We start from the raw sequence: 42,238 nt of genomic DNA, 5'->3' as shown, positions 1-42,238 counted from the left end.
GCTCAAATTACCGCTTGAACAAACAACGTGAGGCGGATTTCAGTGACTCATCACGTTTCCATCGACTCTCTACAATCTGAATCGGCAACTACTGTGAAGACGCGGGTATGCGCTCGCACTATGTATCAGCGGTCGAGGAGCGTCCTCGAGGCTCGACCTCGAGGCGATTCATCCCCACGTCCATCGTGCCTCGAGTACGTACCGGTAGAGCCCGCTGAGACCGATCGCAATCGCGTTGGCTAAGAGATACGGTGTCCACAGCCACTCCACGAACAGAAAGAGGATGCCGAGCTGGATCGGTATTGCCGTCCCGCGGACGACGTTCGTTTTGAGTAATCCGATAAAATATTCGACGCGACCGGTATTTTGCGATTTCCGGAAGGTCCACGCGTTGTTGAGGACATAGGAGAGGATGATGGTGATCTCGATGGCAATCAATGCCCCAAGTAGGTAGTGTAGCTTTGCCCTGTCGACGAACGCCCAGAGCAATACCATCTGTACCCCGGCGGTAACGATTCCAACAACGACGAACCGCCGCAACTGTGGCGCGATCGGCCCGCTGTACAGATTGCGAAGGAACGATCGGATCATCTATCGGTATCCGAGTGCTGTCAATCGAGCTTCGAGGTCGTCGTCGATAGCGTCATCATCGTCGCTATCGTCAGCCGCCGCTGTCGTCTCTGTCTCCCGTAGCACGCTCGCATGGTCTGCAGTAATCGATGTGAACGCTTCGATTCGCTCCCGTTGCTCGGGGGTCGGATCAGTCGCGAGGTTTGTTTGCTGATGCGGATCGGCAGGACGATAATACAGTTCGTGTTCGTTCGTCTCTATGTTCTCGATGTAGGTCCACTCTTGATCCCGGACACTGATGAGAAGATCACCGTCCGCAAGCGACCGCGGAATCGGTTGTGACGTTACGTTCTCGTCTCGAACAGTGACCGAGACGACCGGCTCGTCGACCGGTGGTTCGTCGCCGCGAACGCTCGACACGAGCGACGATCCCGTCCATGCATCCGGTGGCTGAACGTCGAGCAACTCCGTTACCGTCGGTGGAATCGCATCCAGCCCAACCTGTCGCTCCACTCGTCGTTGCTCGGACCCGGGTATGTCGACGAGAAGCGGAACCTGAATCAGTTCGTCGTACAGCTTCGGATAGTGTGCGAGGTGTCCGTGTTCCTGAAATTCCTCGCCGTGATCGCCTGCCACGATGACGGCGGTTTCGTCGTCACGTCCGGCTTCCGAGAGCGCCTCGAGGAGCCGACCGATGCTGGCATCGACCTGCCGAACCGCCGCCTGATAGAGCGTTCGAAGGTCCGTAAGCGTTCGATCGCTGACGTCCCAGCCGAGCCCCGTCCGTGTATGTGCGAGCAACATTCTGTGGGTTCCGAGCAGGTCGTTCGACACCTCACGGATATACCGGGGTGCGGGGACATAGGGCGTGTGAACGTCCATGTAGTGGACCCAGAGGAAAAACGGCGCGTCCGTCTCCGCGATGAACGAACTCGCAGCGTGCTCGACATCAAACATTCGTGACGTATCCAGAAATGGCCGATCGTCGGTTTCTCGTCGAAGCCACGAGCCGGCACGACGGATCGGTGATGCGGCCAGTTGAAGCCACGCCTCGACGGTCGGGTGTGTTGCGAGATATCGACTGTATACGCTGGAGCCGACGTTTGCAACGAAAGACTCGAACTCGTCGAACCCATCGTCGTATCCCCAGTGGGAGGTCAGAAACCCGTTTGCAGCGTTGAACCCACCAGTCGAGATGTCCGCTTTCGACAGTGTGCCAGCGAGCGTCGGTGACTCCGTGATGCCGATCCCCTCGCCGTCGGCGAACACCGGACGTGATGACAACATCGACGGGAACGAAAACGGCGTCCAGTTTCCGGTTGCAAAGGCCCGTTCGAAGACGGTCCCTCGGTCTGCGAACGAATTTAATACGGGAGTGTGCTGGTCGCCATCGTAGGGGCTGATTGCGTCCGCTCGGAGTGAATCGACCGTGATGAGGACGACGTTTGAAACAGCTTCATCAGTGGCCATACGGCACCAGTCCTCCGGTATTTCGGTCCCGATTCGATATGATTTGCCGCCAGTAAACGGAGACTGGGCGTATTCTCCTCATCGGAGTCTGAAGCGAACAGTTCGTATTCACCGATTTGAAGTCATTAGACACTGTGCTAGTAACTAATTAGTTCGTTGCTGGAATGAGCGTTTCGATACTGCCGAAGAATATTTTCTTTTTCTACATATTCTGGACAACAATTACTACGGCTCACTTTTTCGTTCGCTAAAACGATCCAAAACTGTATTTCGCTCTCCTGTTTGGAGAGCACCGGCTCTGATGAGAAATAAATGCTTACTATAGCAATCGTTAGACATTTTTGGCTCTGTTGAAATCATTGGAGAGTTACAGATTCAGCCAATAGTGTGAGCGGATGCAGCCCCTCCCAAAGTCGCGGTTACTTCGGTTTGTCGAGCAAGCATTTCACCTTGCCCAGCGAGCAGTCTCACGCTATTCCTCAAAGTACTCGAAACAACGGTACACGCTTCATCAGCACGTTGTTCTGCTCTGTCTCAAAGTTCGGAAGAACACGACCTATCGAACCCTCCTCGACGAACTCATCGAAATGCCCTGCATTCGGAATGCAATCAACCTCACCGAACTCCCTGCGCCGTCAACGCTGTGCAAAGCGTTCGACAGACTCGATATGGCGGTCTGGCGAGTGCTTCTCAATCTCTCTGTGTCACTGCTCCCGACCAACGGTGTTGCGGGAATCGATGCTTCGGGATTCGACCGAACTCACGCCTCGAAACACTACACGAAACGAGCTGAACTCACGATTCAGCAGATCAAAGTGACACTGCTGGTCGATACGAAGGTAAACGCAATCCTCGATCTACACGTGACGACGACACGAAAACACGATAGCCGGATTGCGCCGTCGTTGATCAAACGCAACCCCAATACCATTGACATCCTGCTCGGTGACAAAGGCTACGACGACCAGAAGATCAGACGGCTTGCCCGTCAACACGAGGTTCGCCCACTGATCAAGCATCGTGAGTTCACATTGCTCCACAAGGCATGGAACGTACGCATAGACGCTGATCTCTACGGCCAGCGGAGTCAATCCGAGACTGTCAATTCCACGCTCAAGCGAAAGTACGGTGCATTCGTCCGCTCACGACGCTGGTGGAAACAGTTCCGTGAACTCACCATTGCCTGTCTCATTCATAATGTAGACCGATCACTCTGAACGGTCAATACAGGGCAAGCAACTACCGAAGCAGCTATCGACTATCCGAAATGTGTCAAAAACAGCTGCTGAATAGAGAGGATAGATTCAGCAACCGCTCAGCGTTCGTTTCCATACTGCTCAGTCGTGTTGAGTCTGAATCCTGGCAACGCTAAGAGCGATAGTGGTAAGCACACCAACACCGGACGCCATCAGTAGTATTGCGGCTATTGGTGAGGTCGTCATATCAAGTGCATCGAGAAACCACAGCAACGCCAGCGCGGTTAGAGCAAATACGCCCGTTACGTCAGTAGCGTCAGAGGGTACGTCCTGATCGTCGTACTCCCGGGAATGGCGACGGTATCGGTAGGTCACGACCACAAGTGCCGCCAATGCAAACACGAATAACGCACCCGTTGCGGTCGGCGATTCGGCAATCATGACAGTGTCTTCAACATACAAGTTTTTGAAATAACCGAATCGAGTGTATTACTTCTGGCTCTGTCTAATTTAGTGAATCAGTATTAAGCCTCTGACGACATAACATGCGCTCTCGCACCACACATTCCAGAACTCGTCCATGTGAGATACGCGCTCTGTATCTTGCACGCCGCTAATAAAATAATCGCTGTTTGGTAGGTAGACTGGTGGTCAGTTCGCAGCTCTCATTGACCGACTGTTTCAGACGAAAATATATCTGAAGAATAGGATTTCAACAGAGCCACATTTTTTCAAGTCATGTAGCTACAGTTAGTGAATCGTCTCGACGAGATTTCTGTCGAGGAGCTACAAGATGCCCTCGACCACGTGAACGGAAAAGAAGCCGACATAACGGCTCTTAGCAGCTATCGCGTACAAAAACGGTGTGACACAGACTGAAATCGCCGAGTAGTAAGATGTGCAGCGACGACCGATCTCTAGTTGGCTCAATCGACTCGATACTGACGAGTCGCTTGAGTACGCTGTCGCTGATAATCTCTGATCTGGAAGGAAACAAAACCCCTCAGAAAACAATCAATAACCGTTCGTGGTTTCCGCGCGGCACGCGGCCGGCTGTCGAACTTTCTGGTCAACGCAAGTGGATGTGTCTGCTGGGCGCAATCACCGAAGACAGAGATCGATTTTTTCGGTTCGAAGCGTCTGTCACTGCCGAACACGCAAAACATTTCCAAACGCGAGTAAGCAGATGGGGCTTCCTGTTCCCACGACGTTGTCAGACCTCGTCTGACTGCCTCTCGAGGATTCCTCGACAAACGTACTTTGCAGGAACCGATTGAGTCTCCACGGGCCTTCGAAAACTGCTTACTGATCAAAATACCGTTTACGAATAATTTCTAAGGAATTGATCAATTTATGATTTGGCGACGCCGAGTCGATCGGTGATGCGTCTCTTTTGAGGCTTGCCAGACTGGTTCGATTGGATTGAGGTGTGGTGATCCAACACGGGGTCGACGTGCCGTCTACCCGGTTGAGCCAGTGAAGAAAGTGGTTGTAGACCTGTCGGCAGGTATCGACAGTCCACGCTAATCGCTCGTGGAGTTCGTCGGTCGGGTTGAGCCAATACCTGTCGTTCACATCGCATTCGACTGATTTACCGATCAAATCGATGCCGGCCAAGGGGTTAACCGTCTCTGCGCTGTACCTCTATCATGATTGATCAAACTATATCCAGCGTGATGACACGAGACGTCCGAACCATCTCCGAGGAGACGACGGCCAGTACTGCCGCGAGGGTGTTCGCAGAGGACGATATTGGATCGGTGATCGTGACTGCCCCAGAGACGAACGACATCCAGGGCATTGTCACCAAATCAGATATCATGCATCAAGTCGCCGTTGATGCGGATATCTCATCCGTCTCTGTGGGATCGTTCATGTCGACACCGGTCATCACGGTTGCGGGCGACAAATCGATCCATACAGCGGCCTCACTGATGAAAGAACATTCGATTCGACACCTCCCAGTCGTCGATGATAGTGAACTCATTGGGATTTTGACGACGACTAATTTGGCTCACTATCTGCCCCGACTTCGGAAGAACATTCTCTGGGCTCGAGACGAGTCTAGCGGTTAGTAGCACTCATTTGCCCTCTCCAAGCACCTCGGCGCGATTGAGGGTAATCTCACGACGGTCCCGCGGGGATTGCGGTCCTCGAACTCGAGGCGGCCGTTCGAGCGGCGGACGAGCCAGTAGACATGCCACAGCCCTAGGCCGCTACCGTGGATGAGTGTCCCCTCTTCTTGGACCTCCTTGAGGACGTCGCGTTCCATCGCTGCGATTCCCGGTCCGGTGTCGATAACGTCGATCCGGATGGAGTCCTCGTCGCAGGGTGCGCGAACACGAACGGTCACCGTCGGTTCGTCGGCGTCGTTGTGAACGATCGCGTTCTCGACCAGCTCCGTAATGGCCTCGTCGATCTGCTCGACCATGAGAGCCATCGCCTCGTCGGGGAGGTCGGCCTCAATAGTTGCGTCGGGATGCGCCGTTCGAGCACCAGCGATGACACGTTGGACGATCAGTACGATATCACCCGAGCGCCGTTGCGGCGGTTCCGAAAGGAGCTGTGTGATCCGGCGGCCCCGCTCGGCCGTTTCGAGGAGTGCGTCAGTGCTCTCGGTGATAACGGTCGCATGCTGGTGGACGTCCTCGTCCCCAACATTCAGAATCGCGTCCGCGTGCCCCTCGACGACGTTGAGTTCGGTCCGGAGGTTGTGCCGGAGCACCCGATCAAGCATCTGGAGTTGCTGTTCGCGTTCTTTGCGTGCGGTGATGTCACTCTGGATGGCGACGAATTCTCCGACCTCGCCGTCCTCGTCGAGCAGCGGTGCGATCGTCTGGTGGGCGTAGTAGAGCTCGTCGACGACCTCGTGGTCCCAGATGCCACCCGAGAGGATCGTCTCCCAGAGGTCGTTGTAGTAGTCGTCGTCGTGTTGGCCCGACTGGAGGAGTTTCGGCGTGCTACCGATGGCCTCCTCCCTGCTGTAACCAGTGATCTCCTCGAACGCGGGATTGATCTGGGTGATCGTTCCGTCGAGATCGGTGACGAAAATCGCCTGTCCAGCCGACTCGACAGCACGACGGAATCGACGCAGTTCCTGTTGGCGCTCGTGCTCGTAGGTAATATCTTCCTGAAAGCCGACGTAGTGGGGCGCATCACGTCCGTCAGCGTCGATCGGGGCCACCGTCAGGCGGTTCCAGAAGGGTGTTCCGTCTTTCCGGTAGTTGAGGATCTCCGTGGTGAGCGTCTCGTTCTCGCCGATGGCCCGACCGATCGCGGCGACGGTCTCCTCGTCTGTCTCCGGTCCCTGGAGGAACCGGCAGTCACGACCAAGCGCCTCCTCGCGGTCGTAGCCGGTGATCGCGGTGAACGCGTCGTTGACGTACACCATCGGGTTGTCTCCCACGTCAGTGGTTGATTCGGCGATCGCGATCCCGATCGGTGCCGAGTCCATCGCACGAGTCTTCAACGCCAGGTCCTCCTGTCGGGTCCGCCGTTCGGAGACGTCTCGGAGGATGACCACCGCCGACGGCTCGCCACCCCACTCGGTACGAGCTGCGGTCACCTCGACGGGCAAACGCGTCCCGTTCTCGAGTCGGAGGTCGGTCTCGTAGCTGTCGAGGGACGGCTCTCCTCGCTGGACCGCTGCCAGAGTCGTCGCCGTCAGATCGTCGGCGACCGAGAGGACTTCTTCGAGTGGCGTTCCAGTCGGCGGTCGGATCCCGGAGTCGCCACGGGGCTGGTCGTCTGGTAGCGCTCCGAAATCGATCCCATCGAGCAACGCTCTGACACGAGGGTTTGCGTACGCGACGGTCCCGTTCCGGACGACGAGCAGTGCGTCCGGGGCCGCATCGAGGACAGCCCGGACTTGGATATCTGAATCGACAATCTCGGCGTGGCGTCGGTAGTACGCGACGGCGTCGATGATGACCCTCGAAAGCGATTCGCTCTGGTCGATGTCAGGGTCCTTGATCAGGTAGTCGGTCACGCCCGCAGCGATGGCGTCGCTTGCGACCGATTCGTTACCCTCGCCGGTAAACAGTACAAACGGGAGCTTTGGTGCCCGTGCTCGGATCGTCTGGAGCAGGGCGACGCCGTCGATATCAGGGAGCGAATGGTCGCTGACGATACAGTCGATCCAGTCCTCCTCACGGAGGCACTCGAGTGCGTTCCGCGCCGAGCGGACGGTGACTCCGCGATCGATTCCTGACGCTTCGAGCCCATCCACGAGTCGGTCGCCAGCAGCCCGGTCGGCGGTGACGACGAGCACGCCGATTGGCTGCTCGTCATCGCGTGTGGCCATATGGGTGGTACCCTATGCTGCTCGCTGAAAAACCCACGTACAGCGGCGAGCCATGCATCTACCCGTCCGATCGACATTTGGAGGGGATCGTGGGCTGACTCCGAAACCGGTCCCGGGAGACGGACAGTACAGGACCGACTCAGGCTCCATGCGAGGACGACTGATCGGTAGTCTCACCTGGTTGGAACGGACCGATTGTGGCTTAAAACGTGATGACTTCGTAGTCGTCGTCGACGAGCGATCGCACGCTCGGATGGCCATCGTGATCAGCAAGCGTTACGACATCTGTCTCGCTGATCGCGTCTTCGACGCCGAACGCACCCGCACAGAAGTCACAGGCAGCTACGTCTTCCTGAACGGCTTGATACAGCTCGTGATAGTCGCTTTCTTCGTCTTCCAGTTCTGGAATCCACTGCGTTCCCGCCCCATCGAAGATGAGTTCGACGTCGTCGCCATCCGTTTGTGCGAATTCCTTTGCTGCCTCGAGTCCGTTTACGAGACGGCCCACGTCGGCGTGCGACTCAGTTCCTGCAAGGATTACGATTGCTGCGTTCGTCATTACACGTCCCAGTACAGTCGGGATTGATAAAAGCTCACGCGAACGGACGAGTAATGGGGTTACGAGTTCCTCACCCCATCTGGTTACACGATCGAGCTATCTTTGGTCGCTGCGGGCATGAGGTGTTCTTGCCCCCAGTCAGCCATCTCTAAGATCACCGACTCGAGCGATTCGCCGAGTTCGGTCAACGAATACTCGACGCGGACCGGTTTCTCGTTGACGATCTCCCTGTTGATCAGCTGTTTCTGTTCGAGGTCATCGAGCACGTCCGAGAGGACCTTACTCGAGATCCCACCGACTTCTTCTTTGAGTGCATTGAATCCGAGTGGTCCGTTGTCAAGCAATCGGTGGAGTACGACAGTGTGCCACTTTTTCCCGATCAGCGTCGCGGTAGCCGTGACCGGACACCAATCTTCGCCTGCACACCAGATTTCCAGTTTCTGTGTCGGCTCGCTCATGCATTCGTACTCGTACTGAATGGATATATAGTTACGTATTGTACTCTAGTTACGTTTAGTGACTTGAAATCTCGCTCCAGTACTCGCGTGTTCACCGACGTTCGAACGTCGTTACGACCCAGTAACCGGGTGACGAGACGGTTGGCTGAGCATTATAACCTACCGGTCGTAATTGAGTTACTATAGGTAACCATAGAATGACGACATCCACTGCTTCCCCAGATACCACCCACTACGAGGTCGCCGTCGTCGGCGGTGGGCCAGCAGGCCTGACGACAGCGCTATACACAGCACGACTCGGTCACGAAACTGCTGTCTTCGACCGCGGTGGCGGTCGCGCCGCGATGATACAGGAGACACACAACGTGATCGGCGTTCCCGAATCGGTGTCTGGAAACGAGTTCCTCGAGACGGCCGTCGAACAGATCCAGTCCTACGGCGCAGCCTACCGTACGGAGTTCGTGACCAGTGTCGACCGACGTGACGGCGTGTTCGAACTCGAGACGACCGACGGCTCGGCGACTGCCGACCGTGTCGTGCTCGCAACTGGGTTCTCCGACGGTCGCCCTGAGCCGCCACTGCCTCGGACCGGACGCGGATTACACTACTGTCTCCACTGTGATGCGTACCTGTTCGTCGACGAACCGGTGTACGTGATGGGTCACGACGACAGTGCCGCCACCGTCGCCATGCTCATGCTCAACGTCACTGACGACGTCGACCTCCTGGTGCGGGGTACGGAGCCCGACTGGAGTGCTGAAACGGACGTCTTGCTCTCGAATCATCCCGTCGACGTCGTTCACGAGGATGTCTCTGGCGTCCAAAACGGCGAAGACGGGTGGCTCGAGGCGCTGGAATTCGACGATGGAACCGTCCGCGAGTACACGGGTGGCTTTGCGATGTACGGCTCCGAGTACAACGACGACCTGGCGACGTCGCTCGGCGCAGAACTCACGGACGACGGCACAGTCGTCGTCGGCGACCACGGCCGCACGTCTGTCGATGGCCTGTTCGCTGTCGGCGACCTGACCCCCGGCCACAACCAGATTCCCGTCGCGATGGGGCATGGGGCGAAGGCTGGTATCGAACTTCATAAAAGTCTCCGCGAGTTCCCGAAATCTCTCGCGGACCTCGAGGCCGAAGGTGCAGTCGACCCGCAGGACGCTCCCGCAATTTCTGCTGCGTTGCGGTCGCAAGCGAACACTCACTCGTCGGCTGGAGGCGACTGAGCCACCGCCCTCGAGTAACTCACTGTCCAAGTCTGTGCTGTGGCCAGTGTGCAGTTGCGTTGCCAGACCAAGATCTATGTCGTCGCTGTCCAGTCATTCGAAGACGACGCCAGCGATGGCAACTGTGGCTGGAGACGACGGTGGTCTTTTGACAGTTGCTATTCTACAGATGGTATGCCCATCGAAACAGATGCCGAAGTCAGAACCGTACTCGAAAAGAAAACGGTCGCTGTCGTCGGCTGCTCGTCGACACCCAGGAAAGCTGCCCACGGGATTCCAACGTACCTCCAGGAACAGGGCTATGAGGTCATTCCAGTCAATCCCAACGCAGACGAACTCCTGGGACGGCCCGCCTACGATTCGCTCTCAGATATCGAGGAGGAGATCGACATCGTCGACGTGTTTCGGCCGAGCCCCGAAGTGGCAGGAATCGTCGACGAGGTTCTCGAGCGGGACGACGTCGACGTTATTTGGCTCCAACTCGGCATTCACGACGACGAGGCGGTCGCTCGAGCGGAAGCAGCCGGCCTGCGTGTCGTCCAGGATCGGTGTATGAAACCCGAGCACCAGCGACTGATCGCGTCCGCCTGATCTCCGAGCACTCGCGTCAGCAGACCGAGAGCGAGCACGGAGGCGCAACCTCGAACCGGCTTACCCCCTCGTAACTCGGTGTTTCATTAGTGATGCGCGTCTGATATCGTGTACATGGACGAATTCGACTTGTTAGTTATCGGGTCGGGCTCCGGGCTCGACGTCGCAAACGTCGCGGCGAATCACGGACAGTCCGTTGCCGTAGTCGAAAAGGGGCCACTCGGTGGCACGTGTCTCAACCGTGGCTGCATCCCCTCGAAGCTGCTGTTGTATCACGCGGACGTTCTGGAAACGATCGAGCGTGCCGACGAGTTTCATATCGACGCGACCGTCGACGATATCGCCTTTGCCGAGATCGTCCGCGAAGTCACCGAGGAGGTCGAAGCCGATGCGGAGTCGATCCGCCGCGGACTGCAGTCGTCGTCCGCCCACGAACTGTTCGAGGGAGAAGGACGGTTCGTCGACGAGCGGACCGTCGAAATCTCCGGCGGCGAGGACGACGGCACGCGCCTCCGAGCGGACACCGTCCTGATCGCCGCCGGAACCCGGCCGTCGGTTCCGGATATCGATGGTCTCGAGGAGACGGACTACCTGACGAGCACCGAGGCCCTCCAACTGGAGTCACAACCTGACCACCTCGTCATCGTCGGTGGTGGCTATATCGCGGCCGAACTCGGCCACTTCTTCGGGACGTTCGGGACCGATGTGACGATCATCGGCCGCCGCCCGAACCTTCTTCCAGAGGCCGACGAAGCGGTTGCAACGGCGTTTACCGACCGATACGCGGACCGGTTTACTGTGCACACGGGGCACGCTGCAACGGCGGTCTCCGAAACCGACGGTACGGTGACCGTCGAGGCGCGACCGTACGAGTACGGCCCTGATAGCGGCATTCTTGAGGACAAAGATCCCGTGACGGTGTCTGGAGACGAGCTGCTCATCGCAGCAGGACGGGTTCCGAACACCGATACGCTGAACCTCGAGGCAACGGGCGTCAAGACGGATGCCCGTGGCTTCATCGAGACCGACGAGTACCTGCAGACCACTGCCGACGACGTGTGGGCACTCGGCGACATTGCCGGGGAATATCTACTCAAACACAGCGCCAACCACGAAGCGCGAGCGGCCGCACAGAACATCTTTGGCGACGATCTACAGCCAGTCGACTACAGCGCGATGCCGTTCGCTGTCTTCGCCTCACCCGAAGTTGCGGGGGTTGGCGCACTCGAGCAGGACCTCCGCGCTGCGGGTCGCGAGTACGCGACGAATACCTATCGCTACGAAAACACCGCTCGAGGCGACGCGATGCACGCCGAGGGGTTCGTGAAGGTGCTCATCGATCTGGAGGGCGAAATTCTCGGCTGTCACATCATCGGCCCGGAAGCGTCGTCGCTCGTGCAGGAAGTCGTCGTCGCGATGAAAGCCGGGTCGGGGACGGTACAGGACATTCGCGACGCTGTGCACATCCATCCGGCACTGCCCGAAGTCGTCCAGCGTGCGTTTTCCGGAGGGTTCACTCGTGGTGACGATGGCGATCACCATCACGGATAAGCTGGCACTCGAGTTGGAAAAAACGGTTGATTACGCCATCGTGAGCGCATCGATCCAGTCGTCCGACTGAACCCAGGCGTCCTCGTTGCGTTCGTCGTAGACGATCAACTCATCAGTTTCAGTCCGGACAGCCGAGTACTGCTCGAGTGAGGCGGCGTCGACGCCGATCGTTGGTTGCTGGGTGGGGTGCGTTGTGTCTGTGGACATGGTGACTCTCCTCGGTTGCTTACTGTACACTACTAGGTAACACGGAGTAACGTATAAGCGCTCGCGAACGCCCTCGTTAGGCGGTTACGTCGTGGAAAGTGATGGGAGGTTCTCGTCGCCAGTTGGGTATCGCTGCCCAGCTGTGTGCAGGTTCCGTGGCTCGATTTCCGTGCCGTGAACCGCTGAACAGCTACGAGAACCCCTCTCAGTCGTCCGCGGCCGCCGACTCGTCAGTCAGCAACGGGTCGGACACCGAGTAAAGCGATTTTCTCGCGTCGCGGAAGTAGACGCGTTCGTGAAGGACGCCGGCATCACGGAGCGCATCGAGTGCGTACCGAACGGTCCGTTTGCTCAGCCGTGTTTCGGCTGCGAGTTGACTTTGTGTCATCGCGCCGTCGACGGAAAGCACTTTCAATACGAGTTTGCCACTCGGGGGGAGATCGTAGAGTTGGTCCGGAACGGGAGTCATGATATGCGTTTCATCGTCGTCTCGTCATATACGTTTTCAGCCCCGATGTATCGACCGTACACGACCGACCCGATCATACTCGAGCGGCGGCGAGGTCGTCGACGCGCTCTAAGAGATCGTCGACGGACGGGCGGTCGGCTGGCATCGTCCCGCGATGGACGTACTCGAGCGTCGGTTCCTGGCCCGACGCGTCGATGAGGACAGCTTCCGGCATCCGTCCGACCATGTCGTGGAGCGAGCCGATGGCACCGAACCGTGTCGGCTGGTCGTACTGGTCGCTCGTCGCCTTTGACTCGTCGGCGAGCAGCGGAAACGGGAGGTCGTACTGGTCGTTCCAGCGTTCGGCCTGTTCGATCGGTTCGGGAAGGATCGAGACGACGTCCGTACGGTGGGCGCGGAAATCGTCGTATCTCGAGGCGATCGTCTGGACCTGATCTCGACATTTCGGGCAGTGGTAGTCCCGTTGGAACAACAGCACGATCGCGTCCCGGTCGGAGTCGGAAGCGTAGTCGCGCAGTCGAAACGGATCTGGGCCGGTCGCGGCGTTCGGGAGTTCAAAATCGGTGAGTTCAGTCATGGAAGTGGATGTTTTGGGTGATGTTGGCTCTGCGAACACCTGTGATAGCAGATGCTGCAATTGAAACGGAGACACCGTGGTGGTGTGCGCTTACGACGCTGTGTCGCCCTTTGGATTCGTCTCCGGCTCGCGACGGCAGTCTGTCCCACCATCGCGGCGGAGGACAGGAGTTGGCAGGTGGGTAGCTTTCGAATGAATCGAGGCTGAAGCGTGTGGTGGTGGGTGAGACGCTACGTGGCGCGCTTGCAACGGGTGCCTCCAACTGTACCGTCGGACTACGGGAACATAAATGGAAATCTAACGGAGCAGTTAGCGGCTTACCCAGCCGTAACCGCGTTCGGATCTCCCGACAGTCAGGTCGTCTCATTCCAGCGGCAACTCGTCGATGAGGACGGTCGCGGTCCCGTCGAGAACTGACGTTCCGGCGTCGTTTTCGACTCGAGTTGTGAGCCGATATTTGTCTTCGTCGAGTTGGTCGTCGATTCGACACCGTGCTGTGACCGTCTCCCCGATGAAAACCGGGCCGTGGAACTCGAGCGACTGTGAGAGGTAAATCGTGATGCCGGGCAAGGAGGCGAGTGCAGCACTGATCAGGCCCGAAACGAGTGTGCCGTGGACGATCCGACTCCCGAACCGGGTGCGACTGGCAAAACGTTCGTTGAGATGCAACGCGTTCGTATCGCTCGTCAGCGCAGCGAACCGCTCTACGTCCGCTTCCGTGATCGTTTTCGTCAGTGTGACTTCGTCCCCGACGTCGACGCGGTCATCGTGGTGGGTGTGGAGTTCGAACGTTCCGCTCGTCGACTCGGATGCCAGTCTCGAGGTCGTGACTCCGTCCTGTTTGTCGAGTGCAGGAAGCGCGGCCTCGACAAACCGCTGTGGATCGTTCTTGAACTGTTCTTTGCAGCCGTCCGAACAGAAGTGGTACAGCTGTCCATCGTACTCGGCCGTGATGCTGGACGTCAGTGGGTCGACTTCCATGCCGCAGGCTGGATCTGTCGCCATCTCGAGCGTCCCTATGCTAGGATTACGTATAGCCTGTCTTCGGTCGTGTGTTTGCCTTACACACTCGCGTTCAGAGAGGGAACTCTCGAGGAGACGATCGAGCCATCGCTCGAGGGCTGCTGTGACGACCGCAAAAAGTGTGCTGGATTACTCGTGAGCGACCAGCGCGTACGCCAGAGCGACCGGCACGGCGAAGACGATGTGACCGACCAGACTCACGAGCGTGCCCGGAATCGCGACGTTCGGGAACGGTGGCGCACCGGGGAAGCCAAGCACCGAAAGCCAGACGGGCATCACGAGGACGGCAAGAGCGGCGGTCGTCAGGACGCCGTAGCCGATTCCGAGGCCGATCGCCGGAGCGACACGTTTCGCCGGTTCGCGAAGCGGTCCAAACTGGACGAGCGCGACGTACGTTAGCCCGAGGACGACGCCGTGGAACTGGTGGATCGCCCAACCGGCCATCAGCGCCGGCCCTTCGATGCCGTACATCGCGGGAATCGCCATCTCGAGCATTGGAGCCGGAATCACGTACTGCATGATGAGGCCGAACAGAATGCTGCCGACGAAGCCGCCGACCGCACCTGCTGCCCAGTCTGTGGTCGTTACGTTACCAATCGAAACCGTTGTCTGTGTTTCAGTAGCCATGGGTTCGTTGCCTTCTGTAACTTCGTATGCGTTTGACTGGCATAACTGTAAGCTAAGCGAGAAGTAATGCGATAACTCCGGGGTAACGTCGGCTCGTGTCGACGGCGATAGCGCCCAGCTAAACGGTGTTCTCTCGTGGCACCGTACGGTGGATATGGATCCCGACGCGTTTCGAACGACGACCGATCTCGGCGTGACTGCGGTTACTGCCGAAGAGATGCGCGACGTCGACCACGTCGCTATCGAGACGTACGGCCTCTCGTTGCTCCAGATGATTGAACCACTCGGGATTCCGTACGCGCCACCGTTCGGCCACGAGTTCGCTATCAGCCTCGAGAAGACGGCCCCTCCGTCTGAGATGCCCCAGTAGTGCTCTCGAGACTGCTAACGGATCAGGCAGTCTCGACTCATTCGAATCGACGGGATCGGTCGGTTACGCTCAGGCGATGAGTTGTCGTACTGCTTTCTCCTCTTGCATTCCGATGAGACGGTCGGTGGGCGCTCCCTGATCGAAGCCGATGACGGTCGGAATCGAACTGACGTCGAAGCGGGCAGCGACGTGTGGAAACGCGTCAACGTCCACTTTGACGACAGGTGCATCGACAGTCTCTGCAACTGCCTCGACTGTTCCTTCCATTAGTTGACACGGGCCACACCAGTCCGCGTAGAAATCGACGAGGACGGTGGCTTCGAGTTCGAGAATATCGTCGAGTTCGGAGTCGTCCTCGAGTTCGACGATCGATGTACTGGGTTCGGCTGAATCTGTCCGTTCGGACATACCCTAATAAACGTGTGAGATCGGTTTAAGAGTAAGCGAACCAGACCGTTGGTTAGTTACCTGACCCTCACCTGCTCACGCGAAACGATGTGGACTCCTGTCCGTCAGTTCCGGAGTCGCGATTCGAGTCCCGTCGTGAACGCAGGCATCACTCGAGGACATTAGAGAGGGCCTCGACGAACGCCGTCGACCGATCCTCCGGGACCCAGTGATTCGCGTCGAGTCGGGTGATACCAGCGGTGTTCTCGAGATCGTCGTTCAACTGCTCTGCGAACTCGATTGGCTGGAACCCGTCGTTTTCACCCCAAATGAAGGATGTCTCCGCCGTGATAGCACTGTAGTCGAGTTCGGTCGTGTGGCTCGTATTCGTTGCGATCGCGTTTCGACTGAGGGAGATCCGACCCTCGTCGCTGCGAAAGCGAGAGACCATCGCTTCTACGAACTCGTCGTCCGGATCGATGAGTGTCGACTGGAACATCTGGGTGAGCTGTTCATCGACGTCCTCGACGGACATGTCGTTGATCGTTCCGGGAAGCCCGAGATCGACGATGAACTGTATCGGCCACGAGTCGTACGCGATCGAGTTCGAAAGCACGAGCGTTTCGACGGCATCCGGGTTGTGCGCCGCATAGCGGAGCGCGACACCACCACCGATATCGTGAGCGACGAGATCGATCTGATCGACCTCGAGTTGGGTGACCAGCTCCTCGAGTACCCGCTCTTGGGCCCGGATGGATCGATCAAACCCGTCGTGCATCGCGGAGTTCCCGTAGCCGACGAAGTCCGGGGCGATCACTCGCCGATCGGCTTCGAAGGCCGGTGCGACACCCCGCCAGAGATACGACCACGTCGGAATCCCGTGGAGGAACACGAGCGGGGTTTCCGCTGTGTCTGTCTCGCCTTCATCGTAGTACGATACCGTCAACTCGTGGTTGTCGAGCGACACCGTCGTCTCTTCGTGTGCGTCTGTCCACTCCTGTAGGGTCGGTTCGTTCGTCATCGATTGAGCACTCGTCGCCCCACTATTTGTAACTATGGATGTTACAATTAGGTAGTATCAAATCACTCGCTCGCCGAGAGCACCATCGCCCTCTTGATAACGGAGCGAAAAGAACAACGCCAGTCGAGACACCAGTTTCAGTCGCCGAGATCGGCACTTTCGACGCTTTCGATCGGTGTCGCTGATCGCTCGAGAATCTGCTGGCTGAGATCGTCGATCGTGATCGTTTTGAGTTCGTCTGTCAGGGCTTTCTCTGCCGGCTTCAGCGTCTCTGTGAGAATCGCTTGAATGTTGTCGCCGACGGGACACGCTTCGTTCGGTTCGTTCGGATGGAACGTAAAGAGAGAATCCACCTCGAGTGCCTCGTAGATGTCGTACAGTGACACGTCGTCGGGACTTCGAGCCAGCGCGAACCCGCCGTTCGGTCCACGCTTGGATATTACGAGGTCAGCGTCTCGTAAATGACCGAGTAGACGACGGACAACGACGGGATTCGTATTGAGACTCCAGGCGAGTTTCTCCGACGAGAGGCGTTGATCGCTGACGACAGCAAGCACTGTCAGCACGTGTGTCGCGACGACGAGCCGACTACTCCCATTCATATCCAAAGTCAGACGACCAGTGGTGTAACGCTTTCCGATATCCTCACGAACCCGTCAGCTGCGTTCACAGCATAGATACGCACTTTCGAGGGCTACAGCCTCGGTTGTGGCGGGTCTACCGAGTGTGTCGACTTCGTTCGACTGGCTCGAGCCAGTACTGCGGCAGTTGTCTTTGGCCGTGTCTTTCTTGTCGTGTGACACCAGCCGAGTTTTACAAACGTATGAATGTTTGGTGGTCGTGCATCACTATCGAATAGCCGTTGAGATTGAATGTGACTGACTGCCGTGATAGCGTGTTGTGGTGCCTTCTGACCGACTACTACCGTTCGTATATTAATCATAGATACTGATAGTCAAGTCGACTGTTTATTTTTGTCCACTTTCACAAAAACATGGTAGATATCCGACTGAGTGAACGCTACTAGCGATAGCGTTCAGACCTCGTCGAGAATCGACGTGTTTAATTGGAATACCCCAATAACAGTAAAACTGTAGCCATCGATGAAACGCCACTCCAAACTGTTTTCCATCGAGAGACGACGAGACGTGAGATACCGATGAACGATCGGCAATCCTCCAATGAGAACTCCACGGTAACCCGGTCCGACAATCTCTCTGCACAAGACTTCGCACAGAACAACCTGCCCCAGCGTCCGGTCCGGTTCCGATCCGAGTACCGTCGCGATCTCAGACACTTCGCTTTTATTTGTAGCGGTGTCGCGGTAGTCGTTGCCGTGCTCTTTCTTTTCTACTCGTTTTGATCGCTCACGCGCTTCTCGCTGACACGTGCGCAGCTTTCATCTATCATCGTGAGACTACAGGTGGAAGAACACTAGCGTGTACGCTTTTTATGCTAGACAACCTCTATCAAGATATGGCAGTCGAAACTGAGGCCCAAGTCAGGATCGGAACGACACAGACCAACTGGATTAGCGCGGGACTCGCCGGCGTCGCCGCTGGAATCGTCTTCGGTGTGCTGGCAGCGATAATGATGCCGGATATGATGGGGATGGTCGGCGCACTCTATGGCTTCGGAGGAAACACCGTTGTCGGCTGGATTGCCCATCTCATCCATAGCCTAGTCTTCGGACTGGTTTACGCCGCACTCGTCACCACTGGACAGCTTCGGCCGTACGCTGGTCGCGTGTTATCCGGTGCGGGGATCGGTCTGGTGTATGGCGTGGTTGTGTGGGTCGTTGCAGCGTCGATCGTCATGCCGCTGTGGATCGGTTGGATGACTGGGATGGCACCACCTGTCCCCGATTTCAACGTGATGAGTCTCGTTGGTCATGCCGTGTACGGGGTCCTCCTCGGTGCCGCCTATCCGCTGATCCTCGTTCGAATGGGACAGTAGCGTACGGAACACACGCCGAACCGGATTTCATTTCTTTTCGACACGTGTACTCCGTTCTCGAGGTTCGCTATCCGTACCCAATATAAATAGCTATTAGTATCGGTCTCGAGATCCGACGGATGCTACAGATACAGCCATTGGGATTTAGATAGCGGGTGAATGACCCCGGAGTGAAGAACGATATGACCGAATGGCGAACCTCCCACTCGAACGGAGACGAAACACCCCGAACGGAGAAGACCCTTCCCGATACGACTACAAACGACGATAGTCGCGACGCGGCGGCGGGAGAACCGACAGGGCTCTTCGCAACCACGATTGACCGGCTAACAGCCTCTTGTTTTTATAAGAAAACACGGTCTCAGACGCCGGTCCGTGTTTGGGACGCTATCCGGAATCGTGTTTTTGCCTGTGAAACGGCCGGTCGAATCCGTATCGGTCTCGGACCCATGCTCCAGTCCGTACTGGTCGCTGCACTGATTACCGGTCGACACCGATCGCGGCGGGGCATCTTGGCCAGAATCGGCACAGCCTTTGTCGGGTTACTTGGCGTCGGTTCGGCCGCAGGCACGGATATGGGGGACGAAGACGACGTGGATCGGTATGTCGTCGGGATGGAACCAGGAACCGTTTCGGCGAATGTTTCACGTGAAGCGACGACCGTTTATCGAACGCTGAGTGTCGCCAATGGTGGGGCCATGGTCGGGACGTTTTCGGACGCTGCCCGTCGAGAACTAGCTGACCGAGCAGACGTTCGGTACGTCGAACCGGACCACGTCCGTCGATCACCGACGCTGGAACGAACCTCACTCGAGGCCACCGATGTTCAGCCCGACGAACAGCAGTTACCGTGGGGTATCGAACGCATCGGCGCGACCGAGTTTCGCGAACAGGGAGACACGGACAACCGGGGACGTGTCGCGATTCTCGACTCCGGTATCGACCCGGAACACGAGACGCTCGAGGTAGCAGACGGTATCGCGTTCGCCGACTGCAACGATTCGACGTGTGAGAACGAGTGGGACGACGACAGCGGTCACGGCACCCATTGTGCAGGGACGGTAGCCGCACTCGACAACGATATCGGCGTGATCGGCGTCTCGCCAGCGACGGACCTCTGTTCGGTCAAAATACTTGCCGGTGATGGCTCCGGTTACGATTCGGACATTGCTGCCGGAATCGAATGGTGTACCGACAATGACGTCGACGTCATCAGTTTGAGCCTCGGCGGTAGCGAGCCAGCGCAGGTTCTCGAGGACGCACTCGAGTATGCGTATCAGAACGGTTCCCTTGTTGTCGCTGCGGCGGGAAACACTGGGCCAGTGGGTCAGATTGATTATCCAGCCAAGTACGAGCAATGTATCGCCGTCGGCGCGACCAACGATCGGGACGAGGTTCCGAGTTGGTCCGTTACCGGCGACGAACTCGAACTCGTTGCCCCCGGTGAGGCAATCCTCTCTACGAGCCCGGGTGACGAATATACGTATCTCGACGGCACGTCGATGTCGACACCGCACGTCGCTGGTGTTGCCGCTCAACTGATGGGACAGGGAATGCCGAACGCGGAGGACACGGACAACTACGACGACCCCGGCGGCGTTCGTGGCCTGCTCCGCAAGAGCGCCGATGATCTCGGGCTGGACGAGTCTGAACAGGGATACGGGCTGCTCAACGCGGTCACGGCCCTCGAGGAGATCGAACTCGTCACCACCGAGACTCCCACGGGCGTTCGTGCCAGCACGGCCACGTTCCGCGGAACGCTCCGCGATCTTGGGGATGCCGACGCTGTTGATGCCCGCTTTCGATGGCGCGAAGCCGGCGGTGACGACTGGACCGAGACCGAATCAGAGACGCTCACCTCGAGCGGTGAATTCCAGCACCAGATCGATGCACTCGATCCAGACACCGAGTACGATGTCCGCGCAGTCGTCGACCCCGCCGACGAGGGCCCTATCGCTGGAACCGTCGTGTCGTTCGCGACTGGTCTTGACTCGCTCGCCGTCGAAACGAGCGATGTCGAGGTTCACGACCATCGGACGGTACAGCTCAACGGCGTGCTGGCAGGACTGGGTGACGCCGAGACCGCCGACGTGTCGTTTCTGGTTCGGTCGGCGTCCGCTGACGCTGACGCGAACGCCACGGCCGACCGATCGTCGAGTGTGGCGGATTCGAAGGAAACGGAGCCACAGACGCTGGACGCGGTCGGCGAGTTCGACGCGGAGCTGTCCGGCCTCGCTCCCGAAACCGAGTACGAGGTCGAAGCACTCTGTGAGACCGACGAAGCGACCGAAACTGGTGATCCCGTTTCGTTCGTCACCGATCCGGAACCGGGACTCCCGGAGATCGATCGCCTCGAGCTCACGGACGACAGCACCGGACAGTTCGTGCGGTGTCGGGTTCGGTGGGCTGCCTCCGTCGACGACGGGGCGATCGAACTGGTCACCGCTCGTCTTCGCTACGCTGATGAGGACGAGGTGTTACACGAGGTAACCGCCGAAGTCGATGCTGGCGAGGAAAACGGCGTTCTCACTGTTCGAAACAGCGACCGACTCGAGGGTGCTGGCGAAGACTACGATGTAACGCTCATCGTGACCGATACGGAAGGAGAAACGACGGAAGAGACAGCGCGTGCAACCCTCGATGAGCGCTCGCCGCCGCCAACCATCGACAGGTTCGATACTACGCCCGACGATTTCCTCGGGACTCCCGAAATCCGCGTCGAGTGGGCAGTTTCGGACGATGGCGGGGAACTAGACGGCGTCGAACTCGAGTTGCGCAGGCCAGATGAGAGTGCTGTTATCGACGCTGCGAGTTCGATGGCCCGTGGTGACGAAACAACGGGTGAGGAGTCGCTTCGAGACCGGAACGGAGCCGAGGGAGACGAGTACGAAATTACGATTCGTGTCACTGACTACTTCGAACAAACGACCGAAGAAATGACGCGGACGACATTTGAATGAGCTCCCCGGAACGGTCGGGCTTGCTCGCGACACCGGATCGACGCTGCCGAGAGGGTGCGTTTTGAGGCGGGTTGTCTGTGCGATCATCCGCTCATACTGTCAGACAGAAGTCAGTGAGAAGTCGATCGCGAATTCGCAGCCGTCACTCTCGGGACGGCCGCAGTAGAGCGATCGATCTTCGAATAGTTCTGTCCGACAGTATCAAAAGCGGCTACCGGTCAGATTCGTTTCGCTCACGGTCGGCAGTCTCCTGGTTGAGGTCGTACTGGGCCATGAGCAGACCGAGAACTTCGGGATTTGCCAATTCATATCCCATCTGTATGTTCAGTTCGTGTTTAATCTCCTCGAACCGATCGCTTTTTGTTCCGTGCAATTTGACATGTGTCGTCATATTATGTTCCGATGAGATCGATTTTTAATTTCGTGTCTCGCATCAGTGGTTCAGTAGAATGAGCATGGCGCTCAAAAATCCCAGTCGAAAGAACGGTGCGTATCGAGAAAATCACGTTCGATTGGGCGAGAGACGCACTGCAGCACGACAAGGTGAACTCCTCTCGAGGCGACTGTCCCGCAACTGTTCCGGTGACAAACGGCGCAGACGTGTCGGACGACGCGTTCGTGGGTCGACTGACTTTTCGACTCCCCATTCGCCCCGTATCGTCCCCATCCGTGGCTATTATTTGGTGCGTGTTGACAACGATGCCGCGCTCACCGGTGAGTATGAGACGTCGAACACTACTGACGGCGGTTGCAAGCGTGGCGGTTGCAGGCTGTACAAGTCTCGGCTCTGGGAGAGACACACCAGCAGTCGAGGAATCCGATCTTATCGAAGCGTTCCAGGTCACGCTCGAGGACCGTGGGTTCGAACAGATCGAACTCGAGCCTGTTGATAATGGACTCGAACTGGGGTACAATGCGACTGGCACGACGGACGACAACGTCGCCACCGAGCTCGAGTTAGTAACGGACGGCTACACGACCGCTATCGAAGGCGGACTGGAAATGGCGTTTCTCAACGCGACTGCGTACGATCCGAACAACGACGACGTTCTCGATTACTTTACGATCGAAACCGAGTGGGTCGACGCATACCTCGAGGAGGACCTCGAGTGGCCCGAGTTGCTGTCTCGTATCGCAGGGACGTTCGAATCGACCGAACCGGACGACGAAGACGATACCACAGAGGAAAATACTGACGGTGAAGGCGACAGCGACGAGAGCGAGGGTGAAAGCGACGGCGACGAGAGCGAGGGTGAAAGCGACGGCGACGAGAGCGAGGGCGAAAGCGACGGCGACGAGAGCGAGGGTGAAAGCGACAGCGACGAGAGCGAGGGCGAAAGTGACGGTGAGGGAGACGACGAATGATAAACGCCTCGCCATCGACACACTTCGTTGAGCGAGGTCGTGGAACCTCTTTGAGACGGACTGTTGTCGTAGCGAATGTTTCGGGCTTCCCCTCGAGGAGTGGACACGGACGAGTAGCTCCCGATCGAGCCAGGAGCCGACGTGCTGTAGTACGTGGTCTCGTCTCGAGGATTACTTCCTCCCGACCTCGAGAATAGAGTGGCGGCCTCGAACGCCCGAAAAACCCGTCGCTGATCGGATCACGGTGACTGTCGTCGAATGTCCGCTGTTTTTCGACCACGCTTCATACCTCGTCGAGGTGTACCTCGCCCAAGATGACGACGTGTCCCTACTGTGGCGAACCCGTTTCGGACGACGCGTACGATGCTCACCTCGAGCGAGCACACGCCGAGGAGTTGACGCCTCTCGATCGGCGGCGTGTCGGAGCGACGGCTGACGAATCGTCTCATCGGGAGCGAGCGGTGTACGTGGGCGCTGGGCTCTTGCTCGCCGTCTTCGTGGTCGGATACGCTGCGATATTCTTTAGCGGCGGCTCGATTGACACGTCCGCCGTCGTAGAGCCCGATCCATCGGCTCCGATCCACGAACACGGGACGATAACCGTCCAGTACGACGATACCGTCGTCGCGTTCGACGACCCGGAGCACATCGAACGTGACGACTGTTTCCACTTCCACGGCCACGACGATGCCGCCATCTGGCACGCTCACTGTTCGGATGTGACTCTCGAGTACGCACTCGAGACGCTCGGCATGGATCTCACTGCAGAGCAGTTCACCGTCGACGGCCAGACGTTCGACGAGGCCGACGGCGACACCGTCTCGGTCACTGTCGACGGCGAGGACGTCGACCCACAGACGTACGTACTCGAGGGCGTCGAATCGGTCGACGACGCGGCCAATGGCGATGGAGATCACGTTGAAGTCGTCGCCACCTCGGGTGAGTAAGTGACGTGGTGACGACGGATCGACTGCGTGAGCGAGGACGATCGGCAGATCTCGAGTGCGGTCGCTGTCGGCTTCGTGACTCCGAACGGCCCGTGTTGACCGCGATCCTTCCCGACCCTTCGTCGCCACCTTTTGAACGGAACCGTCGAAGATCCGATGATCTAGCGCTCTGTCCGAGCCGATCCATTCGGATATACTAGATGATCGATGAAAACATGACAAAAAGACTTGGTGTCGTTGCGTTAGCCGTGATTCTGGTCCTCGGGGGTGTTGCCGCCGCAAACGGCGGTGTCACCAACGACCAGACCGTCGTCTACTCGCTGGACGATGAACGGTGTGACGTGACGGAACATCTCGACGAAAACCTCGACGTGACGAGTGAACTCGAAGAAAGCGAGAGTGAAAGTGAGAGTGATCGGGATCGATCGAACGCCGATCACCGGGAGAACGAACGCGACCGCGATGTCAGCGAACGCGACACCGAACGCGACAGCTCGAGTGCACTCGACGAGAGCGACCGCGATACGAGTGAACGCGACAGCAGTCACGACAGCGAGTACGATCGTGACGGCAGCGAGTCCGAAGTGAACGATCGCGACGAACAGCGCGACGAAAGTAGCGAACGTGACGTCACCGACGTCGACGAGAGCGATCGCACGGTCAGCGAGACCGAAATCGACGATACGGACGTCGAGAGCGATGAGAGTGAACGTGAGAGCGAGAACGAAACTACACAAAGCGATGTCGACGAGTCGAACGCCGACAGCACGCACAGCGAGACCGACTCGAGTGCGAGCGACAGTGCGGCGGACGAACACGAAAGCGGCACGAGCGAACGCGCGAGCGACGTCGACGAGAGCGCCAGCACTGCCGATGAGAGCGAACGCGATCGTAGCCAGTTCGGTGTCGACTACGACGATGCGGTGCGTGACACGAGCGATCGTGACCGCAGCGACGTCGAAACGTCCGACAGCGAGCGCGACGCCGACGACCGCGACAGCGAAGAGCACAGCTCCGACGTGAGCGAACGCGACGCCAGCGCGAGCGACAGTGACGAGCGCGAGGGCGAACGTGACACGAGCGCGAGCAACGAGACTGAGCGCTCCGACAGCGAGAGTGAGTCGGATCGGACCGACGCAGACCAGTCCGGTGGCAACGACGGAGACGCACACGAACGAACTGACGCCGACAGCCAAGCTGCAAGCGACGAGTCCGACTCGAGCGAGCAGACGAGTGAGGCCGACAGCGAGGCGAGCGAATCGGACAGCGCAGAGCACGAACGCGACGAGAGCGAGGCGGATCGATCCGATCGCGACCGCAACGAATTCACCAGTGAGGCGTTCCTCAGTGAGACGTTCGAGTCGGTTCTCGACGATCACGAGGAGACACGACAGGGAAGCGAACAGGGTCTCGAGGAGAGCGAACGGGACGCGAGCGCTACGGAACGTGACAGTTCCCGCAGCGACTTCGACGCCAACGAGTTCGACCGCGGGGCCAGCGAATCCGCAAGCGACCAGCGCGACAGAACGCTCGATACCACTGACAACGACACCGAGCGCACGGAGAGCGATCGAACCGACCGTGGGAGCGACAGCGACCGAACCGCAAGCGAGCGCGACGGCAGTACGTACTCCGACGAACGCGACGAGAGCGAACGCGACCGCAGCGAGCAGACGGACTCCGAACGCGATGCTGTGAGCGAGAGCGATACCGGCACGGACACGCGCGAAGACACCGACACCGAACGTGAACGGATCAGCGACCGCGACAGCAGCCGTGACGAGAGCGAACGCGACCGCAGCGAGCGCGCCGACGAGAGCGAACGCGAAAGCCAGCGTGACCTCAGTGAGAGCGAACGCGACCTCGAGACTCGAGACAGCGATCGCAGCGACTCCGAGACCGACTCCGAGAGCGAGCGCGTGCAGAACGAACGCGACCAGACTGAACGCGAGCAGACGACCGATTCGGACTGTGAAACGATCTCCGAACGCCTGATCGTCACCGGAGATAGTCCTGCCGAACTCGAGGAAAAAGGCATCCTCATCGAAAACGACGACGGCAGCTTCGACGTCGACGTCAGCAAACTCGAGTGAGACGAACACCGAACGAACGCCGTTCGGCCCGCGAACGCGGTTTTTTGATCGGCGTGTTGATCAGCAGACGACTGTCAGTTGGTGCCAGTGTGCCCGCGATCTGCCTGCGAGCGCGTTGGTCATCCTGTCTGATAGTCTCACTCGAGAGGCAAGCCCGTCCCGTTTGCACACGGACGACGGCCCGTACGTGGCCCGATCCGCGCAGTGAGACCCTATCTACCCCGTATCTTCCCGGGGTTTCGTCGTCGCTTTTTGACCTCGTCCCCCGGAGAGTGCAGTGACCTACCACGTAGGTTCGAGCAAAGAATGAGACAGAAACTAACAGTTCTCACAATGATCGGACTGCTACTGCTCGCCGGTGCCGCTGGTGCCAGCGGTGTCGCAGGAGCACAGGTGACCGATCGGTGTGACGAAGGCGAAACCGTCGACGACAGTACGTCGTCGCTCGACGAAGACGAAGAGCACGAAAGCGACAGTAGTACCGACCGGGAGCGATCCAACAGCGATCTTCGCGAGAGTTCCAGCGATTCGGACGTGAGTGCAAGCGACAGTGCGAGTGACAGCACGACCGACGTCGACGAGAGCGACCGCGACGTTAGCGAGCGCGACAGCGCGAGCGACGCCGAGGCCGACCGCGACGGGAGTTCCCTGGAAGTGAACGACCGCAATGAACAGCGCGACTCGAGCAGCGAGCGCGACGTCAGCGATATCGACGAGAGCGACCGCAACGTTAGCGAGACCGAAATCGACGACACGGACGTCGAAATCGAGGAGGACGAGAGCGATCTCGACCGCAACGTCAGCGAGCGCGAGGACAGCGAGGCCGACCGCGACAGCACGCTCAGCGAGACCGACTCGAGTGCGAGCGACAGTGCCTCCGACAACGCTGACTCGAGTGCAAGCGAGAGCGAGAGCGACCTCGCGGAGAGCGACAGCGCCTCCGACGAGAGTGCAAGCGACCGCAGCGAGGACGTCGTCGATCACGATGATTCCGATATCGACGTGAGCGAGTCCGACTCGAGCACCAGAGACGAGAGCGACAGCCGAAGCGACCTCGACGAGAGTGATCTCGACGAAAGCGAACGCTCCGAGAGCGCACGTGACGTCAGCGACAGCGACCGCGACCTCGATGAAAGCGACAGCGACGAAAGCGCAAGCGACGAAAGCGAGAGCTCCGAGAGTTCTAGTGACTCCTCGATCGACGAGAGTGACGAAATCGACCGTGGCGCGAACGACCGCGACAGCTTCGACCGCACCGACAGTGGCTCTGACTTCGACGCGAGCGAGAGCGACGAGAATAGCTTCGATGCGAGCGAGAGCGACCGCAGTGTCAGCGAGAGCGCCTTTGACGAGAGCGACCGTGAGGAACTCGAGACCGACGCCTCCCAGAGCGATCGCTCTAGTTCCGACGTTGACAGCGACCGCAGCGAGAGCGACGAGAGTAGCTTCGACGCGAGCCAGAGCGACCGTCAGGGTTCCGAGAGCTCCCTCGACGAGAGCGACCACGACGCGAGTACCGCCGACAGCGACCGGACCGAACGCACGTCCAACAGCGACGAGAGCACGAGCGACAGCAGCGAAGCCCAGAGTAATCAACAAGACACCAGCTTAGACACGACCGACAACGATAACGAACGCAGTAGCAGCGAGTTCGACGAGAACGACGTCTCGAGCGACCGCAGCTACAGCGAGGACGACCAGAGCACCAACACCGACGAAAGCGACATCGACGAAAGCGACCGCAGCGCGGCCAGCGAGTCCGTACTCGACACCGAAAGCGAGAGTGACACTGGTACGGACACGACCGACATCACTGACGTCGAAAGCGAGTCCAGCAGCGAGCAGGACAGCGCAGCTGACGTCAGCGAGTCCGACCGCTCCGAGAGTGCTGCCGACAGCGCGTCCGACAGCAGCTTCGAACAGAGCGACAGCGACCACGACGTCGACCAGCGGGACAGCACCCGTAGCGACTCCGACACCGACTCCGAGCGCTCCAGCTTCGAGAGTTCGGGCGACGAGAGTAGCTTCGAGGAGTCCTACGACTCCAACTGCGGCCACGGTGGCTCGAACTCGAACACCGACAGCGGCTCCGACGGCATCGAACGCGACAGCGCGACCTCGAACATCGGCGCAGCTGTTGGCAGCCTCGTGTCCGCCATCGTTGGCTAGGAACGCGAGACGCGATCACACCACACCCGGTTTTTATTAATGGGCAACGCGCTGAGAGCGACTGCGTTCGAAACCGACCGTCTCAAAGCCCTGACTCAACACACTTGGTCTGCGGTGGCTGTGTCGTCGAATAGGGGTCTTTGTTCTCGACGGACTCCGGTGCTTCGACCGGTGTTTAGTATTCGACGCGGTCCAGTCGGTGGTACGGCCTTCAGTCGAGCGGTCGAAGCCGCATCGACAGCCCACTCATGAACCGAAACGACCAGCCGCGATCCACGAATCCCTCTCCTGACGACGAGCAGATAGCCTGGGAACAGTTCTGCAAAACGGGCTGTATCGTCCCGGGATACGCACACGTGATCGCCAGAGAGTTGAAAAGACGCCGTGATCGCGCTGACCCCGATCGAAACGAATCCGCCTGATCTGCTCATACCTGCTCCGTTTCTTCGACCACCCTTGATACGCCCCGGCCGACTGTTCGGTATATCCACCGATGACACGCTGTACCTACTGTGGAGAGACTGTTCCTGATGAGGCGTACGAGGGCCACCTCGAGCGGGTCCATTCGGACGAACTGACGGCGATCGATAGACGACGAGCCAAACAGGTCGCCGGACCACCGAAAAAGCGGAACGTGGCCCTCTACGCAGGCGTCAGTGTGATACTCGTGTTGTTCGCGCTCGGCTACCTGTGGATTCTCTTCGGTGCTGGTGGGCCGGCCAACACTTCGGCCACCCTGCCGGCAGAGCTCGAGGACGTCGACGAGGACCGTCAACTTACCGTCCCGGCCCTCGGAGAGGGGACCGTGACGGTCGATGTGTACGAAGACCTTGGCTGTCCGTTCTGCTACCAGTTCCAGGAAGACGTGTTCCCGGTTCTCGAGGAAGAGTATATCACCACCGATGCGATCGAGTACCGCCACTACGACTTTCCCGTGAAGGCCACCGAGGAGTCGGTTGCGATGGCGAACGCCGCACGTGCAGTTCAAGACGAGACGCGAACCGAGGCGGAGCCGAACGGTCGCTTCTTCGAGTACAAAAACGCGGTTATGGAAAGCGACGACTGGAGTGACGAGGGGCTCGCCGCGACCGCCGAGCAGTTCGACGTCGATCCGGACGTCGTGATGGCCGCACTCGAGAATGACACGTACTATCCGACACTCGCCGCGGACTGGGAGCACGGCGACGGCGAGGGGGCCGTCGGAACGCCGACGGTCGTCGTCGACGGCGAAATCGTGGACAATCCGCTCGAGGACGACGCGGTCGCCGACGCCATCGAAGCCGCGCTCGAGTCGTAACTCGCTCTCATTGATTCGATCGGTTTCGCGGTCCCGGCTCCATGTTTCCGATTTCAGTGGTGCCGACGTTCTGTTCTACAGTCATACTATAGTAGCCACTGAAAGTCAATGCACATCTGATCGCACGACGACTATGCGATCAGTGTGTCAATCGTTTCATACGGTCTGCTGTAACGATTTACCGCCGATCACCGACCGTCTCTGGTGATCGGCGGTAATTGACTACAGCTGTCCGTCTCGGTTGTTACTATAGCAGCTTCGAAGGGAGGCCGTTGGTCGGTCAATCATCCCCGAGGAGACACCATCCAACCCGTATCTCCCCAGGGCTTCGTCTCCGGTTTTTAATCCCCTCTGGCGGAGAGAGCAGTGACCTTCGGTATAGGGTTAGAGAAACGAATGTTACAGAAACTAGCAATTCTCACAATGATCGGCCTTTTGATGTTGTCCGGAGCGGGCGGGCTGGCAGCAGCCCAGACCGGCGTCAACACGCAAGTGAACGATCGATGTGATGAAGGCGAACACACCGACGACAGTACCGCCTCGTTCGACGAGGAGGACGAAAGCGAGAGTGACAGTAGTAGCGACCGGGATCGATCCAGTAGCGATCTCCGAGAAAGTTCGAGCGACTCTGATCTGAGCGCGAGCGATAGCGCAAGCGACAGTTCGAGTGACGCAGACGAAACTGACCTCGACCAGAGCGCAAGCGACAGTTCGAGCGACTTTGACACAGATCGCGACGGGAGTTCGTTCGAAGAGAACGACCGCAACGAACAGCGCGACTCGAGCAGCGAGCGCGACGTCAGCGATATTGACGAGAGCGACCGCAACGTTAGCGAAAGCGTGGTCGACGACACGGACGTCGAAATCGACGAGGACGAAAGCGACCTCGACCGTGACGTCAGCGAGCGCGAGGACAGCGAGTCCGACCAGGACAGCACGCTCAGCGAGACCGACTCGAGCGCGAGCGACAGTGCCTCCGACGACGCTGACTCGAGTGCGAGCGACAGTTCGAGCGACTCCGAGGAGAGCGACAGCGTCTCCGACACAAGCGAGCGCGACTCGAGTGCGAGCGACATCGACCACGACGACACTGACGTCGACGTGAGCGAGTCCAACTCGAGTTCCCTCGACGAGAGCGACAGCCGAAGCGACCTCGACGAGAGCACCTTCGACGAATCGGACCGCGATGCGAGTGAACGCGACGTGAGCGACCACGAGCGCGATCTCGACGAAAGCGACGCCGATGAAAGCGACGCCGACGAAAGCGACAGTTCCGAGAGCGCCAGTGCATCCGAACACGACGAGAGTGACTCGGTTGACCGTGGTGCCCAAGATCGCGATAGCTTCGATCTGACTGACAGCGACTCCGATTTCGACGCCGACGAGAGCGTCCAGAGCGACAGTGACGCGAGCGAAAGCGACCGTAGCGCAAGCGAGAGCGCATTCGACGAGAGCGACAGTGACGCAAGCGAAAGCGACCGCAGTCAGAGTGACCGCTCAAGTTCCGACAGCGAGGGCGACACGAGCGCATTCGACGAATCCGACTTCGACTCGAGTACGAGCGACCGTCAGGGCGCAGAGAGCTCCCTCGATGAGAGCGACCGCGACACGAGTAGCGCCGACAACGATCTGACCACCAGCGATTCCGACAGCGACCAGAGTCAAAGCGAGAGCAGTGACTCACAGAGTGACCAACAAGATAGTAGCCGAGACAGTACGGACAACGACACCGAACGCAGTAGCAGCGCAAACGACGAGAGCGACGTCTCGAGTGACCGCAGCTACAGCGAGAACGACCAGAGCACGACCACTGACGAACGCGACGAGAGCGAGAACGATCGCAGCGAGAGCAGCGACTCCGCACTCGACACTGACAGTGAGAGTGACACTGGTACGGATACGACCGACATCACTGACGTCGAAAGCGAGTCCAGCAGCGAGCAGGACAGCGCCTCCGACACCAGCCAGTCTGACCGCTCCGAGAGTGCCGACGACAGCGAGTCCGACAGCAGCCTCGATCAGAGCGACAGTGACCATGACGTCGACCAACGGGACAGCACCCGCAGCGACTCCGACACTGACTCCGAGCGCGCCAGCTTCGAGAGTTCAGTCGACGACAGTAGCTTCGAAGAGTCCTATGACTCCAACTGTGGCCACGGCGGCTCCAGCTCTGACTCGAACATCGACAACAGCTCCGCCAACATCGAACGCGACAGCGCGACCTCGAACATCGGCGCAGCAGTCGACACCCTGATGTCCGTCGTGATCGGCTAACGACACAGGTTGCCCGACCGATCTTTTTTATTGCACTGTCGAATACCCACAGCGGTTGCACTCGGCGTCGAACCGTTCGGCCACAAGTGACCATCGCCACACAGTTGGCATCCGAGCGGCAGGTCGTCAATATCCTGTTTCGATCCGAAAGCTCTCGTTGGATTGTGGAACGGGCGATAATTCTACAACGGTCTGAATCCTCCCCCGTGCCTATGTCGGATGAACACGGCGAAACAGCCAGACGGCGGTTCGTACAGCTACTCGGCGTCGGCATCGGGGCTGGCGCAACGATCCCGGCGACCGCAGCGGCGGGAGGGCAAACCGGGGCTGCCGGCGACGAGGCTGATTCAGAGGACGACGGTCTCCAGACACTCGAGAGCAACGCGAGATTTTCGAGTACGGTCTCGCGCATCGAGCGAGCGATCGAGCAGCGGGCGCTCACACTCGTAACGACGATCGACCACGCAGAAAATGCGGCGTCAGTCGATCAGTCACTCCCACCGACAACGCTGTTGGTTTTCGGCAATCCGGAGGCCGGAACGCCGCTCATGCAGGCCAGTCGATCGATCGGTATCGACCTGCCACAAAAGATGCTCGTCTGGGAAGACGATGGTGACGTCTTCGTGACGTACAACGATCCGCGCTTTTTGGCCAGTCGACACGATGTCGACGGGTTGGATGATGAAATAGACGCAGTTGCCAACACACTTGCTGAGATCGCTGAAGCGGCGACGGGATCAGAAATCGGCGAGTAGCACCCCGAAATATTCGTTCTATGTGAGTGCCATAATCTATCACGACCAGTGTTACTAAGCAACTGTGGCCTCCTCCGGTCAGTCGCTACCGGCTAGTGATTCACCAGTGCCATCATGTTCGATAGGTACGTTCCACTGATGAGTCTGAGGTATCGATCGGCGCGACGAGGACGGACTCTCCAGTGTCTGGATCACGGGTTACCTCCGGAAGTTCGAGTTCGGGCGTTCGATCACTGGCTTTCTCGCCGATTCGCTGAGTACGATCGATCGCTGATTCGCGGTCATGCGTCTCCTTCAATAGGACAGTCAGTGACTTACAACGGGTGGAAAAAGGCAGACGTAGCCGAGGATTCAATCAGCGGTATCGACGTTCACGCCGAAATATGCGCGAAGGCGAGCATCGGTGTCCTGTTTCTCTGGAGAAAGTGGCAGCGGAGATTCCCAGAGAAGGACGCCGCCGTCGTCACAGTCGTCGATTCGCCACGCCGGTGCATGCAGCAGCCGCTCTCGGCCGATCTGTTCGGCCATCTCGAGCCCGAATCCGTTCACCCAGAACAGGTCCTCCAGTTGACTTTCGAGGATACCCTCACGGGTTACCGTCGAGCTATCGAGGTACGTGTCGCCGTGGACGTAGATCGGAGCGAGGAAGTCGTAGAGTTCGCGGACGAACTCGTGGATCAACTCCGGCCGGTCGTTGTTCCAGGGCCGGAGGTACCACTCGCCGATTGTCAACGAGACGAACGGCAGTGTCGGATGATCTCGAGCAGCGGCGTTTACGTGAATGCCGGCGACGAGGTCATCGTACCACAGCCAGATTGCTCCGCTTTCAGCACTGGCGAGGTCGGAGATTGCCGTTTCAAGAGGTGCTCCAGTGACGAGTTCTTCGGTTTTTGCAGTCGTGTATCGGAACTGATCGGTATCGTCGCTAGTGGGAGGTGTCCTCGAGCATTCCAGATCCTCGAAGCAGTACCGGAAAAGCGTCTCAATCTCCAGTGAATCCAGCGATTTTTCCAGAGTGCAACTGATTGACAGCCATTCGCTCATTCATCCGTCCTCCACTCTATGTCCCCACTATGGAGTAATGTTTTCACGTCACTGCCAGGCTCGGACCGAAACACCATCTTGATCGGTTCTCTCTCAACTGAGGTGTACTGCCCGTAATTGGCCATCTGATTTTCCAGCTCTTGATATCGAGTATCTTCAACGGAGATGCCGCTGGAATCTCCACGTTTTGTTTCGATTATCTGTTCGTCGGCCGTCACGATATCGATTTCACCTCTCGTGTGGGGATTATTTTCCGATCGCTTCAACGTTACTAAGAGTACATTGGTGGCTCAACGTTGCTCGATCGCATAGCTCAATTCCGAGCGCCGTGTCAGCCGATCGGCTTGAGTGGGATTCCCTTTGCGAGACGGGCCGAATTTGCACCGAGTTTTCGTGCCGTTTGTGCCGTCACCTCGGCACTGTCGAACACCGGTTTGTCAGTCGAGAGTTGAGAATGATGCACCACGACCCGTGCGTCGGCGGTGACGCTGACACCGATGTTCAGCGCCGAGTTGATCGCAGCCTCGTGGGCGACAGCGACTGCATCGTGTTCGTCGACCAGCGCGGAGATGGACTCGAGCAGGGTACACGGGGGGCCGACCTCCCGGCCCGCGACGGGGCTACCGTTCATCTGCTGGCCGTCGTTACTGCGTCGATGTTCGGAACCAGCGTCTGGTCACGCGACGTCGTCGATCAGTGAGAAGCGACAGCCCACGAGAGAGTCGACGACGCAGCAGCCCGTGCAGCGAGCGCAGGGGTCGACGAGATCGTCACGACGGTCGTCTCCGGGACTGTCGTCTCGGAACTACAGTCGCACGTCGCCACGACGGATGCCGATCTCGTCGTGAGTCGGACGGGGTTACCGGCCGGCCTTACCGAGCGAATCGTCCGGACTGCACCGGTCCCGGTGTTGAATGTTCACCTCGAGTGACGATGCTCGCCGGGGCACCACTCGACCCGCCCTAACGCTCCGTTTTGCTCGCCCGGATCGGCTGGCGCGTCTCGTACGTGAGCACGCGCCAGAGCCACTCGAGCGGACCGAATCGGAACCATCGCAACCAGAGTAGCGACAGCACGATCTGGACCGCCCAGATAGCCACGACGACCCCGAACAGTTCGACTCGAGTGAGGTGCCCGAACAGGCCGAGCCCGTGGCCGTAGAAGATGGACGTGGCGAGGACCGTCTGCAAGATGTAGTTGCTAAAGGCAGTCCGGCCCACGGCAGCCAGCGCCCGGGTCACGATGCCCCCGGGCCGCCACCGACAGTATGCCATCACGACGCCGATGTACGCCCCAGCGAGCGGGAAACTCCCCCAGTAGTTGAACTGCCGCCAGAACAGCGCTGCGCTCGTCCCCCAGTCGTTCGCCTGAATGTACCAGACACCGGTGAGAATAACGGCGAGCCCACTGACCGATCCGATGCCGATCAGTCGACGGTAGAACTGCGGTGACCGATCGTTCGTCAGCACGCCCCACTTGAACAGTGCCATGCCGATGAGCATAGTCCCGCCGACGCGCCAGACAGCGTAGCCGAGAAAGCCGGTCGTCTGGCGTTGGAACGAGGCCGAGACGCGGTGGTTCATCTGGTCAACCCATCCGCTGCGGTACGTTTCGACTTCGGTCTGCAGCATCGGCTCGGGTGGTTGCCACGTGGATGCGATCACGGCCGGATCCATCGTCAACCCCGACACGACCTCGAGGAGCGACGGAACGGCCACCAGACTGAGCCCGAAAAGCAACAACGTCCGCGCCTCGTGATCGCGAAGAAAGACGACACCAAACGCACAGAGACCATACGTGACGAGAATATCACCGTACCACAGCAGATAGGCGTGTGCGAGGCCAAACAGGACGAGCCACCCGGAGCGTCGGAAATACAGTTGCAGCACCGACAGCCCTTTGTCCTCGACGTTGCGCGTGAACAGGACGACACCGGCACCGAACAGGATCGTAAACAGCGTGAGAAACTTCTGTTGGGCGAACACGTGGCCGACGAACCAGGCCCAGTAGTTCTCCCCGGTAAACGCACCGTACACTGTCGGATTCGAGAGGGTCAACTCGGGCATCGCAAACACCCAAATGTTGACTACGAGAATGCCCAACAACGCGAATCCCCGGAGCGCATCGAGACCGACGATCCGTTCCGACGGCGACGTTGGGCCGCTTTGAGAACTCATTAGATACGTTATTTATCGGACTCGTCCGTTGTACATCTTGCGCGTTCGTGGCCGAACACGATACGGACTGTGAGCAAGCAGTCACCGATCGAATCGTCGACCTTGTCATGCGTGACTGCGACGTCACAGAAGCACCACCAGTTTCGCCAACCCAGTCGCTTCAACCGGACACTCCCAAATCGGTGTCATATGTACTACGCGTCGATTGTGGGTAGCGATCTCGCTTATGGGTTTCCCTGCGGTCGTTACCGCCAGCCTGCTCCTCCTTGGCGGTGCTGGGCTATAGTAACCAATTGAAACGATTTACGCACTGATCATACAGCTGTCGTGCGATCAGGTGTCCATTGACTTTCAGTGGCTACTATAGTTGGCGCGTCCGTGTCGATACGCCAGTCTCAGTTCGCAGACGCAGAACTCTTCGAGTTCGTCGTCGAGGTACCGCTGTAATCGTTCAGTCGCGTGTGCCATCAGCAGGTACTTGATTACTCTCTCAACTACCTATTGCGGAACACTGTTTCCAGGAGCGACAGCTACATACTCAATTGAGCCGAGAATGACTAGAGGACTCGTGTATGTGGTGAACCGAAGTGTTTATGTGTACGTCTGAACAGCATTTCAATTGAACCGTAACTGAATTAGGGGTGGTGGTTTGTGACCACGACTCTACAGGCGGTCGGAACGGTACCCGAGGAACTCACAAATGACGAAACTTACACTGTACGAAGAAGCGATGTGCTGCTCAACGGGCGTCTGCGGCCCTGACCCTGATGATGAACTCGTCGAGGTCAGCGCTGCACTTGACCAACTCGAAGCCGAATTCGATATCGAGGTCTCGAGAGCGAACATGCAACACGACATCGATCAGTTTCTCGAGACCCAGCGGATCGCCGATCTGGTCGACGAACACGGCCCATCGATTCTCCCGATTATGGTTCTTGACGACGAGATAATCGCCAAATCGGCGTATCTCTCCTACGACGAGCTTGCGGCCGAGATTCGCGAGAAACAGAACGCGCCACAGGAGGCATAATCGATGAGTATGGACACTACGCCTCGAGAAATCGTCGAACCGAGCAACGAAGACACCGAGTTCGTCTTCTTCAGCGGGAAAGGCGGCGTCGGAAAGAGCACCGTCAGCTGCGCGACTGCGACGTGGCTCGCCGACAACGACTACGAGACGCTGCTCGTGACGACCGATCCCGCACCGAACCTCTCGGATATTTTCGGCCAGGGGATCGGCCACGAAGTGACCGCAATCGAGGGTATTGAGAACCTCTCTGCCATCGAGATCGACCCGGATACGGCAGCCGAGGAGTACCGACAGGAGACGATCGAGCCGATGCGCCAACTGCTCGACGACGAACAGATCGAAACTGTCGAAGAGCAACTCAATAGCCCCTGCGTCGAGGAGATTGCGGCCTTCGACAACTTCGTCGACTTCATGGATAGCCCCGACTACGACGTGGTGGTCTTCGACACCGCGCCGACCGGCCACACCATTCGACTGATGGAGCTGCCCTCCGACTGGAACGCCGAACTCGAGAAGGGTGGCTCGACGTGTATCGGCCCTGCCGCCTCGATGGAGGACAAGAAGATCCAGTACGAGCGGGCCATCGACACGCTCCAAGACGATGAACGCACCTCGTTCGCGTTCGTCGGCAAGCCCGAGGACTCCTCACTCGACGAGATCGAGCGCAGTGGAGCCGACCTCGGTGAACTCGGTATCGAGTCACAGCTACTCGTTATTAACGGCTACCTTCCTGAATCGGTCTGTGAGGACCCCTTTTTCAAGGGGAAACGCGAGGACGAACGGGCGGCCATCGAGCGGGCGAAAGCCGAGTTCGACGCCGACGCGATGGCGACCTATCCCCTCCAGCCCGGCGAAATCGCCGGCCTCGATCTCCTGTCGGACGTCGCTGGCGTCATCTACGATGGCGAGGAGCCCACCGTCGACGTCGGCTCGGCGACCGACGTCGAGACCGATCAGTCGGTCGATACCGATGCGCTGGCGGATCCAGCGTCGATCGCCGACCGAGTGACGCCGGGTGCGGAGACTCGGTATCTGTTCTTTACCGGGAAAGGCGGCGTCGGAAAGAGCACCATCGCCGCGGCCTCGGCGACAAAACTCGCAGAGGCAGGCTACGAGACGCTCGTTGTGACCACGGACCCGGCGGCCCACCTCGAGGACATCTTCGGTGAGCCGGTCGGCCACGAGCCGACGTCGGTGGGGCAGGCGAACCTCGACGCAGCCCGGATCGACCAGGAGAAAGCCCTCGACGAGTACCGCACGCAGGTCCTCGATCACGTCACCGAGATGTACGAGGACAAGGAAGACACCGAAATCGACGTCGAAGCTGCTATCGCCAACGTCGAGGAGGAACTGGAATCGCCCTGTGCCGAGGAGATGGCAGCCCTCGAGAAGTTCGTCAGCTACTTCCAGGCGGACGGCTACGACGTGGTGGTCTTCGACACCGCACCGACCGGGCACACGCTCCGCCTGCTGGAACTGCCCTCCGACTGGAAGGGCTTTATGGACCTCGGCTCGCTGACCAAAGGAGCCGCTCCCGCGAAGGGCGACAAGTACGACGAGGTCATCGAGACGATGCAAAACCCGGAAAAAAGCTCGTTTGCCTTCGTCATGTATCCGGAGTACACTCCGATGATGGAAGCGTACCGGGCAGCCGAGGATCTCAACGATCAGGTCGGTATCGAGACCGCGTTCGTCGTGGCAAACTACCTGCTGCCCACGGAGTACGGCAACAACGCCTTCTTCGCGAACCGACGGGCACAGCAGGAAAAATACCTCGGTGAGATCAAAGACCGCTTCGAGACGCCGTTGATGTGCGCGCCGTTGCGTCAGGACGAGCCGGTCGGTCTCGAGGAACTGAGCGCCTTCGGGGACGAGATCGCGGGCCTCTCGGATATCCCCGAACGGGAGCCGGAGGTGACGGTCTCGTGAGCGACACTCGTGCGGACGGACCGACAACTGAGGCGGCGTTTCAGACGTTCCTCGAGACGCTCACGACCTCCGAGACCTATCAGGAGTTTACGGAAGCCAACCGAGCCCTCGAAAACGATTCGGAGGCGATGGCACTCCTTCAGGAGTACCGGGAGAAACAGCGACGGATGCAACGCGACGGATTCGACCAGTCGCTGTTGAGCGAGTTGCGCGAGCTCAAATCGGAGCTGTCGGACAACGAGACGATTCAGCGACACCAGGACGCACAGGAAGCACTCGTCGACCTCCTTGAGGAGACCAACGACGTAATCAGCGAGCAGCTCGGTCGAGAGTTCGCCCAGCAAACCGGAGGTGGATGCTGTTGAGCGCGACCGACGAAGCGGTACTGGCCGCTGCCGAAGCATTCGGTGAGGAACTGGCTGACAGTCGATCCGACACGGTCTCATCCGAACTCGAGACGATACTCCTGGAGTACAACGACGCAATTAGCGAAGAGATCGGTCTGGAGTACGGGAGCGTCTGTGGTGCCGGCGACTGCTGCTGACTCTTCTGCCGGACGGCGAGCAGTCATCAGCTATTCCGATCCCGAATCAAACACTCGCCGACGAACTTGAGGCGCTCCGTGAGCACGTCAGGACCCTCGAGTCCGACCTCACCCGAAAAGACGAGCGCATTGCGCATCTCGAGACCGTCCTCGAGGCTCTCGAGGAACCCCAGACACCGATCGAGGCACGCCTGGACGCCCACGGAAAAACCATCAAGAGTATAGAACTCACGCAGTCTTGATAAGCTCCCTAAAAGGCGTACTTACTGTACTGTCGTTTTGTCATCAATTAATTCAATCGCGATGACGACTGTCCCCTCAACGGCAGCTTCTAGTTCTTCGAACGTCGGCTCTCTGTCACCGTGAACTCGGATGCCCAGTCGACGAGCAGCATTTGTCCCATAACGGTTGATGAACTCCTTCATGTACTGGGCGACCGTTTCAGGGGCCGGATGAGGTGTGGCGAGCCCGTCTCTGTGCTGTCCCTGAATGTGCAGCGACACCGGCTGGCCACCCTTTAGATTTCGCCACCACGGACTTTGGGTGGTGACGATCAGGTGGTCGTCTTTAATCCAATATCCGACCGGAGTGGTGTATTCCTTGCCAGTTTTGGACCCAGTGAACGTCAGCAACATCACCGAATCACTCACGAGCGAGTGCAGCGGTGACCGCAACAGAAGCGACATCACCGGGTTGATTACGTTGTACGCGACCTCGGGGACCGGGGGTTCACGAACTTCGACGTATTGACTATCGGTAGCGGTCGTCGTCGTCCCGTTCGGTTGGGGGTCGCTTCGAAATTCGTCTGCGTAGTCTTCGACGAATGTTTGCATCGTTCGTGGAGGGCGACCGAGGAGCAGCTGGCTGTCTTCGGTGACGCGGGCGGTTAATCCGAGACGTGCAGTCGTATAGATGCCGCTCATGAGTGCGATGAACCCGAGTGGCTTCTCTCGGCGTCGCATGCGCGTTGCGAACGTCACCAGGGATGGTTGTGGATATGTGATCGGTCGATTCAGGACGTCGCTGAAGATCGTGGCGACCTCTCGATAGTCCAGCGCTTTGGCCCCCGTGAGGTCGTAGGCCCGGTTCGCGTGACCCGGCTCGGTCAGCACAATTGCTGCGACCTCACCGAGATCCCGTGCGTCCACGAAACTGGTCTTCCCGTTTCCGGCCGGCACGAAGATCTCGCCGTATTCAACGATATCTCGACGATGGACTTCGAGAAGGTTCTGCATGAAAAACGACGCCCTCAGCAGCGTGTAATCCATTTTTGTCGCCATAATTCGCTTTTCGATCCGATGGTGTGGAACGAGTACGTTCTTCTCTGCACCGAGCACTGAGAGGTAGACGACGTGGCTGACACCGACGCGGTCCATGGCGTCGACAAACGACTTGACGTCCGATTCGCTTACAACCGGAGGTCGAACGAGGAAGACGCCATCGACGTCTGTCAGTGCACGTCCCCAGGTCTCGGGCTTCGTGAAGTCGAACTCGACTACTGTTCCGGCGTCCGCAAGCTTGTTCGAGACGGTTCCGGGGTCACGAACCCCGATCTTGATGGCGACATCGCGGTCCGAAAGACCGGCGACAACGTACCGACCGACAGTTCCGGTTGCCCCGGTGACGAATACCGACTCCGTCACTGTTCGGCCCTCCAGTAGACGATAACTGCTCCACCTGCACCGAGCGCCGATAGGAAGGCAATGGGCGGAACGGTCAACGCGCTGACGGCGGGGACAATGTCGAGAGCGTCCACGCCAAGCACGAGTACTACGTTTGCGAGGACGGCGAACACGACTGCGAGCCCGCTTCGTACCGGTATGGAATGCGATCTAGGGGTCGTGTATTTGGAGTTTATCATGCGTCTGCGACCTTCGGCATTTCGTGTACGTACAGGTCGTCTTCGAGACAGTCGATGATGAACTCGGCCACGTTCGCCCGCGCAGCGGTGTCTTGCATTCCAAGCGAGAGGTCCGTCCCGTGGCGGAACTCGCCCGTATGGGCGTCTTCGGTGAGACGTGGTCCGCGGACGACCGTCCAGCGAGTATCGCTGGCTCCGAGTAGTTCGACCTGATTGCGGGCGTCTTCGAGGACTGATCGTGCTAACAGTTTCAACAGTACACCCATCATCCGCCCCCCGAGATTTACCGATTCTCCCGCCTCGCGGACGCCCGCACCGACTAGCGTCACAAACCGTTCGACACCGTGTTTATTCATCGCCGCGAGCATGTGTCGGCCCGCTTCTGTCAGCAGGTCGTCTGGCCCCTCTGAGGTCTGCGCGAGAACGCTGACGACGGCATCGACGGGGTCGCCGTCGCCAGCGATAGCGCGTTCGACCCCCTCTCCGGTGTAGGCGTCACCTTTGATTACACTGACCCGGTCGTCATTCCGTAGTGTTGATGAGAGGCCGGTCGCATCCCGGACGAAGGCAATCACCTCGTGTTCGCGTTCGATTGCCTGTTCGACGAGTGGGTGGCCGGTTCGGCCGGTCGCACCGAATACTGCGATTTGCATACGCGAAATAGCATCTCGAAGAGTATATACTTGCAACTTCGAAGTCTCGAAGTATTGGGCTCTAAGACGCCTTAAAACCAAAAATACATATCTACAAGTAAAGCTATTCAATACTATGACTGAACCGGGCGATGCGCCGGACGTCCCTGATTTGAGCGTGGAGTTGTCCCGTGAGGAAGCGATTGCGCTTCGTGAATCAGTCGACGCCGAGGAACGGGGAGGCATCAGTCACACGGTTGCAGAACTGCTCGACCTCCGCGGGAAGACCAACACGATGGCGGTTCTGAGTGCGTTCGCATTCGCCGAGGGACCACTCCGATTTAGCGACCTCGAAACCGAACTCGAGGTCGCGCCGAACGGGCCAGGAAAAACGACGACGACCAAGGTATTCGCGACGCTGTTGTCCCCGACCGCCGGGGCGGTTCGAGTCAACGGCTTCGGCGTGCGACCGGAAGCCTGCAAGATCAGAGAGTCGACCGGCCATTGGTCTTTAGTTAGGCCTCAGCTGCCGGTTTGATGGCGGTAGCGAGTTGTTCCTGGAGAACCGGCCGTTGTTTGTGGATCTTCTTCGCGTCG

The 42,238-nt window shown here is 58.7% G+C and carries 42 protein-coding genes and 4 pseudogenes; 22 read left to right on the top strand and 24 right to left on the bottom strand.

The features are described 5' to 3' along the window. Window positions 1–168: 168 nt before the first annotated feature. Complete coding sequence (locus BW940_RS18495; RefSeq protein ID WP_076610669.1) at window positions 169–591, bottom strand: GtrA family protein; 423 nt, start codon at window positions 589–591, stop codon at window positions 169–171. Further along, window positions 592–2,040, bottom strand: a complete 1,449-nt coding sequence (locus BW940_RS18490) for a sulfatase (protein ID WP_076610668.1) — start codon at window positions 2,038–2,040, stop codon at window positions 592–594. 395 nt (window positions 2,041–2,435) lie between these two features. Between BW940_RS18490 and BW940_RS18485 the strand changes: the two genes are divergently transcribed. Further along, entirely contained in the window at window positions 2,436–3,257 is an 822-nt protein-coding gene (locus tag BW940_RS18485; protein WP_076610667.1) for an IS5 family transposase, read from the top strand. Window positions 3,258–3,377: 120 nt separating this feature from the next. Here BW940_RS18485 and BW940_RS18480 read toward each other — a convergent pair whose 3' ends face one another. Continuing rightward, entirely contained in the window at window positions 3,378–3,677 is a 300-nt protein-coding gene (locus tag BW940_RS18480) for a hypothetical protein (protein WP_076610666.1), read from the bottom strand. Window positions 3,678–3,989: 312 nt separating this feature from the next. On the opposite strand from BW940_RS18480, the pseudogene BW940_RS22710 reads away from it, so the two are divergent. Both BW940_RS22710 and BW940_RS22550 read left to right on the top strand, forming a co-directional pair. Further along, window positions 3,990–4,209 (top strand): annotated as a pseudogene (locus BW940_RS22710) (IS630 family transposase); the annotation flags it as partial. Window positions 4,210–4,261: 52 nt separating this feature from the next. After that, window positions 4,262–4,405 (top strand): annotated as a pseudogene (locus BW940_RS22550) (IS630 family transposase); the annotation flags it as partial. A 277-nt stretch (window positions 4,406–4,682) separates the two neighbouring features. Here the strand turns inward: BW940_RS22550 and BW940_RS18465 are convergent. Then, window positions 4,683–4,811 (bottom strand): annotated as a pseudogene (locus tag BW940_RS18465) (helix-turn-helix domain-containing protein); the annotation flags it as partial. Window positions 4,812–4,912: 101 nt separating this feature from the next. On the opposite strand from BW940_RS18465, the gene BW940_RS18460 reads away from it, so the two are divergent. Beyond that, window positions 4,913–5,311, top strand: coding sequence for a CBS domain-containing protein (locus tag BW940_RS18460; RefSeq protein ID WP_076610665.1), 399 nt, complete (start codon window positions 4,913–4,915; stop codon window positions 5,309–5,311). Here BW940_RS18460 and BW940_RS20915 read toward each other — a convergent pair. From BW940_RS20915 to BW940_RS18435, 3 genes are all read right to left on the bottom strand, one after another. Continuing rightward, window positions 5,308–7,539, bottom strand: coding sequence for a PAS domain S-box protein (locus BW940_RS20915; RefSeq protein WP_084776813.1), 2,232 nt, complete (start codon window positions 7,537–7,539; stop codon window positions 5,308–5,310). The genes BW940_RS18460 and BW940_RS20915 overlap by 4 nt on opposite strands. 202 nt (window positions 7,540–7,741) lie before the next feature. Next, on the bottom strand, window positions 7,742–8,098 hold the full coding sequence (locus tag BW940_RS18440) for a DsrE family protein (protein ID WP_076610664.1): 357 nt from the start codon (window positions 8,096–8,098) through the stop codon (window positions 7,742–7,744). Between the two features lie 83 nt (window positions 8,099–8,181). After that, window positions 8,182–8,556 (bottom strand): winged helix-turn-helix transcriptional regulator, encoded by a 375-nt coding sequence (locus tag BW940_RS18435; RefSeq protein WP_076610663.1) that lies wholly within the window; start codon window positions 8,554–8,556, stop codon window positions 8,182–8,184. Window positions 8,557–8,753: 197 nt separating this feature from the next. Between BW940_RS18435 and BW940_RS18430 the strand changes: the two genes are divergently transcribed. The 3 genes from BW940_RS18430 to BW940_RS18420 all read left to right on the top strand — a co-directional run bounded on the left by BW940_RS18430 (window position 8,754) and on the right by BW940_RS18420 (window position 11,927). Further along, window positions 8,754–9,785 carry an NAD(P)/FAD-dependent oxidoreductase gene (locus BW940_RS18430; protein ID WP_076610662.1) on the top strand — a complete coding sequence of 344 codons (1,032 nt, stop codon included), beginning with the start codon at window positions 8,754–8,756 and terminating at the stop codon, window positions 9,783–9,785. A gap of 174 nt (window positions 9,786–9,959) precedes the next feature. Beyond that, window positions 9,960–10,376, top strand: coding sequence for a CoA-binding protein (locus tag BW940_RS18425; protein ID WP_076610661.1), 417 nt, complete (start codon window positions 9,960–9,962; stop codon window positions 10,374–10,376). A 114-nt stretch (window positions 10,377–10,490) separates the two neighbouring features. Further along, on the top strand, window positions 10,491–11,927 hold the full coding sequence (locus BW940_RS18420) for a dihydrolipoyl dehydrogenase (RefSeq protein ID WP_076610660.1): 1,437 nt from the start codon (window positions 10,491–10,493) through the stop codon (window positions 11,925–11,927). 30 nt (window positions 11,928–11,957) lie between these two features. On the opposite strand, the gene BW940_RS21595 is transcribed toward BW940_RS18420, so the two are convergent. From BW940_RS21595 to BW940_RS18395, 5 genes are all read right to left on the bottom strand, one after another. Beyond that, a complete protein-coding gene (locus BW940_RS21595) occupies window positions 11,958–12,134 on the bottom strand; it encodes a hypothetical protein (protein WP_159440189.1) in 177 nt (58 codons plus the stop codon). Window positions 12,135–12,339: 205 nt separating this feature from the next. Continuing rightward, window positions 12,340–12,603 (bottom strand): helix-turn-helix domain-containing protein, encoded by a 264-nt coding sequence (locus tag BW940_RS18415; protein WP_076610659.1) that lies wholly within the window; start codon window positions 12,601–12,603, stop codon window positions 12,340–12,342. Window positions 12,604–12,676: 73 nt separating this feature from the next. Then, complete coding sequence (locus tag BW940_RS18410) at window positions 12,677–13,180, bottom strand: peroxiredoxin family protein (RefSeq protein ID WP_076610658.1); 504 nt, start codon at window positions 13,178–13,180, stop codon at window positions 12,677–12,679. A gap of 363 nt (window positions 13,181–13,543) precedes the next feature. Further along, window positions 13,544–14,185, bottom strand: coding sequence for a MaoC/PaaZ C-terminal domain-containing protein (locus BW940_RS20910; RefSeq protein ID WP_084776812.1), 642 nt, complete (start codon window positions 14,183–14,185; stop codon window positions 13,544–13,546). 147 nt (window positions 14,186–14,332) lie between these two features. Beyond that, window positions 14,333–14,830, bottom strand: a complete 498-nt coding sequence (locus BW940_RS18395; protein WP_076610657.1) for a hypothetical protein — start codon at window positions 14,828–14,830, stop codon at window positions 14,333–14,335. A 154-nt stretch (window positions 14,831–14,984) separates the two neighbouring features. Here BW940_RS18395 and BW940_RS21985 point away from each other — a divergent pair, with 154 nt between their 5' ends. Next, on the top strand, window positions 14,985–15,200 hold the full coding sequence (locus BW940_RS21985) for a hypothetical protein (protein WP_076610656.1): 216 nt from the start codon (window positions 14,985–14,987) through the stop codon (window positions 15,198–15,200). 69 nt (window positions 15,201–15,269) lie between these two features. On the opposite strand, the gene BW940_RS18385 is transcribed toward BW940_RS21985, so the two are convergent. From BW940_RS18385 to BW940_RS18375, 3 genes are all read right to left on the bottom strand, one after another. Next, on the bottom strand, window positions 15,270–15,608 hold the full coding sequence (locus BW940_RS18385) for a thioredoxin family protein (RefSeq protein ID WP_076610655.1): 339 nt from the start codon (window positions 15,606–15,608) through the stop codon (window positions 15,270–15,272). A 148-nt stretch (window positions 15,609–15,756) separates the two neighbouring features. Then, window positions 15,757–16,608, bottom strand: coding sequence for an alpha/beta fold hydrolase (locus tag BW940_RS18380; RefSeq protein WP_076610654.1), 852 nt, complete (start codon window positions 16,606–16,608; stop codon window positions 15,757–15,759). A gap of 137 nt (window positions 16,609–16,745) precedes the next feature. Continuing rightward, window positions 16,746–17,210: an Rrf2 family transcriptional regulator gene (locus BW940_RS18375; RefSeq protein WP_076610653.1), complete on the bottom strand. Its 465-nt coding sequence runs from the start codon at window positions 17,208–17,210 to the stop codon at window positions 16,746–16,748. Window positions 17,211–18,084: 874 nt separating this feature from the next. Between BW940_RS18375 and BW940_RS18370 the strand changes: the two genes are divergently transcribed. Together BW940_RS18370 and BW940_RS18365 are read left to right on the top strand one after the other, a co-directional pair. After that, complete coding sequence (locus BW940_RS18370; protein ID WP_076610652.1) at window positions 18,085–18,564, top strand: hypothetical protein; 480 nt, start codon at window positions 18,085–18,087, stop codon at window positions 18,562–18,564. Between the two features lie 575 nt (window positions 18,565–19,139). After that, on the top strand, window positions 19,140–21,524 hold the full coding sequence (locus BW940_RS18365; protein ID WP_076610673.1) for a S8 family peptidase: 2,385 nt from the start codon (window positions 19,140–19,142) through the stop codon (window positions 21,522–21,524). A gap of 211 nt (window positions 21,525–21,735) precedes the next feature. On the opposite strand, the gene BW940_RS18360 is transcribed toward BW940_RS18365, so the two are convergent. Further along, window positions 21,736–21,915: a hypothetical protein gene (locus BW940_RS18360; protein ID WP_076610651.1), complete on the bottom strand. Its 180-nt coding sequence runs from the start codon at window positions 21,913–21,915 to the stop codon at window positions 21,736–21,738. A gap of 329 nt (window positions 21,916–22,244) precedes the next feature. Here BW940_RS18360 and BW940_RS18355 point away from each other — a divergent pair, with 329 nt between their 5' ends. The 7 genes from BW940_RS18355 to BW940_RS18325 all read left to right on the top strand — a co-directional run bounded on the left by BW940_RS18355 (window position 22,245) and on the right by BW940_RS18325 (window position 32,424). Continuing rightward, window positions 22,245–22,889 carry a hypothetical protein gene (locus tag BW940_RS18355; protein WP_143823943.1) on the top strand — a complete coding sequence of 215 codons (645 nt, stop codon included), beginning with the start codon at window positions 22,245–22,247 and terminating at the stop codon, window positions 22,887–22,889. A gap of 314 nt (window positions 22,890–23,203) precedes the next feature. Continuing rightward, window positions 23,204–23,836: a hypothetical protein gene (locus BW940_RS21590; RefSeq protein WP_076610650.1), complete on the top strand. Its 633-nt coding sequence runs from the start codon at window positions 23,204–23,206 to the stop codon at window positions 23,834–23,836. Between the two features lie 215 nt (window positions 23,837–24,051). Then, entirely contained in the window at window positions 24,052–25,929 is a 1,878-nt protein-coding gene (locus tag BW940_RS18345) for a midas domain-containing protein (RefSeq protein WP_076610671.1), read from the top strand. A gap of 333 nt (window positions 25,930–26,262) precedes the next feature. Then, complete coding sequence (locus BW940_RS18340) at window positions 26,263–28,098, top strand: hypothetical protein (protein ID WP_235847855.1); 1,836 nt, start codon at window positions 26,263–26,265, stop codon at window positions 28,096–28,098. A gap of 493 nt (window positions 28,099–28,591) precedes the next feature. Continuing rightward, window positions 28,592–29,395: a DsbA family protein gene (locus tag BW940_RS18335; RefSeq protein ID WP_084776810.1), complete on the top strand. Its 804-nt coding sequence runs from the start codon at window positions 28,592–28,594 to the stop codon at window positions 29,393–29,395. Between the two features lie 396 nt (window positions 29,396–29,791). Continuing rightward, window positions 29,792–31,669: a hypothetical protein gene (locus BW940_RS18330; RefSeq protein ID WP_076610648.1), complete on the top strand. Its 1,878-nt coding sequence runs from the start codon at window positions 29,792–29,794 to the stop codon at window positions 31,667–31,669. A 212-nt stretch (window positions 31,670–31,881) separates the two neighbouring features. Further along, window positions 31,882–32,424, top strand: a complete 543-nt coding sequence (locus tag BW940_RS18325; protein ID WP_076610647.1) for a DUF302 domain-containing protein — start codon at window positions 31,882–31,884, stop codon at window positions 32,422–32,424. Between the two features lie 351 nt (window positions 32,425–32,775). Here BW940_RS18325 and BW940_RS18315 read toward each other — a convergent pair whose 3' ends face one another. The 4 genes from BW940_RS18315 to BW940_RS18300 all read right to left on the bottom strand — a co-directional run bounded on the left by BW940_RS18315 (window position 32,776) and on the right by BW940_RS18300 (window position 35,645). After that, window positions 32,776–33,468, bottom strand: coding sequence for a hypothetical protein (locus BW940_RS18315; RefSeq protein ID WP_076610645.1), 693 nt, complete (start codon window positions 33,466–33,468; stop codon window positions 32,776–32,778). Further along, complete coding sequence (locus BW940_RS18310) at window positions 33,465–33,686, bottom strand: hypothetical protein (RefSeq protein WP_076610644.1); 222 nt, start codon at window positions 33,684–33,686, stop codon at window positions 33,465–33,467. The genes BW940_RS18315 and BW940_RS18310 overlap by 4 nt, the downstream gene beginning before the upstream one ends. A gap of 113 nt (window positions 33,687–33,799) precedes the next feature. After that, window positions 33,800–34,099, bottom strand: a complete 300-nt coding sequence (locus BW940_RS18305) for a glycerol dehydratase reactivase beta/small subunit family protein (RefSeq protein ID WP_076610643.1) — start codon at window positions 34,097–34,099, stop codon at window positions 33,800–33,802. Window positions 34,100–34,430: 331 nt separating this feature from the next. Continuing rightward, a complete protein-coding gene (locus BW940_RS18300; RefSeq protein WP_076610642.1) occupies window positions 34,431–35,645 on the bottom strand; it encodes a DUF418 domain-containing protein in 1,215 nt (404 codons plus the stop codon). A gap of 700 nt (window positions 35,646–36,345) precedes the next feature. Here BW940_RS18300 and arsD point away from each other — a divergent pair. Genes arsD through hcsS form a run of 4 tightly spaced genes read left to right on the top strand, consistent with a single transcriptional unit; the run spans window position 36,346 to window position 39,148 of the window. Beyond that, window positions 36,346–36,675 (top strand): arsenite efflux transporter metallochaperone ArsD, encoded by a 330-nt coding sequence (arsD, locus tag BW940_RS18295; RefSeq protein ID WP_076610641.1) that lies wholly within the window; start codon window positions 36,346–36,348, stop codon window positions 36,673–36,675. A 3-nt stretch (window positions 36,676–36,678) separates the two neighbouring features. Beyond that, entirely contained in the window at window positions 36,679–38,604 is a 1,926-nt protein-coding gene (gene arsA, locus BW940_RS18290; protein ID WP_076610640.1) for an arsenical pump-driving ATPase, read from the top strand. Then, window positions 38,601–38,969 (top strand): halo-CC-star protein HcsL, encoded by a 369-nt coding sequence (hcsL, locus tag BW940_RS18285; protein WP_076610639.1) that lies wholly within the window; start codon window positions 38,601–38,603, stop codon window positions 38,967–38,969. Before arsA ends, hcsL begins: the two co-directional genes overlap by 4 nt. After that, a complete protein-coding gene (hcsS, locus tag BW940_RS18280) occupies window positions 38,960–39,148 on the top strand; it encodes a halo-CC-star protein HcsS (RefSeq protein WP_076610638.1) in 189 nt (62 codons plus the stop codon). Before hcsL ends, hcsS begins: the two co-directional genes overlap by 10 nt. Before the next feature lie 26 nt (window positions 39,149–39,174). On the opposite strand, the gene BW940_RS21585 is transcribed toward hcsS, so the two are convergent. Genes BW940_RS21585 through BW940_RS18260 form a run of 4 tightly spaced genes read right to left on the bottom strand, consistent with a single transcriptional unit; the run spans window position 39,175 to window position 41,662 of the window. Then, window positions 39,175–39,351 (bottom strand): hypothetical protein, encoded by a 177-nt coding sequence (locus tag BW940_RS21585; RefSeq protein ID WP_159440188.1) that lies wholly within the window; start codon window positions 39,349–39,351, stop codon window positions 39,175–39,177. A gap of 60 nt (window positions 39,352–39,411) precedes the next feature. Next, the gene (locus BW940_RS22175; protein WP_159440187.1) at window positions 39,412–40,791 is read right to left on the bottom strand and encodes a nitroreductase/quinone reductase family protein; all 1,380 of its coding nucleotides are present in this window, start codon (window positions 40,789–40,791) and stop codon (window positions 39,412–39,414) included. Beyond that, the gene (locus tag BW940_RS18265; protein ID WP_216819682.1) at window positions 40,788–41,009 is read right to left on the bottom strand and encodes a hypothetical protein; all 222 of its coding nucleotides are present in this window, start codon (window positions 41,007–41,009) and stop codon (window positions 40,788–40,790) included. The genes BW940_RS22175 and BW940_RS18265 overlap by 4 nt, the downstream gene beginning before the upstream one ends. Continuing rightward, the gene (locus BW940_RS18260; RefSeq protein WP_076610637.1) at window positions 41,006–41,662 is read right to left on the bottom strand and encodes an NAD(P)-dependent oxidoreductase; all 657 of its coding nucleotides are present in this window, start codon (window positions 41,660–41,662) and stop codon (window positions 41,006–41,008) included. The genes BW940_RS18265 and BW940_RS18260 overlap by 4 nt, the downstream gene beginning before the upstream one ends. Window positions 41,663–42,008: 346 nt before the next feature. On the opposite strand from BW940_RS18260, the pseudogene BW940_RS21980 reads away from it, so the two are divergent. Beyond that, a pseudogene (locus BW940_RS21980) lies at window positions 42,009–42,146 on the top strand (daunorubicin ABC transporter ATP-binding protein); the annotation flags it as partial. Window positions 42,147–42,238: the final 92 nt, after the last annotated feature.

Origin of the sequence: Natronorubrum thiooxidans, from assembly GCF_900156475.1 — an archaeon.
Classification (GTDB): domain Archaea; phylum Halobacteriota; class Halobacteria; order Halobacteriales; family Natrialbaceae; genus Natronorubrum; species Natronorubrum thiooxidans.
Note: the sequence above shows the minus strand (reverse complement) of the source record. Positions and strands in the feature narration are given on the sequence as shown.

What these genes read in the sequence shown, in the direction of transcription:
- arsD (WP_076610641.1), top strand. Translation starts at nt 36,346, where the DNA reads ATGACGAAACTTACACTGTACGAAGAAGCGATGTGCTGCTCAACGGGC.
- BW940_RS18370 (WP_076610652.1), top strand. Translation starts at nt 18,085, where the DNA reads ATGGCAGTCGAAACTGAGGCCCAAGTCAGGATCGGAACGACACAGACC.
- BW940_RS18330 (WP_076610648.1), top strand. Translation starts at nt 29,792, where the DNA reads ATGTTACAGAAACTAGCAATTCTCACAATGATCGGCCTTTTGATGTTG.
- BW940_RS18325 (WP_076610647.1), top strand. Translation starts at nt 31,882, where the DNA reads ATGTCGGATGAACACGGCGAAACAGCCAGACGGCGGTTCGTACAGCTA.
- BW940_RS21590 (WP_076610650.1), top strand. Translation starts at nt 23,204, where the DNA reads ATGACGACGTGTCCCTACTGTGGCGAACCCGTTTCGGACGACGCGTAC.
- BW940_RS18410 (WP_076610658.1), bottom strand. Translation starts at nt 13,180, where the DNA reads ATGACTGAACTCACCGATTTTGAACTCCCGAACGCCGCGACCGGCCCA.
- BW940_RS18340 (WP_235847855.1), top strand. Translation starts at nt 26,263, where the DNA reads ATGATCGGACTGCTACTGCTCGCCGGTGCCGCTGGTGCCAGCGGTGTC.
- BW940_RS18265 (WP_216819682.1), bottom strand. Translation starts at nt 41,009, where the DNA reads ATGATAAACTCCAAATACACGACCCCTAGATCGCATTCCATACCGGTA.
- BW940_RS18430 (WP_076610662.1), top strand. Translation starts at nt 8,754, where the DNA reads ATGACGACATCCACTGCTTCCCCAGATACCACCCACTACGAGGTCGCC.
- BW940_RS18440 (WP_076610664.1), bottom strand. Translation starts at nt 8,098, where the DNA reads ATGACGAACGCAGCAATCGTAATCCTTGCAGGAACTGAGTCGCACGCC.
- BW940_RS18495 (WP_076610669.1), bottom strand. Translation starts at nt 591, where the DNA reads ATGATCCGATCGTTCCTTCGCAATCTGTACAGCGGGCCGATCGCGCCA.
- BW940_RS18345 (WP_076610671.1), top strand. Translation starts at nt 24,052, where the DNA reads ATGACAAAAAGACTTGGTGTCGTTGCGTTAGCCGTGATTCTGGTCCTC.
- BW940_RS18315 (WP_076610645.1), bottom strand. Translation starts at nt 33,468, where the DNA reads ATGAGCGAATGGCTGTCAATCAGTTGCACTCTGGAAAAATCGCTGGAT.
- BW940_RS18415 (WP_076610659.1), bottom strand. Translation starts at nt 12,603, where the DNA reads ATGACTCCCGTTCCGGACCAACTCTACGATCTCCCCCCGAGTGGCAAA.
- BW940_RS18480 (WP_076610666.1), bottom strand. Translation starts at nt 3,677, where the DNA reads ATGATTGCCGAATCGCCGACCGCAACGGGTGCGTTATTCGTGTTTGCA.
- arsA (WP_076610640.1), top strand. Translation starts at nt 36,679, where the DNA reads ATGAGTATGGACACTACGCCTCGAGAAATCGTCGAACCGAGCAACGAA.
- BW940_RS18490 (WP_076610668.1), bottom strand. Translation starts at nt 2,040, where the DNA reads ATGGCCACTGATGAAGCTGTTTCAAACGTCGTCCTCATCACGGTCGAT.
- BW940_RS18395 (WP_076610657.1), bottom strand. Translation starts at nt 14,830, where the DNA reads ATGGCTACTGAAACACAGACAACGGTTTCGATTGGTAACGTAACGACC.
- BW940_RS18385 (WP_076610655.1), bottom strand. Translation starts at nt 15,608, where the DNA reads ATGTCCGAACGGACAGATTCAGCCGAACCCAGTACATCGATCGTCGAA.
- BW940_RS18305 (WP_076610643.1), bottom strand. Translation starts at nt 34,099, where the DNA reads ATGAACGGTAGCCCCGTCGCGGGCCGGGAGGTCGGCCCCCCGTGTACC.
- BW940_RS18260 (WP_076610637.1), bottom strand. Translation starts at nt 41,662, where the DNA reads ATGCAAATCGCAGTATTCGGTGCGACCGGCCGAACCGGCCACCCACTC.
- BW940_RS18425 (WP_076610661.1), top strand. Translation starts at nt 9,960, where the DNA reads ATGCCCATCGAAACAGATGCCGAAGTCAGAACCGTACTCGAAAAGAAA.
- BW940_RS18335 (WP_084776810.1), top strand. Translation starts at nt 28,592, where the DNA reads ATGACACGCTGTACCTACTGTGGAGAGACTGTTCCTGATGAGGCGTAC.
- hcsS (WP_076610638.1), top strand. Translation starts at nt 38,960, where the DNA reads ATGCTGTTGAGCGCGACCGACGAAGCGGTACTGGCCGCTGCCGAAGCA.
- BW940_RS18375 (WP_076610653.1), bottom strand. Translation starts at nt 17,210, where the DNA reads ATGAATGGGAGTAGTCGGCTCGTCGTCGCGACACACGTGCTGACAGTG.
- BW940_RS18365 (WP_076610673.1), top strand. Translation starts at nt 19,140, where the DNA reads ATGGGGGACGAAGACGACGTGGATCGGTATGTCGTCGGGATGGAACCA.
- BW940_RS18380 (WP_076610654.1), bottom strand. Translation starts at nt 16,608, where the DNA reads ATGACGAACGAACCGACCCTACAGGAGTGGACAGACGCACACGAAGAG.
- BW940_RS18460 (WP_076610665.1), top strand. Translation starts at nt 4,913, where the DNA reads ATGACACGAGACGTCCGAACCATCTCCGAGGAGACGACGGCCAGTACT.
- BW940_RS18420 (WP_076610660.1), top strand. Translation starts at nt 10,491, where the DNA reads ATGGACGAATTCGACTTGTTAGTTATCGGGTCGGGCTCCGGGCTCGAC.
- BW940_RS18435 (WP_076610663.1), bottom strand. Translation starts at nt 8,556, where the DNA reads ATGAGCGAGCCGACACAGAAACTGGAAATCTGGTGTGCAGGCGAAGAT.
- BW940_RS21985 (WP_076610656.1), top strand. Translation starts at nt 14,985, where the DNA reads ATGGATCCCGACGCGTTTCGAACGACGACCGATCTCGGCGTGACTGCG.
- BW940_RS18300 (WP_076610642.1), bottom strand. Translation starts at nt 35,645, where the DNA reads ATGAGTTCTCAAAGCGGCCCAACGTCGCCGTCGGAACGGATCGTCGGT.
- BW940_RS18355 (WP_143823943.1), top strand. Translation starts at nt 22,245, where the DNA reads ATGAGACGTCGAACACTACTGACGGCGGTTGCAAGCGTGGCGGTTGCA.
- BW940_RS20910 (WP_084776812.1), bottom strand. Translation starts at nt 14,185, where the DNA reads ATGGCGACAGATCCAGCCTGCGGCATGGAAGTCGACCCACTGACGTCC.
- BW940_RS21595 (WP_159440189.1), bottom strand. Translation starts at nt 12,134, where the DNA reads ATGTCCACAGACACAACGCACCCCACCCAGCAACCAACGATCGGCGTC.
- BW940_RS18360 (WP_076610651.1), bottom strand. Translation starts at nt 21,915, where the DNA reads ATGACGACACATGTCAAATTGCACGGAACAAAAAGCGATCGGTTCGAG.
- BW940_RS20915 (WP_084776813.1), bottom strand. Translation starts at nt 7,539, where the DNA reads ATGGCCACACGCGATGACGAGCAGCCAATCGGCGTGCTCGTCGTCACC.
- BW940_RS18485 (WP_076610667.1), top strand. Translation starts at nt 2,436, where the DNA reads ATGCAGCCCCTCCCAAAGTCGCGGTTACTTCGGTTTGTCGAGCAAGCA.